Genomic DNA, 55,139 nt, shown 5'->3' with positions numbered 1-55,139 from the left:
AAGCCCCTTCGGGCTCCGCCCTCAGGGACTTTCCTTAACGATGTAAAAACCGGACAGTTCATTTATCATAAAACCGGACAGTTCTATTTGTTGCTAACAGAATATTTTGATCAATATTGCGCTTTCTTTTGGCTGGTATGCGCCGGTTTAGCGCCCTGCAGTCGGGTGGTAAGCCCTTATAAGAATTATGCTGGAGGAGCGTTTTTTGACAAAAAAAAAGTGTTATATGTGTTTAATATTTCTTTGCCCGGCGGCTTTGAATATGGTAGGCTTTTCCCCTTTACGGTTTAATATCAGCGCGGGGTGGTTATAATGGCTTTTTCGAAATCTGCAGTTTTCATATTTTTCCTTATTTCCCTTTTTATTCCCTCTGAAGCAGCGGCTTTTAATATTCCATTAAAAAAAGAAACGCTGTTGTTTCGAAATTTTCCGACAGTTGTGACCGCGACAAAAACAAAAGAGAGGGCTGTCGATGTCCCCGCCACCCTAATTGTCATTACGAAAGAGCAAATCAGGGAGAGGGGTTACAGGAACCTTTTCGATATATTTAAGGACCTTCCCGATGTTGATATTCGCGAAAATACGAGTGAAGAAGCTTACAATGTGATCTCCCTAAGGGGAAATTTCAGCCAGGAAAAGTTCATTATTATGATGGATGGTTACCGGGTCAGTTCGCCCACTAATGAGCCCATCCCTATTGCCGACAATTTCCCCCTTTATAATGTAAAGCAGGTTGAAGTTGTTTTCGGGCCTGCATCGGCCCTTTATGGCGCCGATGCTTTTGCCGGTGTGGTAAATATTATCACGAAAGATGCCATGGAACTTGACGGCGCCCATATGACGGCCTCGGCCGGTTCTTTCGGATATGCGAATCATTACGTTAATTTGGGCGGCAGGCTCTATGAAAATGTCAAGCTTTCTGCCGGCGGGCACTGGCACGAATCGGACAATGCCGATCTTTCAGAGTATTATGATGAATATGACATGAACGTACCTCTTGTTACCTATGCTCATTATACGACCGCCGAGTCAAATGAGCGGGAGGACTTTTACGGCAAGACAAAGAGTTACAGCGCCTATGCAAAGCTTGTTCTCGCCGACAGCTTCACACTCGGCTACAGTGAATCCTATTTCAGGCATCCCTCGACGGCCGGTGTTATGCCCGGCTGGTCCTATTTCGGGTCCGACGCCCGGTGGGAAACGCTCATCAAGAATTATTATGGGGAATATCGATCGGACAGGCTGCAAAATACTGTCGGCAAGACGTCCATCAGCTACCTCACCTATGAAGTGCTTCCCGGTTCAAAATATAGAAACCGTTATGTCGATTTTCAGGATTCCTATAAATATGCCCATAGCAGAAAATTTATGCTTGAGCAGCAAGTGGACCATAAGATGGAAGACCACACTATTATTGGTGGCGCTTCCTTCGAGAGCTTTTATGCTCTCCCAAAGACCTACGACCTGTTAGGGCGTAAATACGATCCCGACAGGCCTCCTTCCGAACAGCAGTACTACTATGGCGGGACCAATAATACGCTGCCCGTAAAAATCTATGAGCTTAACTATGAGAATTACGGCGCTTATTTGCAGGCCCGGTCTTACTGGAGTGACAGCTTTTCCAGCACATTAGGCGTCAGGTATGATTACAATAGCCGCTATGGCGAGACGACCAATCCCCGGGGCGGCATTGTCATTAAACCGCAGAAGAAAACGGTTATAAAGCTCCTTTACGGTGAGGCCTATCTCGCGCCGTCTCCTTACAAAGCCTATGCTTACCACTTCGGGGTTTTTGATCATTACAGTTCGGGCTCAGGCGAGTATGTGAGTGAATTTATGAGTCTCCCCAACCCCGACCTTAAACCTGAAAAAACAAAGACGGCAGAGCTGGCGCTTCTTCACAAGTTTGACAAAGAGTTCTCTTTCGAAATTTTAACCTATTACACAGAGGTTGAAAATCTCATTTTCGGGGTTGAATATGATACTCCCTCTGACTATATAGAGGGCGGCCTTATTGAAAGCTGGAAAAGGAATGAAAATGTAGGAAAGGCCACCTATTACGGCGGGCATCTCGCAATCGATTATGATGCAAAAATTGGTGGCGCGGGAATTAAATACTGGGGTAACTATACTCATACGGACGGTATCATTGATGAGGGGGATGGGGTAGACAGGAAGCCACCCTATGTAACCAGAAACAAGATCAAGGGGGGACTGACACTTTCTTACGGAAAATATTTTATCAGTCCCATCGTTAAATGGATAGGTGAGACAACTTCCTCATGGATTGACAGGGATGAAACCAAAGAGCAGACGGTGCGGGCCTATACCCTGGTCAACCTCAACATGGGTGTCAGGGATTTGGCAAAAGATTTATCAGCCTCCCTCAATATTCAAAATCTTTTTGACGTCAGGTACTACACGCCCGGCGGCGGCAAGTCAAACTTCGTAAAAGCGCCACAGGAACCACGAAAAATTATTTTCAGCCTCAATTATAAATTATAACGCAAATTCCGCAGACGACTTCCCCCCTTTAGCAAAGGGGGGCGAGGGGGGATTTGAAAGTGCGGGAATGGAAAAATCCCCCTTTGCCAAAGGGGGAGATGAAGGAAGGATGTGAGATTTGGGTTATAGTGTTCTTACTTCCGCTTTTGCTTCTCTCTTTACCTGCTAATTCTTAAAAACGACTCCCCCTGGGCCCGTTATGGCTCCGGTAAAGCGGTATTATTCCTCCCTTTAGCAAAGGGGGGCGAGGGGGGATTTGAAAGTGCCTGAATGATAAAATCCCCCTTAATCCCCCTTTGACAAAGGGGGAGATGAAAGAACGATGCAAGCCTTGCCTTATAATATCCTTACTTCCTTTAACTGTTTTGTCACAAAACCTTAAGTGAAAGGCGGACCCGATAAAATCATTTACTTGGCCCAGGCCGGTGTGTTAAACTTTTTGCCTGTTTTTAAGTTTAAATGTTTGCTTCAGGTGTTTATGACCGGTTTTCCCTGCTTTAGAAGTTTCGCTTTTTTCTTCTTTTTTCTCTTCATTTCTTTCAATGCTGTTGCTTCAGGTGACTCGCTGCAAAGGGAGGCCCTCCTTTTTGTAGATATTCCCATGGTGGTTACTGCTGCCAGGACTAAACAGAAAGCTGCCGATGCGCCTGCCACCGTTACTGTCATTACTGAAAAAGAGATCAGGGAAAGAGGCTACCGGAACCTGCTCGATCTTCTTAAAGATCTTCCCGGTGTTGATTTCAGGGAGATAACGGGAGAAGAGACCTACAGTATGGTTACCATAAGAGGGAATTTCAGCCAGGAAAAGTTTATCATTATGATGGACGGCTACCGGGTCAGTTCGCCCACTAATGAACCGATTCCTATTTCCGACAATTTCCCCCTCTATAACGCCAGGCAGGTTGAGGTTGTTTATGGGCCCGCATCGGCTCTTTACGGCGCCGATGCATTTACGGGCGTTATCAATATTATTACAAAAGACGCCGGGGCCCTTGATGGCGCCCATATGACGGCCTCTGCCGGTTCTTTCGGTTATAAAAACCATTACGTCAATTATGGCGGAAGGCTTTTTGAAAATGTCAAACTCTCTGCAGGCGGGCACCGGCATGAGTCGGATAGTGCCGATCTGTCAAAATATTATGATGAATATAACATGAATGTCCCCCTTCTTACCTATGGCAATTATACAACTGCCCGGGCGGATGAAAGGGAGGATTATTACGGCAGGACAGGAAGTTACAGCATTTATGCCAGGCTTGTTGCCGGTGATGCCTTTACCCTCGGTTACAGCGAGTCCTATTTCAGGCATCCCTCGACGGCCGGCGTCATGCCCGGCTGGTCTTATTTCGGGCGCGACGCCAGGTGGGAAACGCTTATAAAGAATTATTACGGTGAATATAAGGCGGCTTTTTCAGAAAAAACAGCCGGTAAAACGTCAATCAGTTACCTTACCTATGAAGCGCTTCCTGAATCGAAATACAGGAATCGTTATGTCGACTTTGAAGACTCCTATAAATATGCCCATAGCAGAAAGTTCATGATCGAGCAGCAGATAGACCACAGGATGGAAGACCACACTATTATCGGTGGCGCTTCCTTCGAGAGCTTTTATGCTCTCCCAAAGACCTACGACCTGTTATGGCGAAAATATGATCCCAATCGGCCGGCGTCGGAGCAGCAGTATTATTATGGCGGAACGAATGATACGCTTCCCGTAAAAATATATGAACTCAATTATGAAAATTATGGCGCTTACCTGCAGGCCCAGTCCTACTGGAGTGGCGGCCTTTCCAGTACATTAGGCGTCAGGTATGACTATAACAGCCGTTACGGTGAAACGGTCAATCCCCGTGGTGGAGTGGTTTTTAAGCCGCAGGAGGAAACGGCCCTTAAGTTTCTTTACGGTGAAGCTTATCTCGCGCCGTCTCCTTATAAAGCCTATGCCTATCACTTTGGGGTTTTTGATCATTACAGTTCAGGTTCAGGTGAGTATGTGAGCAAATTCATGAGTCTCCCCAACCCTGACCTTAAACCTGAAAAAACAAAGGCGGCGGAACTGGCCCTTCTTCACAGGTTTGGCCCTGATCTTTTCGTCGAGATTTCCACTTATTACAGCGAGGTTGAAGATCTTGTCTCTTCAGTCGAATATGACAGGCCCTCTTATTATATCGAAGGGGGAGTGATAAATTCCTGGAAACGAAATGAAAATATAGGCAAGGCCGCTTTTTACGGCGGACATCTTTCTTTTAACTATAAATCCCGTGCCGGCGGCGCCCTCGTTAAATACTGGGCTAACTACTCCTATACGGACGGAACCATTGATGGCGGGGACGGAATAGACAGGACGCCTCCCTACATAACCAGAAACAAGGTCAAGGGGGGGGTGACACTTTCTTACGGAAAATATTTTATCAGTCCCATCGTTAAATGGATAGGTGAGACAACTTCCCTGTGGGTTGACAGGGATGAAAGCAGAGAGCAGACGGTGCGGGCCTATACCCTGGTCAACCTCAACATGGGTGTCAGGGATTTGACAAAAGATTTATCAGCCGCCCTCAATATTCAAAACCTTTTTGATGTCAGGTACTACACGCCCGGTGGCGGCAAGTCAAACTTCGTAAAAGCGCCACAGGAACCACGGAAAATTATTTTCAGCCTCAATTATAAATTATAATATCGCTTTTTCTCCTCTTCTTTTTATGCAAGCCTGCCATCCTGCATAAACTGCTTCGCTATATTTTCCCATTATGCTATGATGAGAGCTACTATGGGCATGGTATGCAGTATGCTTAGGCTTATATGTTGATATTTGCCAGGGGTGTTTAGTTTTTGACCCAATAGATAGAAGGGGGGCCTTTTATCTTCTTTTTTATATTATCGTTGATTTTTCCATAGGTATTATTAGCCAAAAAAGGGACCAAACCAACCAAAGGGTCCGGCCCTTTGATTTATGACAGTGGCGGTTGCGGTTGCGGCGCTTGAAATGAATCCGGTGCCTGCCCTTGACTTTAAAAATAATTATGCTTTTATCAGTATTGATCATTCAAAGAGGAGGGAAGGCTTCTATGGAAGCCATTATACCAGGTAGATGAACAAAGCCGGGAGGCCCACTTATGCTTTTGCGGGGCGGCTTTCGATTGATAGAGGCCGCTTACTTTTTCAGCTTTTGGAAACAATATTTTCAATGACAGCGATAAGGATGGCCCTTTGGGGGGGACAGGGGGGGAAGAAAAGTCTTTGCCGGATTAAGGCGCAGGTTTTGATGGAAAGTGCGGGAAAAATAAATAGATATGGCAAACGCTTTTTACCGGGAGCGCTTTTTCTTTTTCTCTCATTTGTGTTAATTACACCCTCCCATGCGTCAGAAAAGATTCGTATTGCCGTTGTTATGAGCGCCTCCATAAAGCCTTATAAGGAATCGCTGGCCGGTTTTTATGATGAACTCAATTCTCTTGGTATTAATTATGAAACGAGAGAGTTTCTCGTTGGCAACGGCGGCAGTAACGACTATATTAGCGACCGGATTTCAAAGTATGCTCCCCTCTTTATTCATACCGTGGGCAGTAAGGCAACGAAGTTCGTCAAAAAGAACATTGACGAGACGCCGGTTATTTTTTCCATGGTGTTAAACCCTGTTGCCAGTGGCTTTGTTGGCAGCATGAGGTCGCCTGGCGGGAATATATCGGGCGCATCTATGGATATTCCTTACAGGCAGCAGTTTAAAATCATAAGAGGCATGTTGCCCGGGGCCAAAACCATAGGAATCATCTACAGTGAGGCTGAAACGGGATTGGTTGTGGCCGATGCTGAAAAAATAGCGTCTCAGTTCGGGTTTAAGTTCTTAAGGGCGGAAGTAAAATCTCCGGCAGACCTTTACAGGGCGCTTAAAAAACTTGTCGGAAATATTGATTTTCTCTGGTCCGTAGCTGACGGCAATGTTTTTACGAGGGAGACGACAAGAGAGATTTTAATTGCTACTTTACGGGAGAGAATTCCTTTTATGGGCCTTTCACCGGCTTTTGTCAGGGCCGGGGCGCTGGCGGCCCTTGAATCTTCCCCTCATGATATGGGACGGGAAGCAGCCAAATTGATGAAACAGGTGATAGACGGCAAAGATCCGGCAGATATTCCCGTTGCCCCGGCAAATGATATAAAGCTCTATTTAAACAGCAATACAATAGAAGTGATCGGTATTAAAGTCCCGAAAGATGTTTATGACGCGGCAGTTATTATAAACCCCTAGTTTTATATGGCTTGTCAATGCTGAAAGGCCCGTTGAAAATAATTAATTTCAGAGATAGAGGGATAAGAGCCCAGCTTGTTCTCATTAACTCTGCCTTTGTTATTCTGCTGCTTGGATTGCTGACGGCTATTTTTCTCCGCTATGCCAAGAATGAACTGGTAGACAATATTAGAAAAGATAGTATTACCCTTTCCGCCCACCTGGCCAGGGACAGTGTGCTTCCCCTTCTGGCGAGAGACCGGAAGCGCATTGAATCATATCTCGAAGGGGTTCTCGGCGGTCCCGAAGTGGCTTATTGCGCTGTCTATTTTAGCGATGGAGAGCTTTTCTTAAAAAAGAACAGGGAAGGCTATGAAGCATACGGGAAATTGCTGCCTCAAATGGCCGGTGAAAGGGGCGGGCTGGTAAGAGAACTGACTCATGGTGACTTCCCCATTATGGAAGCCTCTGTTCCTGTCCTTCTTGAAAAAATGGATGAAGGTAGAGAGGAACTCGGTTTATCGGACAACCTCTTTTTCCCGGCAGGCGGAAAGGCGGACGTGATTGGCTATACCGTTGTCGGACTCTCAGCTGAAAATCTGATCGGGCGCTATCTTTTTGTTTCCTACCAATGGGTCTTTATTGCGCTTGCCCTGTCCATTCTCGGTATCGGGGCCATATCCTTTGTCATTAAACGTTTTGTCAGGCCTCTCGTTGATCTGTCAAAAGTAGCAAGCCATGTTGCAGGCGGTGAACTCAATGTACAGATAGATGTTAAATCCGGCGGGGAAGTGGGGGCGCTTGCCGGTGCATTTAAACATATGATTGACAGTATTAAGGAGAGTATCAATCAGATTAAAGAAAGAGCCCGTGAGATCGAAGACCTTGCCGAAGGGGCCATGGAGGGGATTTTCTTCCTTGATAAAGATTTCAGAATTATCAGGGAAAATCAGGAAATGGCGAGGATTCTCAAGTATGAAAGGGATGAGCTTATTGGTCAATCCATTACCATGATCGCAGCGGCAGACAGCGCTGACAAGTTAAGCGAAATACTCGATTCGGGACAATCGACAATGGTTGAGATCAACCTCGTTGCCAAAAACGGAATAATTATTCCCTTTGAGGTCAACTTTACACCTGTCACTTCCGGCAGCAGCCTGGGCGTTCTCTGCTTTGCCAGAGATATTACAGAGAAGAAAAAAATGATCGATTCCCTGACAAAAAGCAAGCGTGAGATTTCAGCCATATTTGACGGAATTACAGACTATATATGGGCCGTCGATCTGGATTGCACCGTTGTGAGGGCAAATAAAATGTTTGCCCGCAAGGTCGGCGGTAAAGTTGGGGAAATTGTCGGCAGGAACTGCAAAGATATCATTTTTATAGGCGAAGACTTTTGTTCGAAGGCATGCCCTATTAACGAATACAGGAAAAAGGGCGTCATTCATGATGCTGTCGAGTACAGGGATAAGCCTAGCGGAAGGATTTACCAGATGAGGACCTTTCCCCTTCTCAGTGAGTCTGAAAGTTTAAAGGGAGGAATTAACTACCTTAAGGATGTTACCGATACCAAAGCCATAGAAGAGCGTCTCATCCAGGCGGAAAGGCTGGCTGCCACAGGCAGACTGGCGGCCAATGTTGCTCATGAAGTGAATAATCCTCTTGGAATTATCAAAAATTACCTGACGCTTCTTCAAAGAGATATGTCTATCGGGGACAGTGAAATTATTGAAAATGTGGATGTGATCAATGATGAAATCAGCCGCATTGCCGAAATTATCAAGGGGCTTCTTGTCTTTTCAAGACCTGAGCCAAGAGGGGTGACCAGTTGTAATATTAACAAGACGATCAATGATATTGTGAGCCTTGTAAGGAAAAATCTGGAAAAGCATGGGATCGCCGTCGTCCTGGATTTTGACTATTCCATCCCGGATATAAAGGTTTCTTCAGGGCATTTGAAACAAATTATGATAAACTTGATAAATAACTCTCAGGATGCAATGCCTGACGGCGGGGATTTAAAAATAAAAACGTCAGCTAAAAACGGCAATATTATTGTCCAGGTCGATGATTCCGGTGTCGGCATAAAGCAGAGCGATATGAAGGAACTTTTTAATCCCTTCTATACAACAAAAGGCGTTAAGGGCACAGGTTTGGGGCTCTCCGTATCTTATGGAATAATTAAGGGCTATGGAGGGGATATCACTTTAAACCGGAAGAAAAAGGGCGGAGTGAAGGCGAGGGTATTTTTGCCATATGGAAAGAAAAAGGAGGATGCAAATGGTTGAGCAGGGCAGAGTTCTTATTGTTGATGATGAAGAGAGGTTAAGGAACAGTCTTAAAAAAATGCTCGTCATGGATGGCTTTACTGCCGAGACTGCGGAAAATGGTGAAGAAGGTTTGAATTCGCTCATCAAGTCTCCCTATGACATTGCCATTATCGATCTTGTTATGCCCAAGCGGGACGGAATGTGGCTTATCAACGAGATTAATGACCGGGGCATCGATGTGGGAATGATTATTGCCAGTGGCTACGGCACGGTAGATCTGGTAGTGAGGGCCATGAAACTGGGCGCCTGGGATTTTATCCAGAAGCCTGTCGAATATGATCTCATGAAGATGATCGTCCAGAGGTCAGTTGAAAGGGCCCGTCTCATGAGAGAAAAACGTGAGGCCCAAATTCAGATAAAACGTCAGAATGAAGAGTTGAAAAAGGCTAATGATAAGCTAAGGGAACTGGATAAGCTTAAAACCAACTTCCTTTCCAAGGCGGTTCATGAATTAAGAACGCCTTTAACCGTTATTACCTGTGGCCTGGAACTCATAAAGTCTGAACTCGAGGTAAAAGGGATAGATGATTCAGCCACCAACCTTGACAGCACCATTGATATGACAAAAAGTATGACTGAAATAGTAAACGATATGCTCGATTTAAATATGATTGAATCCGGCGATATTGACTTGCACATGGAAGAAGGGAGCTTGTCCCAGGTAATTCACGAGGCTGTCGGTGATACGGAACCCCTGCTGAAGAAACATGACATTAACCTGGAGACAGATATCAAAAATGGCGGGACCTGTATTAATTTTTCCAGAGGACGGATCAGGCAGGTCATGATCAACCTTATCGGCAATGCCGTAAAATTTACACCTGAAAAGGGGACGATAACCGTTTCCTTCAAAGAAGAAGGTGATTGCATGGTGGCCTCGGTGAAGGATACAGGCTGCGGAATCCCTTCAAAACATATTGAAAGTATTTTTGACGAGTTTTACCAGGTGAAGGGAAATCAAAAAAGAGGGGCCGGTCTCGGTCTTGCTATTTGCAAAAAGATAATAGGGGCCCATAAGGGAAAAATATGGGGAGAGAGTAAAGTGAACAAAGGGACGACCATCTCTTTTTCCATTCCCAAATAAGTTGTCCTCAAAGAGGAGATGTTTTCTATGTGATTGATAATGTGCGGACAAGATGAAGCTTTTCAGGTTACTTTCTTTTTCTTTTCTTTTTCCGCATAAATGGTTTCACGAGGATAAATCCCCCCACAAATCCTCCTATATGGGCAAACCATGCAACGCCTCCGCCCGGGATTCCTGAGTTAACAAGCTGGATAATAAACCAGAGGGAGAGGACGAAGGCGGCCGGGAGTCTGATAATTCTGATAAAAAATACGATAAAGACAAGCGTATGCACACCGGCCCGCGGATAGATGAGGAGGTAGGCGCCCAGTACGCCTGCAATGGCGCCGCTTGCCCCGACGAGGGGAACTGTTGAGTTTGGATCGATGGCAATATGGCAGGCAGTTGCCAGTATGCCACAGGTAAAATAGAATACCAGAAATCTAACGTGTCCCAGCGCATCTTCAATATTATTTCCGAAAATCCAGAGATAGAGCATGTTGCCTCCAAGGTGAAGAAGGTTGGCATGAGTAAATATGGATGTGAAAAAGGTTGCCGGCGGTGGAATGGCTGAAAGGGAATGTATTTTGGTGAAATGAATAATTTCATAGGGGATAAGGGCCATTTGCAGGATGAACTTATCTGTATCCCTGCCCAGTGAAATCTGGTAAATAAATATAAGTATATTCAGGGCAATAATGCTAATCGTAAAAAAAGGGAATGACCGGGTCGGATTGTCGTCTTTAACAGGAATCATAAAGCTATAATAAAGTGAAGGAACAAATGAGACAACCAAATAGTGGTTGCAGGCTACTTTTCCCGGGTTTTAAAAAAAGTTAATCAGATAAGCTGTTTTCGATTGATCTTGATGGTCGGGGATTTTATAAGCTTGACAAGGATATCTGTTAAATGTTAATAAAAATACTTTCCCAATGAAAAAAAATTAACATAAGCGGGTACCTATTGATTATTTCCCTTCGTCTATTACCGGCGCTTTTGGTGACAATCCTGCCTGTTGTGACCTTTGCTGAAGAGGCGGTCTACATTGGTGTTGAAGAGTGCCGAATTTGCCACCTGCCTCATTATAACTCATGGGATGGAACAAAAATGTCCAGGGCCTATGAGCTTTTAAAGCCCGGAGTCAGAAAAGAGGCCAAGACGAAGGCCGGTCTCGATCCTGAACATGACTACAGCAAAGAAGACTCTTGCCTCCCCTGTCATGTTACAGGCTACAAAAAGCCCGGTGGCTTTTCTTCCATAGAGGAAACACCTGGTTTTACCGGTGTCCAATGTGAAATGTGTCACGGCCCGGGCAGTATTTATGCCCGGATGATGCTTAAAAAGAGGGGAACCTATAAAAGGGCTGACTATATTGAAAAAGGCGGCCTTACCATGCCTTCAGCAGAAAATAATGTTTGCGTAAAAAAGTGCCACAACCCAAAGAGTCCCTTCGTCCATTCACTGGAGTTTAACTTCGAAGACAGAAAGTCCATCGGTACCCACAGGCATGACCTCAGGTATATCGATCTCCCCTTTGACCTTTAACCCGGCACCGGCCTGGTTGCATTTTATCAAAAAGCTGACAACAGAATAATGGTGTGCCCTTAAGCTATCGAAGCTGCCGCCTTTTTTATTCGTTTAGCCGCTTTTTCCTGCCCGAGCAATTCAATAATTTCAAAAATACCCGGACTTGACGTGACTCCTGTTAAGGCCACTCTCACGGGAGGGCCCACGTTTTTCATCTTCAGTCCTTTTTTATCAATAAAGGTTTTAAATAAGGATTCTATTTCTTCCAGACTGAAGGTTTCCATATCCTCTATTTCCCGGGCAACTTCATTTAATATGGCAGCGCTTTCTTTTGTCAGAAATTTCGCCGCCGCCTTTTCGTCCATTTCCACCTCATCAGCGTAATAGACACGGGCCATGTGGGCCAGTTCTGTTATTGTCCTGGCCCTGTCCTGAAGAAGGCCCATAACACGGGTCAATTCAGGTCCTCCGGCAAGATTTATCTTACTTGCCTCCAGGACAGGTCTTGTCATGTCCGCAAGATCATGGATTGACCTATCTCTTATATAGTGCGCATTGAGCCAGAGCAGTTTTTCAGCATTGAAGATACCGGCAGATTTACCTATCTGGCGGGTGTTAAAATAGCTGACAAGTTCATCGATGGAGAATATTTCCTGGTCACCATGGGACCATCCCAGCCTTGCCAGATAATTTACCAGGGCATGGGGAAGGTAACCCATTTCTTTGTAGGCCATGACCGAGGTCGCTCCGTGACGCTTGCTGAGCCGCTTTTTATCTTCGCCAAGGATTAGCGGAACATGTCCGAAGCGGGGTGGCTTATGGCCGAGCGCATTATAAAGCAGTATCTGCCTTGGTGTGTTATTAAGATGGTCATCTCCCCTGATGATATGGCTTATTCCCATGCTTGCGTCGTCAATGACAACGACAAAGTTATAGGTTGGGCTGCCGTCACTTCTGGCAATAATCAGGTCGTCAAGCTCGCTGTTCTCAAAGAAGACCTTTCCCTTGATCATATCATCGACGAGGGTTGTTCCTTCCCGGGGTGCCCTGAACCTGATGGTGAAGTTTTTTCCGGTGGGAGTTTCCTTAAGTTCCCGGCAGGTCCCGTCGTATTTGGGCTTTTTCCCCGCCTTCATGGCTGCGTCTCTTTTTGCCTTTAAGGTTTCCTGCGAGCAGTAGCAGCGATAGGCTTTACCTTCCTCAAGGAGCTTGTCAATGTACTCCCTGTATATCTCCCCGCGCTCAGACTGGTAATAAGGTCCCTCATCCCAGTCAAGTCCCAGCCATTGCATTCCATCCAGTATGGCCTCTACCGATTCCCGGGTAGAGCGTTCAAGGTCCGTATCCTCTATCCTCAAGACAAATTTTCCGCCATGGTGTCTGGCAAAGAGCCAGTTGAAAAGCGCCGTCCTGACGCCTCCTATGTGGAGATAGCCTGTCGGGCTGGGTGCGAACCTTGTTTTTACTTCTGACATTAATAGAAACCTCTTAAATTATTATTCAGTACCTGTTAACTTTTTGCCTGCGGCGATTTAGCCAAGGCTAGCAGAATAAGCATAAATGGTCAATGTTTAAGCTTGCGGGCCGGAAAAAAAGCTGCTTTTACTGCGCATTTTAAAGGCATGATTCCTCTTTTTCACTCCCTTTCGGCAGGCACAATTTGATTGACAGGGGGTGAACTATTTGTTAGTTTTTGAATAGAAGTTAACATACTCAGGAGGAATTCTACAATGCAGGTTTCCGTTACATTCAAACATTTGGAACCAACAGACGCCATCAGATCTTATGCGGAAGATAAGGTGGGCAAAATTAAAAAGTATCTCGATAACCCCGTCGATGCCAATGTTGTGCTCTCCGTTGAAAAATTCAGACATATTGCAGAGGTTAATCTTATCGTTAACGGCATTGCCGTGGCTGCCACCGATGCGACGGAAGACATGTATTCTTCTATTGACAATGTGATGGACAAGATTGAAAGACAACTCAGAAGGCATAAGGAGCGTATCAAGAGACACAAGCCCCGCAACAATCAAGCCAGCGCAGCTCTTGAGGAGACGGTTTATTCTTCGGAGAGCATGGAAGTGGAAGAAGCACCGGCCGTTATCAAAATGGAAAACTATTTTGCAAAGCCCATGTCTGTTGATGAGGCGATTATGCAGCTTGATCTCCTGCACAGGGACTTTTTTGTTTATACCAATGCTTCAACCAATAATATAAGTGTCGTTTATAGAAGGAAAGACGGAAACTACGGCCTTATAGAGCCCAAAAACACCTGAGGCTGCTTTGAGGGATGAAGATTCTTGATATCTTAAAGGAAGAACTGATCATTGCTGAGCTGAAGGCAAGCGCTAAAAAAGAAGCCATAGAAGAGATGTCAAGGATCGCCGTCAAACATGACGAGCGCTTGCAGTTCGATACCTTGATGGATGTACTTCTGGAGAGAGAGAAGCTCGGGAGTACAGGCATCGGTGACGGCGTAGCCATTCCCCATGGAAAAGTCGGCAATATCGATGAGGTTATTGCTGTTTTTGCAAGAAGTTCCGAAGGTGTCGACTTTGATTCCATGGATGGCAAGAAAACCCATCTTTTTTTTCTTCTTATAGCTCCTGAAAACTCAACAGGCGCACACCTTAAAGCACTGGCAAGAATTTCCAGGTTAATGAAAGAGCCCAATTTCAGAATGGGTTTGATGGAGGCAAAGTCAAGAGAGGAACTTTACAGGGCCTTTGCCGATGAGGATTCAAAATATTAACAGAGATATCCGGCTGAAGATCTGATGGTGACATCATGGTTCTTCAGAGCGGATTAATTCCCTTTTATGAGCGGTTTTACTGTAAAAGAGCTTCTTGAGGATAAGCGATATGACCTCAGGCTTGAGATTTTGGCAGGCTCGAAGGGTCTTGAAAATGAGATATCCTCCCCCAAGGTTCAAAAGCCGGGCCTGGCTCTTTCCGGTTTCACCGATCATCTTCATGGCGACAGAATTCAGGTGTTGGGTAATACAGAGATGTCTTACCTGGAGAGCCTTCCCAGGGGGGGGCGACAGGCCCCTGTGGAATGTCTCTTTGCCCTCAAGGTCTGCTGTTTTGTTATAACCTTTGGCCTCGAACCTCTGGAAGAACTTATTATGCTCGCTGAAAAGACAGGCACGCCGCTTCTTAGAACCTCTTTACCTACCGATAAATTTACGACCAATATACTAAACCTGCTGGAAGAGAGACTCACAGAAACGACCAGTATCCATGGCGTACTTGTCGATGTGCTGGGAATCGGTATGCTGATTCGCGGAAAAAGCGGTGTTGGCAAAAGTGAATGCGCTCTTGACCTTATTGCCAAAGGGCATCGGCTTGTTGCCGATGACATGGTCGTAGTAACTAAAAGACCGCCCAATATTATTATCGGCAGCAGCCCTGACCTGATTCGCTATCATATGGAAATAAGGGGCCTCGGTATAATTAACATCAAGGATATTTTTGGGAATACGGCCGTCAGGGTTGAAAAACAGATCGATATGGTTGTCCAGCTTGTGAAGTGGGAATCAAACCGCGAATATGAACGGCTGGGCTTTGATCAGGAGACATACGGTATTCTTGATGTAGAACTTCCCAATGTTACCCTTCCTGTTTCCTCGGGCAGAAACATGACAACCATTATTGAAGTGGCTGCCAGGAATCATATTTTAAGAATTATGGGGCGCAATCCGACTCTCGAATTCGAAAAGAGTCTTAAAGAAGAGATATTAAATAAATAGAGGTAAGGCGCTTGGCCAGAATTGTTGTCATAACGGGGCTCTCAGGGTCAGGGAAAAGTACGGCAATCAAGGCCCTGGAGGACCTCGGATTTTATTGTGTCGATAATTTGCCCGTTACTCTTATGCCAAAGTTTGCCGAACTTTGTGAAGAATCAGCCGAAGCCAACAAGATTGGTCTCGGTGTCGATATAAGAGGTGGAGAATTTTTAAAAGACTTTCCCGCTGTTCTGGCCCAGCTGAGAGAAGAGGGCCATGACCTGTCCGTCATATATCTCGAATCGGAAGATGACGTCCTGGTCAAGCGATTTAGTGAAACGAGGAGGCTTCATCCCCTGGCGCCGTCAGGACGGGTGCTTGAGGGGATAAAAAAAGAGAGGCCTTTGCTGGCGTCTTTAAAAAATGAAGCCAGCAAGATAGTTGACACCTCAACCTGTAACGTTCACCAGTTGAAAAGAATCATCGTTGATCATGTGACGGACCTTGCCTCTTCCGAGAATATGGTACTCAATCTTGCCTCTTTCGGATTCAAATACGGTATACTTTATGAGGCCGATATAATTATGGATGCCAGGTTTCTTCCCAACCCGAACTTTATAGAAAGCATGAAAGATTTAACGGGTGAAGAAAAAGTTGTTTCTGATTATGTGCTTACGTCGGAAAAGGGGAAGGCTTTTATGGTGCGCTTTGCCGCTCTTCTTGACTTCCTCATTCCGCAATATATGAAAGAAGGAAAGAAATATCTGACCATTGCCGTCGGTTGTACCGGCGGAAGGCATCGATCCGTTGCTATCATCGAACGCTTGGGTCTTGATTTCAGGGATGGCGATTATACCCTGAAGATTACTCACAGAGATAAAGACAGACATCACCTTTAAAGGGAGTTTTTATGATAGGTTTTGTAGTTGTCACCCATGGTAATCTTGCTGCCGAATTGATCAGTACGGCAGAGATGATTGTCGGCAAAATTGAAGGAATAAAGGGCGTTCCCATATTGCAATCCCTTTCCCAGGAGGATGCCAGGGAAGAAATATCCTCTGCCATTAAAAGTGTTGATAAAGGGAAAGGCGTTCTTATTCTTACTGACCTTTTCGGTGGAACACCGTCTAATTTAAGTATTTCTTTTCTCGAAGAAAAGAAAGTGGAGGTTGTAACAGGGGTCAGCCTCCCCATGCTGGTAAAATTATCAAACGTAAGAGGAAACTTAAACTTGGAAGATATGGCCAAGCTCATCAGGTCCTATGGCCGTGAAAATATCTCCATTGCAGGTGAACTGCTTAAGGGGAGGGCATAAAAAGCGAGACGGGGTGGATAGTATTTGAGGAAGTGAATGAAGGCTTTCCTCGCAAGGCAGGACAGGCAATTGATATCAAAAAAATTATCTGGAGAGTCAAAGGATAGATCGTGGCAATTGTATTAGCCCGCATCGATAGCCGGCTTATTCACGGGCAGGTCCTTGAGGGCTGGATACCTCATACGGGGACAAGTATGGTTATTGTCGCCGATGATAAGGTCGTTGCCAATCCCATTCAGAAGAAGGTTATGGAAATGGCCGTTCCTGAAGAAATAAAGCTGAAGATTGAGACCGTTGATGAAGCGGTAGCCGATCTTGAGAGCGGTCTCTTTGACAGTGAAAGGATAATGCTTATTTTTTCTTCGCCTCATGATGCCGGCAGCGCCTGCAAAAAAGGGTTGAAGTGTTCTTCGGTGAACCTTGGTAATGTTAATTATATGGCGGGCAGACGGCAGGTAACGGCCAGTATTGCCCTTGATGATGACGATGTGAGGGACATTCGGGAATTGATCGATGCCGGTGTAGCCATTGATGTGAGAAGCGTACCCGGAGAAAAGCCTAAAAAAATCGAAGAGCTTGTTAAACGCTATTTTGATATTTGCGGGAGAGATCATTGATTGTTGCGGAAATAGTGCTCATCTCACTGATTGGCGGTTTTATCTCTATCGACCGGACGGCCGCATTCCAGATAATGATATCACGACCGGTTGTAACGTCACCTCTTATCGGTATGATGCTCGGTGATGTCATGACAGGCATCCAGGCCGGCCTCATTATTGAACTTCTCTGGATCGGAGCGCTGCCCGTGGGAGCATCCGTTCCTCCTGATGAAACAATCGTTTCAATCCTCGTTCCTTCACTTGCTATATGGCAGAGCAGAATAATCGGCGGAGAGAGTTTCCAGACGCTCGCCTTTGCCCTGGTTTTAACAATCCCGCTGGCTATGCTGGCCCGGCGGCTGGATTCCAGAATAAGAGAGAAGAATATTGCTTCGGCCCATGCGGCAGACCGTTTTGTGCAGGAGGGAAGCATGGAAGGGGTGGGAAGAGAATGTTTGAGTGGCCTTAAGAGGTTCTATTTTGCCTATAGCCTGTTAATCTTTATTTCACTGATTACGGGTGCCGCCCTTTTTCCCTTTCTCTACTCACTTTTGCCGCCCTTTTTTCTAAAAGGCCTGGAGCGGCTTTTTTATCTTTTGCCCGTTATTGGGCTGGCTTCACTCATGGTATCGACAAGAGTAAAAAATTCGCTAAAGTTCTTTTTTCTCTCCTTTACCCTTGTTTTTTCTCTTTTTGAGGTTTTTTGAAGGATGAATAAAAAAATTCTCAAATCCGTCATGCTGCGTTCCTTTTTGATACAGGGAACCTGGAACTTTGAAAGAATGCAGAATCTCGGTTTCTGTTATGCCCTTTTGCCTGCCCTTACTCATCTTTATGGAAAGGATGAAAAAATCAGAGGGCCTGTTAAAAGGCATCTTGAATTTTTTAATACGCACCCCTATATGGCTGCTCCCGTTATAGGTGCTGCCGTAAAGATGGAAGAGGATGTGGCCCGGGGGAAAATGAATGGTGAAGATGTAAATACTTTTAAGGTGGGTGTCATGGGCTCTTACGGAGCCATTGGCGATTCTTTTTTCTGGAGTACCTTAAAACCCTTTGCTTCCCTCATTGCTGTTTTCTCCTCCCTTATGGATCAGGTTTTATCGCCTTTTATCTTTTTGATTCTATATAATATTTCGCACTTCAGATTGCGTATTGAAGGTTTTTATCTGGGTTATAATGAGGGTATCGGTGTTATAGATGGAATGAAGCGTTTTAACTTTCCCAATATGATGAAGAAAATCAAGGCCCTGACGGTAATATCGTCAGGCGTGCTTTTAGCCGTTTATGTAAGTATTAAACCGGAAACAGGTTTTGGTCAATATGGATTGATCGGCGCTCTTGTGGCAGTCGTCCTTTTTGGGCTATACTACAGGGCGCTCAAATGGGGAGTTACGCCCCAGATACTTATCTATGCTTCGCTTGCAGTTACTGCCGGCCTGTCTGCCTTTGTCTGACAGTGAAGTATGAAAAAAGGGTATTGGCCGGAAACCTTTTTGCCGAAAAACTGACGGGGTAAAAAGGTATTCATTTATAAACCTCAATTAAAGAATACAACTTATGGTAGAAAGTAAGGAATTAACGATTAAAAATAAACTTGGCCTCCATGCCAGGGCGGCAGCCATGCTGGTGAAGACGACCAACAGTTTTCAATCGGAAGTTTATATTGAAAAAGATGGTCAGAAGGTTAACGGAAAAAGTATTATGGGTGTCATGATGCTTGCCGCAGCCAAGGGAAGCACGATTAAGGTGGAAGTGTCGGGTCCTGACGCCGCCGCCCTTCTTGCCCGGATCGAAGATCTTGTCGATGATTTATTTGGAGAAGGTGAATGACGAATAAGCCTGAAAACCTGATTTTTAATGGTATCGGTATCTCTCCGGGGATTGTTATCGGGAAGGTGCGTCTCATCGACCGTAAAAAGGTTGAGGTGACGGAGAGAAAGATCAGGGAGAAAAATGTTGAGTATGAAGTCGGCAGGTTTGAAGATGCGGTAAAGAAGGCGAAAAAACAGCTTATAAAGGTAAAAAAGAAGGTCTTCGGCGAGGAAAAAAAGGACCACCTTTTTATTATCGATGTACATCTTATGATGCTCGAAGACAGGATGCTGCTGGAAGATACAATCAGGAATATCAGGCATGAGCGCATCAATGCCGAATGGGCCCTGACTATGGTTATCGATGAGCTGAAGAAAATGTTTCAAAATATTGACGACTATTATCTGCGTGAACGAAGTGGTGATATCAGTTATGTCGGGGAGATGATACTGAGAAATCTTTCAGGAGAAGAGCATGAAAAGATTTCCAAAATTGAAGAAAAGGTGGTTATCGTCGCCCACGACCTGTCACCTGCCGATACGGCACAGATGAATAAGGAGAATATTGTCGCCTTTGCCACCGATATCGGGGGTAAAACATCACATACGGCGATTATTGCAAGGGCTCTTGAAATACCGGCAGTGGGAGGTCTTGAAGAGATTACGGGAAGGGTCAAAACGGGAGATCACATTATTGTTGACGGGCTTTCAGGCAAGGTCATCATCAATCCCGGAAAAAAGCTGTTCAGGGAATACCTTAATAAACAGCAGCGATACCATTACATCGAAAAGGAGATTCTCAAGTATGCCGACCTCCCTGCCGTCACTCCCGACGGCAAGCGGCTTCATATTGCCGGAAACATTGAGATCGTGGAGGAGATCCCTTCTCTTTTGAGTCATGGCGCTGAAGGGATCGGCCTTTACAGGACGGAATTTCTCTACATGAACAGAGGGACTCTGCCCCTGGAAGAGGAGCATTTTGATACCTATTGTGACGTTATTGAAAAGGTGTCTCCCAATCCGGTAACGATCAGGACGCTTGACCTGGGGATGGACAAGATTGTTCCCTTTTTTGAAAGCCCTGTAGAGCTGAACCCGGCCCTGGGATTAAGATCTATCAGGTTTTCATTGCAGGAAAGGGAGGTCTTTAAGGTCCAGCTGAGAGCCATACTCCGGGCAAGCGCTTTCGGCAGTGTAAAAATCATGTTTCCCATGATTTCCGGTGTGGAAGAGGTGAGGGAAGCAAAATCCATTCTCAATGAAGCGAAAGAAGAGCTGGTAAAAGAGGGAATCGCTTTTGATAAAGCTGTCGAGACAGGCATTATGATAGAAGTCCCGTCGGCAACGCTTATTGCCGATATTCTGGCAAAAGAAGTCGACTTTTTCAGTATAGGAACAAATGATCTTATCCAGTATTCACTCGCCATCGACCGAGTGAATGAGCATGTGGCTTATCTCTATGAGCCGCTTCATCCGGCAGTTTTAAGAATGGTAAAGAGCGTTGTTCATGCAGGGCATAATGCAGGCATTAATGTAAGCATGTGTGGAGAAATGGCAGGGGACCCTGTTTATTCCATTGTGCTGCTCGGCCTGGGTCTTGATACGCTCAGCATGAGCGCTTTTTCAATTCCGAGAGTTAAAAAGGTGCTTAGAAGTGTTTCCTCTGAAGAGGCGCGGTTTATCGCCGATAAAGCAATGTCCCTGTCAACGGCAAAAGAGATCCGGGATTATATTCATGGTGAGATTAAGGTGCGTTTCCAGGACGATCTCTGGGAAGAATTCAATATGGAAATGTCAAATTGACCTACCTTAAGCGCATGAGGGGAGCTTCACTTTACAAAACATTTTTTTGCCGTGCTTATAATCCATCCCTTGAAGGAGAAATTCTATGATCGGTATCCTGGTAATGATGAATAACTATTTTCACGACCTCGCTGCGGGAATTGTTTTTGTCTGTGGTGTGACCATGCTTGTTATGGTAAATAAGGCAATCGAGTCGGGCAACGTGGCGGCCAAAGAGGTCGTCCTTTCTGTTTATCCCAAACTGGTTCATATTATTGGCGGATCGATCATTTTTATGCTTTTTGCCGGTGTCATAAGGACCTTTACCTATAAGGAGTTTGAATGGGCAAATGCCGTTGGTGTAAGCCAGGTTCCTGCTATTATTGTAAAGCATATTATGCTGGGAGGTCTCTTTTTTTATGGCATTGCTCTCTGGATCAAGTCCCATAAGAAAATTAAGGCCATGAGAAAGGAACTCCGTTCTTTCGGCTAGCTTTTTTTCGCATCTCTCCCCAGCCTGCAACAAGTCAATTCATCTTAATCCCGGTCAAGGCTTTCTATGGCGGTCCGGGCCTTCACTTAATATTTTATAAGTAAAAAAGTAAAAAAATAGAAAAAAAAGTAAAAAACTGTTAATATAGTGGCATCAGTCAAACACGATTAAATCTTTAAAGAAGCTGCCGTCTGTTTACCTCTATGAGATATTTTCCGATAAAACGATTCAATAGAGGACTCATATTCAAGCTTGGTGGGGGCTTGCTCCTTCTGCTTATCATCAAGCTCATGATGATCGGTGTCGGTATTTATTCCGCCGGGCACCTGTCAGGTGATGCAAGGGCTATTAACTGGGCGGGCAGCGAGAGAATGAGAAGCTACAAGATGGCTTTGCTCATTAACAAATGGCTGGATGCTGATAAAGAAGACAGGGCAGTCCTTCAGCAGAAGATCAACGAGGAGATTGCAAGATTCGATGATATTCTAAAGTATTTGAGAGAGGGGGAAAGAGGCAGAGGGCAAAACAGATATGAGGAGTCAGACACCTTTCTGTTCTTTATGAATTTTAACCCCCTCTTTAAAAAGTTCCTGAACCTTCCCGGTATTTATGAGCCCGAACTTAAGATCCATGTAGAAAAAGTTCACCAAATGTGGAAAAAAGAGATCAAACCTCTTATCCTCGGTATTCTCAATCCTCACAGTATCGTACCCCCTGCCGATAATTACAAAAAATTCGATCATTTATTAAACAGTTTTGTCGATGAAGTCGATTTGCTCGTGGCTCTTCTTGAAGACTCCTCCAACAGAAAGGTAAAGCTTTTTAAGCGGCTCCAGTACGTTTTTCTCATTCTTACCCTTATTGTTACCCTTATGGCCCTCTATGTTATTTTTCTCGTAACAAAAAAGTCTGTTCATGGTCTTATGGAAGGGATCAGGGCAATGACGGCCAGTGATTTTTCCAAAAGAGTTTCCATCATTTCCAAAGACGAGATGGGGGAGCTTGCCGTGGGCTTTAATTTTATGGCGGAAAAGCTGGAAGAGCTTTATGGTAACCTGGAAGGGAAGGTGAAGGAAAAGACGGTTGCGCTGGAGCAGAGAAACAGGGAACTTTCCATTCTATATGATATGGTTGCTTCTCTAAATAAGTCCCTTCCCATTGATGAACTTCTGGACATCTTTTTAACGAAACTGAAAGATTACCTGGGGATTCACAGCAGCGCTATCAGACTCGTTGATGAAGATGGTTCCGTCAGGCTGGCGGCAAGTATCGGCCTTGATGACGGGTTTAAATCGAATATTGCCTTTGGTGAATGCCTTTGCGGGACCCTGGTCCAGGATGAGCCCCGCCTTCCCTGGGAGTTGAAAGTAGTGCCCAAAGAGATGAGATTCATGGATTGCAAGGATTGCAGTTACCGTACCGTTGTTGAGATTCCTATTAATTACAGAGGTAAGTTGCTTGGGCTTGTCAACCTCTTCCAGAATGAGATAAGGGAGTTTTCCGATCAGGAGAAGCTCCTCGCAGAAAGCCTGAATAATCACCTCGGCGCGGCCATTGAATATTATAACCTGGATGTGAAAACGAGGAAGCTTGCCATCATAGAAGAGAGAAATATGCTTGCCAGTGAACTTCATGACAGTATTGCCCAGGCCCTGGCCTATCTGAAAATTCAGGGGAGTCTCCTTGAAGGATCTATCAAAGCCAGGGATTATGAGCAGGCGCTTGAAGATTTGGCGCAGATCAGAAAAGGGATTGAAAAGTCCAATGCCGATGTGCGGGAACTGCTGGTTCATTTCAGGACAAAAATTGATTCGGAAGGTATAGAGTCGACTATCAAGAAATTTCTTTCCCGCTTCAGGAGAGAGACAGGTATCAAGACAGTCTTCAGGGCCGATTCCGATATACCGCCCTTGTCGCCGGGAGCGGAAGTTCACCTCTTTCACATCGTCCAGGAGGCGCTCACCAATGCGAGAAAATACTCGGAAGCGACGGAGGTGAAGGTAACCGTAAGAGGAAACGGTAATTTCGGTGTTACTGTTGAGGACAATGGAAAGGGTTTTTGTTTTGAGGAGGTAAAATTGCGGGGGCCTTCTCATGTGGGCATAGATATTATGAAGGAAAGAGCAATTCGTCTCGGGGGAGAACTGTCTGTTGAAAGTAAAATCGGAAACGGTACGTGTGTTAGCCTGAAAATGTGCTGATGAGTTGATAGGGAATACCGATAGGGAGGAAGCTATGGATAGAATAAAAGTTTTGCTTGTTGACGATCATACACTCTTCAGGGATGGTATGAAGGCGCTTCTTAGCAGGCAGGAGTCTGTTGAGATAATCGGTGAGGCCGGCAGTGGCGCCGAAGGAATTGAAAAAGCGCTTGAACTTTCTCCTGATGTCGTTCTTATGGATTTGAATATGCCTGATATGACGGGTATTGAAGCTATCAGGAAAATACTTGAAGTAAAGCCTGAAACAAAGATACTCATGCTTACCGTCTCGGAAGATGATGAAGACCTTTTCAATGCTGTCCGGGCAGGCGCAATGGGCTATCTCCTGAAAAATGTTGAATCGGAACGCCTGGTCAGTTCCGTCCAGCAGGTTGCCCGCGGTGAAGCTACCGTATCAGCGGCGCTGACGGACAGGATATTTGCCGAGTTCAGGGCCATGTCGGCGAGGGCACAGAAAAGTGAAAATGAGACACAGAAAGACCTGCTCAGTAATCGTGAAAAAGAGATCCTTGTTCATATCAGTCGCGGAGAGAGTAATAAAGAGATTGCTAACGTACTCTGTATTGCTGAAAGCACGGTAAAGATCCATGTGCAGAATATTCTTAAAAAGCTTAATCTCAGCAGTCGCGTTCAGGCTGCCGTTTATGCTGTTGAACAGTCTCTTGTGCCACCGAAGAAAAATTAAGCCCTCCTTCCCCGTCGTTATTAACCTGAAAAGGGCGGTTTAACGACAAAGCTCAAAGAGCAGAGAAAAATCAAAAAACAGGGAAATGCCTTGATAGCGGGAGGCGCTAAAGTATCCTGATGAACAAAGGTCTCTTCCTCCTTTTATTTAACCCTCTTTACCCGTCTTATCTTCAGCCGGGATCTACTCATTATTGATTAACAGTCCTCACGAATAGTACTAAAGTACTATGTTTTTTTAGTTCTTCTTTTTTAAGAATTTATTTATTCCGGATAATAGACTTTCTTCTCTTCATGGGAGTAATATTGTGATGCTCGCCTTTTTGCGAGTTCGATGAAAATTATTTTTCAATTTATTTATATACAATTAAATTTAGAAGGGAGGGTTTTGAAAGTATGAAGGTTATGATTTGTTATGATGGTAGTGATGTTGCTCATGAGGGCCTTGAAAAGGCCATTGAGTATTTCAAGCCTCAAAAACCTGAGATTATCCTGCTGACGGTTACCGGCGAAGCGCTGGATGCCAGCATGGAGAATGAAGAGGTTTTTGAGAAGCTTGAAGAGGAACAGCACAGTGTTCTCAAGGAAGCGGCGGAATGGGTTGCTTCCCACGGTCTCGATGTTGATGCCGTTCTTGCTGAAGGGAAACCTCAGCAAATGATTATGGATGCCATAGATAAAAAATCACCGGACATAGTGGTTATTGCCAGGCAGAGAAAAAGCAGGTTTATGCAGCATTTTCTCGGCAGTATAAGCGCTTACCTTGTTCGTCATGCCCCGTGTCATCTCATGATTATGGGACCTGACTGGAAGAAATAGGTGTCCACGTTTTTTATAACTATGGTTTTAGTTTTTAAATCCAATTAAGGAGGAAATATCCAAATGAAGGTCTCAGATCTTTTTAAGGTAAAAAATAAGGAAATCAGGGCGTTGCACCTTACATGGATCGCGTTCTTTATTACCTTTTACGTATGGTTTAATATGGCGCCGCTGGCAACGACCATGTTGAAGGAACTTGACTTTTTAACCAAGAAGCATCTCAAGCTCTTTGCCATATGCAATGTTGCATTGACAATTCCCGGCCGTATTCTCGTTGGTATGCTTCTCGATAAATACGGACCAAGGAGGGTTTTTTCAATACTTATGGTTGTTATGTCAATACCGGCGCTCACTTTTGCATTCGGTAATTCGACAGTTCAACTGCTTGTTTCACGTCTCGTGCTCAGTGTGGTCGGCGCCGGTTTTGTTGTCGGTATCCATATGACGGCTCTCTGGTTTAAGCCGAGAGATATCGGTTTTGCCGAAGGCTTTTATGCCGGCTGGGGTAACTTCGGTTCTGCGGCTGCCGCTTTGACGATCCCCACCATTGCATTTAATGTCTATGGCGGGCCTAATGGCTGGCGTTATGCCATGGCGACAACGGGTGTAATTATGGCTGTTTATGGTGTCTTTTACTGGTTTGCCATTGAGGATGGTCCTACGGGCAAGATGATGCACAAGCCGAAGAAAGTAGCTGCCATGGAGGTCAGTTCCTATTTTGATATGTTCAAATATATCCTTTTCACCATTCCGCTTTTCGGCATACTGTCTGTTCTTGTCTGGAAGCTGGGTAAACTGGGCTTCCTCTCCGGTGGTGGACTGATTGCAGCCCATTGCGTTGTAGCGGGTGTCGTTCTCTATCAGATAGCACAGATCCTCCGGGTCAACCTGCCCATACTTAAAAAGGGTGTGCCTGAAGATGACCGATATAACTGGAATCAGGTGGCTTCACTTAATACGACCTATTTCTGTAACTTCGGCGCTGAACTTGCTGTTGTTTCCATGCTTCCCACCTTTTTTGAGGAAACATTTACACTGACGCCCACATGGGCTGGTGTCATTGCGTCGTCCTTTGCCTTTGTTAACCTCATTGCAAGACCTTTGGGTGGTGTTTTGTCTGATAGCCTGAACAGCAGAAAGCTGGTCATGTGTCTCTACATGCTCGGTATCAGCCTCGGCTTCACAGGCATGGGCTTTATCACTTCCGGCTGGCCGCTTGCGCTTGCTGTTGCCCTTACTATTGCTTGTTCCATGTTTGTTCAGGGAGCGGAAGGGGCCACTTTCGCCGTTATTCCAACCGTTAAGCGCCGCCTTACGGGGCAGATTTCCGGTATGGCCGGAGCTTACGGTAATGTTGGCGCTGTTTTTTATCTCACTGCGCTTACTCTCGTTGAAAGCAATACCTTCTTCTTTGTTGTCGGTGGCGGGGCTTTCTTCAGTTTCCTCTTCTGTTCAATTTTCCTCAAAGAGCCTCACGGCGCCTTTGCTGAAGAGTATCATCTCTCCTCTGTTGATAAGGAGCAGATGGCGGAAGCGGGGCATTAGTTTTTTTATTAGCCGCACCTGCAGCCGGTCTGCGGGTGCGGCTTACTGCTTTTGTTTGTATTCATTATTGAATGCATTGTTTGGTTGGTTTTGTTTTGCCTGTCAGGAAGGGTTGAAGGAAATTGTTCCCTGAGGGTCTGTCGTTTCTGTCAGGTGAAAAACAGGTTGAGTGGACTAGTTCTTTTGGCTTAGTTTTTTGTGAGGAATAGTTCCTGTGTAGGGTTTTTGACCTAAGCCTTATTTTATGGAAATTTACATACTTTGGCGAGTTGACTGGGCTTGGTATTAAGTGTATCCTCCTTCAACCTGATAGAAATAGTGATTTTTAAATTGCAGCATTTATTTAATAAAAAATAATTATTTGAGAAAGGAAAGGTTATGGCAGATTTACATGATTGGAGAGTTGAGGACCAGGAATTCTGGGAATCAACGGGAAAGAAAATTGCGAATAGGAACTTGTGGATTTCTATTCCGAGCCTGCTGGTTGGTTTTTCAGTATGGCTTATGTGGGGGATTTTGGCAGTTCAGATGATTAACCTGGGGTTTACCTTTGATAAGTCACAATTATTCACCCTCGGTGCGATAGCTGGTCTTACGGGTGCAACGCTCAGAATACCGAGTTCCTTTATGATCAGAATCGCAGGGGGCAGGAATACTATTTTCCTGACGACGGCATTCCTGATGATACCTGCATTCGGAGCAGGTGTCCTTATGATGAATCCTGATACACCGCTTTGGAAGTTTCAGATTATGGCACTTCTTTCCGGATTCGGTGGAGGAAACTTTGCTTCTTCCATGAGTAATATCAGTTTCTTCTTCCCAAAGAAGGTTCAGGGTATGTCTCTCGGTTTAAATGCAGGACTTGGTAACTTCGGTGTTACTACCATGCAGGTTCTTATTCCGCTTTCAATGACAGTCGGTTTCTTCGGACTTACCGGAGATTCTCTGACACTCGTTAAAACAAGTGGAACGCTTATCGGAAAGATCCCCGTCGGTACCGAGTCATGGATCCAGAATGGTGGGTTCGTATGGCTCATCTTCCTTGTGCCGCTCGCCTTTTTTGGATGGTTCGGTCTGAATAACATCCGGACCGAGGCAGTGTCTCCAGATATCGGTTCTACGGCAAGTGCCTTTGGAAAAATTATCGGTCTTTTGCTTATCGGATTTGCCACAGCAATCTTCGGTCTTACTCTCCTCCTGAAGTTCAAGGTGAGCAAGTGGATCGTGGTGCCCGTCGTTATCTTCCTGACAGTTATGGTGATGAAGGCAATTCCGGGCTCCATCAAGCCTAATCTTCAGCGGCAGTTTAAGATCTTTAATAACAAGCATACATGGGTCATGACAGTTATCTACATTATGACCTTTGGTTCCTTTATCGGATACGCCGCATCATTCCCGCTCTGTATCAAGGTTATCTTCGGCTTCAAGCATGTGATCGTTGACGGAGTTATGACGCACAACCAGGCTAACCCTGACGGACCGAGCGCCCTTTCATACGCGTGGATGGGACCATTCATCGGTGCACTAATCAGACCTGTTGGTGGTTGGATCTCTGACAGGATGGGTGGAGCCTTCATTACTCAGATCGTATCTATCGTGATGATTCTGTCCGCGCTTGGTGCTTCCTACTTTATGGCTGCTGCTTACAAGTCGCCCACACCGCAGGATTACTTCATGCCATTCTTCATTATCTTCCTGGTTCTCTTTACAGCGACTGGTGTCGGCAATGGTTCAACCTTCAGGACGATCGCCATGGTCTTTGATGAGGAGCAGGCCGGTCCTGTTCTTGGTTGGACTTCCGCTGTTGCTGCTTACGGTGCCTTCATTATGCCTAAGGTTTTTGGTGAGCAGATCAAGGCGGCTACTCCGGAATATGCACTTTACGGATTTGCGGCATTCTACTTTGTGTGCCTCATTTTAAACTGGTGGTATTATCTCGGGCCAAAGGCAGATGTCAAGAACCCATAATTGTTCCAGGCTATATTAACGTTTATTTAGTGGAGGGCGCCGGCTTAGCCGGCGCCGTCCACCTTTTTTATTCGGCAGAAAAAATAATTAGGGAGAAGGAGAGTTTTGTATGAGTCATTTTTTGGATAGGCTGAAATTCTTTGACAAGGTGGTTGGCACCTACTCCGATGGCCACGGTGTTGTGACCAGGGAGGATAGAAAATGGGAAGATTCCTATCGTAATCGCTGGCGATTCGACAAAGTCGTTCGTTCTACGCATGGAGTTAACTGTACCGGCGGATGCAGTTGGAAAATTCACGTAAAGAGCGGTCTTGTTGCTTTTGAGATGCAGCAGACCGACTACCCCCGTACCAGAACAGATATGCCGAATCACGAGCCGAGAGGCTGCCAGAGGGGCGCAAGTTTCTCATGGTATCTTTACTCGCCTCACCGTATCAAGTATCCCCTTATCAGGGGAAGACTGGTTGAACTCTACCGTAAAGAGCGTGAGTCAGGAAAAGACCCGGTAGAGGCCTGGACGGCTATTCAGCAGGATCCTGAAAAGCGTAAGCGCTATACGGCGGTCAGGGGACTTGGCGGTTTTGTAAGATCAAGCTGGGACGAGGTTAACGAGATTATTGCTGCGGCTAACGTTTACACGGCAAAAAATCACGGTCCTGACAGGGTCATCGGCTTCTCGCCCATTCCGGCCATGTCTATGCTTAGTTATGCGGCCGGTTCACGTTATCTTTCACTTATCGGTGGTCCCTGTCTTTCCTTCTACGACTGGTATTGCGACCTCCCGCCTGCGTCACCGCAGACCTGGGGTGAGCAGACCGATGTTCCCGAAGCGGCGGATTGGTATAACTCAAAGTATATTATCGTCTGTGGCGCAAACCTGCCCATGACGCGAACACCTGATGCTCACTTTGCCGTTGAATCGAGATATAACGGAACGAAGATTGTGTCCATGGCGCCTGACTACGCGGAATATGTCAAGTTTGCCGACCTCTGGATGCCTGTAAAGCAGGGTACCGATGCGGCCGCATTTCTTGCAATGGGGCATGTTGCGCTCAAGGAGTTTTACATTGAGAAGCAGGAGCCTTATTTCCAGGAGTATGCGCAAAAGTATACCGATTTTCCTGTCCAGGTAATTCTTAGAAAAGTGGACGGCGGCTATACGAGTGACAGAACGCTTAGAGCTTCCGACTTTAAAGACAATATGAAGCAGGATAATAATCCCGAGTGGAAAACTATTGTCTATGATTCAAAATCAAAGTCCTTTGTTTGCCCTAACGGATCCATGGGATTCAGGTGGGGTGAAGAAGGCAAGTGGAATATTCTGCCTAAAAACAGTGTAAACCAGGAAGAAATATCGGCAGAGCTCTCCTGTATCGACAATAAGGATGACGTTGTTGCAGTCGGATTCCCGCACTTTACTCCCGGTGAAAAGGACCTTCTTTTCCGCAACGTTCCTGCAAGGAAAATAAAGCTTGCCGGTGGTGAAGAAGCTTATGTAACGTCCGTCTTCGATCTTCAGGTTGCACAGTACGGTATTGACCGTGGTCTTGGTGGTGATAATGTTGCCAAGTCTTACGATGATGATAATGTTGCCTATACGCCTGCATGGCAGGAGAAGGTAACCGGTGTTAAGCGTGCCGACATTATCCGTACCGGTCGTGAGTTCGCTGATAATGCTGCCAAAACGAAGGGTAAGTCGATGGTTATCCTCGGCGCCGCTATTAACCACTGGTATCATGCAGACATGAACTACCGCGGTATTATGAATCTGCTTCATATCTGCGGTTGTGTCGGTCAGTCAGGTGGCGGTTGGGCCCACTATGTGGGTCAGGAAAAACTTCGTCCCCAGGCAGGTTGGGCGCCTGTAGCTTTTGCACTTGACTGGGCACGTCCGCCAAGGCATATGAATGGAACCAGCTTCTGGTATTTTCATACCGATCAGTGGCGTTATGAGACCATTAATGCTGATGCGCTTCACACGCCTGTTTCAAAAGGTAAATACAAGGGATACCAGTTGGCTGACTATAACGTTGTAGCACAGCGTCTTGGATGGTTGCCATCGGCGCCTCACTTTAACAAAAATCCAATGGACATAGTTGATGAAGCGGAAAAGGCCGGCGCAAGCGATGAAAAAGGTGTTGCAGAGTACATCGTAAAGAACCTCAAAAGCGGTGATATTGCCTTTGCCTGTGAAGATATCGATGCACCTGAAAGTCATCCTAAAAACCTCTTTGTCTGGAGAGCCAATCTGCTCGGTTGCAGTGCAAAAGGTCATGAATACTTCCTCAAGCATCTTCTCGGCGCACAAAACGGCGTTCTTCAGGAAGGTGTTGCAGGAAAGGAAAGCAAGGAGATCACATGGCGTGATGAGGCTCCTACAGCCAAGCTCGATCTCATGGTAGATATCAACTTCAGACTTAATTCCACCGGTGCATACTCTGATATCATTCTTCCTACTGCCACATGGTATGAGAAGAATGATCTCAATACGACGGATATGCATCCCTTCATTCACCCGCTTTCTGAAGCCGTTGATCCGGCATGGGAGAGCAAGAGTGACTGGCAGATCTTCAGAAGGCTTTCTAAGTCCTTCTCTGAACTGGCAGAAAAGCATCTCGGTGTGAGGAAGGATGTTGTTGCTCTTCCCATGCAGCACGATTCACCTATGGAGATTGCCCAGCCTTTCGGTGTTAAGGACTGGAAGAAGGGTGATTGTGAGCCTGTTCCGGGAAAAACACTTCCTATCCTGAAAGTTGTCGAGCGTGATTTTGCCAATACCTATAAGAAGTTTAACGCCCTTGGACCTCTCATGGTCAAGGCCGGTAACAATATTAAAGGTATGGACTGGAATACGGAACTCGAATATGAGCAGTTGAAAGACATTAATAGAACTATTAATGAAGAGGGTATTACGAAAGGAATGCCTTCACTTGAAGATGACATTTCTGCTTGTGAAGCCGTTCTCCAGATGGCGCCTGAAACCAACGGCGAGGTTGCTCACAAATCATGGCATGCGCTCAGCAAGAAGACGGGCATTGATCACAGTCATCTTTATGCAGGACGTCATGAAGAGAAAATTCGCTTCCATGACATCCAGGCTCAGCCCAAAAAGATTATCACGGCGCCCACATGGAGCGGTATTGAGTCTGAAGAGGTGAGTTACAATGCTGGGTATACCAACATTCATGAGCATATCCCTTTCAGGACGCTCACGGGACGTGCTCACTTCTACCAGGATCACGATTGGATGCTCGATTTCGGTGAAGGTTTCTGTGCTTACAGGCCCCCTATGGATCTCCAGCATCACAAGTATGTTCCTGATCATGTGAAAGACAAGAAGCATGTCACGCTTAACTGGATTACACCGCATTCCAAGTGGGGTATTCACAGCACTTACCAGGATAACCAGAGAATGCTTACCCTTTTTAGAGGGGGTCCTTACATCTGGGTATCTGAAATCGACGCCAAAAAAGCCGGTATCGAGGATAATGACTGGATAGAGGCCGTTAACAGCAATGGCGCTACGATGGCCCGTGCCGTAGTAAGTCAGAGAGTTCCCGAAGGAATGGCACTCATGTATCACGCCCAGGAAAAGAACGTCAACGTTCCCGGATCGCAAACAACCGGCAAGCGGGGCGGAATACTCAACAGTGTTACCCGAATCGTAGTTAAACCGACGCATATGATAGGTGGTTACGCCCAACTGTCTTACGCATTTAACTATTACGGAACAATAGGTTCACAGCGTGACGAATATGTCCATATCCACAAAGTTGAGGATAAGGATGTTGACTGGCTGGAGAGGCCGCTTACCGATGAGAGGGAAGCGCAGCCACATCCTCCGGGAATTAATAATTAATCACGTTTCTTGAATCTGCTGACTACTAATAGAAAGAGGAGAATGATATGAAAATCCGAGCACAAGTTGCCATGGTCCTTAATCTGGACAAGTGCATAGGTTGCCATACTTGTTCGGTAACCTGCAAGAATGTATGGACTAACAGAAAAGGTGTTGAATATGCATGGTTCAACAATGTTGAGAGTAAGCCCGGTATCGGTTACCCTAAAGAGTGGGAAAACCAGGATCTCTGGAAAGGTGGCTGGGTCAAGCAGGGAGGCAAGCTGGAGTTGAAGGCCGGTGGCCGTCTTTCCAAGCTCTTAAGCATCTTTGCCAATCCCAATATGCCGCAAATCGATGATTACTATGAGCCTTTTGACATGAATTATTCTCACCTCCAGAAAACGCCGCTTCTTGAGGCGGCTCCCACTGCGCGCCCTCATTCACAGATTGACGGCAGCAAAATGGAGAAGATTACCTGGGGACCCAACTGGGAAGATGACCTTGCCGGCGAATTTGAAAAGCGTTCCAAGGACAAAAACTTCGATGGAATCCAGAAGCAGATGTATTCAGAGTTTGAAAATACATTCCACATGTATCTTCCCAGACTTTGTAACCACTGCCTCAATCCGGCCTGTGTCGCATCGTGTCCTTCAGGCTCTATCTACAAGCGTGAAGAAGACGGTATCGTCCTTGTTGACCAGGATAAGTGCCGTGGCTGGAGAATGTGTGTAACCGGTTGTCCCTATAAGAAAGCCTACTACAACTGGGAGTCGGGCAAGGCGGAAAAATGTATTGGCTGTTACCCGCGTATCGAGTCCGGTATGCCGACTAACTGTGCCGAGTCCTGCGTTGGAAGAATTCGTTACATGGGCGTCATTCTTTATGATGCCGACAAGATCGGTAAAGCTGCAGGTACTGATTCTGAGAAGAGCCTTTACGAGGAGCAACTCTCCATGTTCCTGGACCCTAATGACCCCAAGGTTCAGGAACAGGCCAGAAGGGAAGGAATTCCCGAGAGCTGGCTTACTGCGGCCCAGAAGTCGCCTGTTTACAAAATGGCTGTCGAGTGGAAGATCGCTTTCCCTCTTCATCCGGAGTTCAGAACACTGCCTATGAACTGGTATGTGCCACCCCTTTCTCCGGTACAGAGTCAGATCGATCAGGGAAATCTCCCGACCGAATCAGACGGCGCTATTCCCAAGGCGGAAGCGCTCAGAATGCCGCTTCAGTACCTTGCCAACCTCCTCACTGCCGGTGATGAGGCGCCTGTACTGGCTGCCATCCGGAGAATGCTTGCAATGAGAAGCTATCAGCGTTCTATCAATGTGGAAGGTAAGGTAAATACGGCCTCTCTCGATGCAGCGGGTATTACTGAAGATCAGGCCAAAGAAATGTACCGCTATCTTGGCCTGGGGAACTATGAAGACAGATTCGTTGTTCCAACGGGCCATGAAGAGTATATGCAGGAAGACTATTATGCCTTCCAGGGCCAGAATGGACTGACTCTCGGTAACTCCAGCTCTACCGGTATGGGTGATTCATCACTCTTTCCGACAAAGAGAGAGCGATCCGAAGTTCCCGTTGAGTTTGTTTCTGCCAAGCGTAAGTAAGGACAGAGGTTATAAATGCTTATATATAAAATTCTTTCTCGATTAATTGATTATCCTGACCAGGATTTAAAGGATAATATCCAGACCTTGAGGGAACTTGTCAAAAATGAGAAAGATGTTGCCCGGGCGGACCATGAAGCCATCAATGACTTTCTTGATTTTGTGGAAAGCAAGAGCCTCATCGAGCTTGAGCAGAACTATGTCCAGACCTTTGACAGCAGGCCGGAAACCAGCCTTCACCTGACTCATCATCTCTTCGGAGATGATGACAGGGGGAGAGGCCCGGCCTTGATCAACCTTGGTGAGCATTTTAAAAAATCAGGACTCACCCCTGCAAAGGGTGAACTCCCCGATTATTTACCGCTTATACTTGAGTTTATCGCAACGCTTGAAAAAGAACAGGCTGGTGAATTTCTCGGTGAAGCAGTGAAGGTCCTTACTGTACTGGCTGATAATCTTGAAAAGGAAAAAAGTCCCTATGCCCCTCTTATTCGTATTGTTGAGAGGCAGGGGGAACTCTACAAAAAAGCCGCTTAAGGCGAACAAAATTAACTTCTTAAAGATTAAGAGGAGGTATAAAAATGTTAGATTTCTTTTATGGCGTATATCCATACATAGCGCTAACCGTTTTTGTATTGGGTAGTATTTTAAGGTTTGACAGGGAGCAGTATACCTGGAAGAGTGATTCCAGCCAGCTTCTTTCAAACCAGGGGGTCTGGTTGCCAAGCAATCTTTTCCATATAGGTGTACTGGCTATTTTCGGAGGTCATCTGGTGGGACTGGTTACACCTCACGGTGTTTTTCTTGCCCTCGGTATTTCTGATATGACTCACCAGTATGTAGCCATCATTGCCGGTTCCATTTTTGGGTCCATCTGTTTCCTCGGCGCTTTTCTGCTCTGGGTCCGCAGACTGACCAATGCAAGAGTTCTTGCTAACAGCAGAAAGATGGATATTTTCATTATTACCTGGCTGGTCCTGACCGTTCTTCTCGGTCTTTCAACCATTCCATTCTCTTACGGACATGCCTCACAGGGTGATGCCGGTGTCATGATTTCTCTTGCCAGCTGGGTACAGAGTGTTCTTACTCTCGGTGCTAATCCCGAGCTTCTCCAGGGAGTTGATGCAGTATTCCTCGTTCATATGTTCTTTGGTATGACTGTATTCCTGCTCTTCCCTTTCTCAAGGCTTGTTCATGTCTGGAGTGTGCCCATTGGTTACCTTGGCCGTGCTTACCAGATCATGAGAAGAAAGCAGGTTGCGGCCCGTTAATTTAACGAGCTTCTCTTAAAGCTTTTACTGGCGCCCTTTCATTCAGGAAGGGCGCCTTTTTTTTGTCATAGAATAGATAGGGCGCCAGGGAAAAAAATCGATAGAACAGGGATGACGCAGATATTCTAACTCTGAACCTATTACTTTCTCTGCAATGTGAGCGCCCTCTGTTGTAGACCCTTGAGCGTTTCGACCTGATTAGCATGTGCTTTTATTCCTTTTTTATGCTATTAAATAATCTATCTTCAGAATTAGTCAAAAGCCTAAAAAGCAGAGCATTAGTCAAATTAAGATTATGAGATTAATAAAAAAATATATGGGCTCCTTCTTGTTTTTATTTATTATTTTAAATGCAAGTCTGTCATTTGCTGATTGGGTGGGACCAACCACTGTTATTAAAGGGCCCTGGGGGAGAGGACTAACAGAATTTGGATATAAATCGGGGATAATGAAAGATAAGTTTCCTGTAAAAATTCATATTCTACCTGATGACAGAATCATTATTGAAGACTGGCTTAATTACAGATTCAAGATATTTACAATGAATGGGGAATACTCAAAAAGTTTTAGTACATTGTATGACATGGTTGTAATAGATGCCGATAGATTAGCCGGGTTTTATTGGGATACAAAAGCTTCAAAGCCCAGGGCAGGTGTCTATAGCATAGACCGGCGAAAATGGCTTTGGATTGATAAAAGAACTGCTTATAATTTTAATACTTCAGTACTTGAAGTCGCAAATAAAGCAATTTATGTATGGAATGCTGAGGAGGAAAAAGGTTATAACTACTCAATTGAGGGTGAACTGCTTCAAACCTATTCAGAACAGCCTTTGGCGCTGGGAATAAAGAGCAGCCGGCGCGAAGGACCTGTAATAAAAACGACCTTATCCTATTCCGATGAAACCTACACGATTTTTGCCAAAGAGCCTGTTGAGGTAGACTATCGTGATGAAAACCGCTTCCTTTATTATATTAAAATATTTGTAAATGCGTCGGGCGACCGTATCAGACAGGTTTATCGGTACGACATTTGCGGTAAGGAAAAAGGAATGCTTGAACTGCCTCTTTCCATGTATGAGCCTCAACCTGGATCGATGGGTAAATCCATACCGGTTGCAGAATATGGAGACCCTGTTGTTTCACATTCCGGTGATGTTTATACTTGGATGCGATCCAAAAAGGAGTACAAAATTATTAAATGGACCTGGGTCGATAAACAAAGTGATCCCAAAGGCGGCCCCGATGAGCCGCAAGAGGTTCAGGCCGTGCCTACCGTTTCCGGTGTTTTCCTCACATGGAAGCCTGCGCCCCAGGATCCCGGTTGTGTAAAAGGTTATGAAATCCGGAAGGCTTCTTCGCTGGATGGTAATTACAGCAGCGGTACTATTGTGCCGGGCAATGCCAGGCAATCATACATTTTCAATGACAGTTCTGCAACGTCAGGCGCGAGGTGGTATTACCGTATTCGCTCCCTTTCGGATATGGGCAATTCCGCTCATGTTGAGGTGAATGCGGCTATGCCCTAATGGGACGGGGAGCCCGGTCTTAAAGATTTTTTCATCTCGCGCAAAGTCGCAAAGGATTGGAGTGAAAATAATAAGCCTATTTATCTACAGAACGTACAGAATTTACAAAAATGGGAATCCTTTAAAATACTGGACCGCTTATTTCGTCCCTAAAATGAGGCTTTTAAGGACAAAAAAAGAGGTTATTTTAGGAGATTTTTTCTTCAAATCCAGTGCTTGACTTGGTCCGACCTCACTGCCCCTACTTTCTTATTTCCTCTCATACTTTTCCCTTGTTTATAAACCAAAGGGATTCCCGCTTAAACAATGCGGGAATGACACAATCTTTTGAAAAGTTTCGTCGTTGCAGGAAGCATATACAATATTTCCCGCTTTGTTACAAAAGGTTTTTAGGGCTGTTGCAGGCTGCAGGTCAGGGCTTGCTAAAGATGTAATTTACCAGGTTAACGTAACTTGAGATGTATTCTCTATTTTCCTTGCTGATACTTATAAATTTCATAACCATGCCCGGCATGATTTCAGGGAGGAGATCCGTCCGTCCTGATGTTGTCCAGACGACTTCACATTCGGCCTCTATGTCCGCTTTTATCCCTGCAATATTAAAAATAATTTTTACCACATTTCCAACATGGAGAAGGATGTCTCCCTTAATATAGATATCTTCTTCACTAATGACATAGGCATAGCCTTTGTGGGGACTGTTCTCTATGGCATAGATTACTTCCGTGCTGATGGGCGCTTTTTCATATTCCCTTACGTCAACGCCGATAAATTTTCTTACTCTGTCGAGAACGGTTGCCTTATTGATAGGCTTAACAATAAAATCATCACAGCCTGCCTCTTTGCATTGCTCCCTGTCTGCCGTACTTACAGAATGGGTGACTATGACGATGGGAATGTCTTTTGTCAGGGGATTTTCCTTGATTTTCCTGCAACATTCATCACCTCTCATCTCCCTCATGTATAGATCCATAAGGATCATGTCAGGGCGATCACTCTCTATGATCTTAAGGGCTTCAACGCCGTTGTTTGCCGTTATAACATTACAGTCAGTCCTGTTGAAGAAATCCTTCTCGACTTCAAGAAAAAAATTTGAATCATCAACAAGAAGGATTTTTTTCCGTTTCTCATTGCCATTTATCATTTGCTTGCCCTCACTTTGAACTGTTCATGGGAGCTTTACTATAAAAAAGCATAACATATAATGCTGAAAGAGCAACCCTTGATGAAGCGGGCTTTTATACATTCCATAATGAGGACGTTATAATCAGATAATAGCTTAAAAAAATAGCGTAATTATCAGTCGGTGCAGGTCTGAATTTTAAAAAATTACGGTGGAGGTGACAAGTTTAAGGCTCAAAATCTGTGTTAATCGGTCAAGTCCCTGGTCTATGGCTCTTTCTGTGTTTATTCTGTCATGACCGTGGCTCAAGAGTTTACATTCCTGTTGCTCATGCTATATTATGTAGAAATATATTTTAAGGGAACTTTTAAAAATACGATGGCTGCCGTGCTAAAGGCGTAAAAAGTGGCTCAAAATGTTTATTTACTCCATGTAAACGGCGTTTTTTCGTCCTTTTCGCCATGTTATCATCAACTCCTTCGAATTTTTAGAGATACCTTTAAGTTTTGTTATTTCGAATGTGCCTGAGAAATCCTCTTATTTGTTTCTTTGGCGAAAGATTTCTCCCTGTGGTCAAAATAATATCTCATAAAAGCAGATGAGTGAAAAAATTACACGCAGTGAATTTTTAAAGAAGCTTTTTGGTGTAGCCGCTGAGGAAGTGGGCAAGGCCGTTGACCGGAAGGTGGCCTCTATGGCGCCAAAGGGGATACGTCCTCCCTGGTCACAAAGTGAGACGCATTTTTTATCTACCTGTGAAAAGTGCGGGGGCTGCGGTGAAATTTGTCCCCAGGGGATAATCCGTTATTTCAACAGCAGGGCAGGGCTTGCAGTCAAGACGCCTTATCTCGATTTTAAAGACGCTTACTGTACCTACTGCGGGGAGTGTGTCAAGGTTTGCCCCTCAGGGGCGCTTAACTTCGAAAATGGAACTAAAGACCTGGGGCTGGCGCGGATAAGCGCGGGCCGCTGTGCTCCCGCTCATGAGGCGGGCTGCGCTTATTGTGTTGATAATTGTCCGGAAGATGCCGTTATTATGAGTGATGCGGGCTTTGCCAGGGTAGTGGAGAGTGATTGTAATGGTTGTGGGGCTTGTATTGCCGGGTGTAAGGGGGAGGCCATCAGGATAAGGATAAGTAAATAGCAATGATTACCAAGGTTTTAATTCCCCCACTATAGCAAAGGGGAGTGAGGGGGGATTTGAATATTTAGGGATTGGAAAAGCGATAAAGAAAAAAGCCACACCTTCTGATGTGGCTTTATAAATTCAAATTACTCGATTTTCTCCGCCAACTCAGCGTCCTCTGCGGTAAATAATTCAGCCGACGATTTCAGCTCTTTCGAAGAGGGACTTGAGTTTATAGCCCTCTTTTTCAATATTCTCCCTGCCACCTTCACAGCGGTCGACGAGTGCGAGGATGAGGGCCGCATTAAGGCCTGATTGTTCAGCTCTTTTGACGGCCTTGAGAGATGAGCCGCCGGTGGTGACTACGTCTTCGACGATGACGACTTTTGAGCCTTTTCTCAGGTTTTTCGTCCCTTCCAGCCACTGGCCCGTACCGTGGCCTTTGGGTTCCTTTCTGATGATAAAAGCAGGAAGCGGTTTGCCTGCCTGATAGCTTGCAATGGAGACGGCTGTAGCAATAGGGTCGGCGCCGAGCGTTAATCCGCCTGCCCCTTCAATTTTCTCATCCAGGCGGTTAATGATCTCATACATGAGTTTGCCTGTCAGATATGCTCCTTCAGCGTCGAGGGTGGTCTGTTTGCAGTCGATGTAAAAATCACTTTTTCTACCCGATGCCAACGTTACTTCACGTTTTTCATAGGACTTTTCCCTGAGGATATTAAGAAGCCGTTCTCTTTCCATATTAGTCTATCCTTTCATCGTTTATCAAATAGCGGCATTTGCTCATTCTGGGTTTCATTGTAGAATTCAATAGGATAGTTGCCTGAAAAACAGGCGTCACAGAAACTTAAATTTTCACCGGCCGCTCTCAGCATTCCGGGAAAAGTGAGATAGCCCAGGCTATCGGAGGTAACATACTTATTGATTTCATCAACGCTGTGGGAAGAGGCGATCAGTTCGTTTCTTGTGGGCGTATCGATTCCGTAGTAGCAGGGGAAGGAAGTGGGTGGAGAACTGATCCTGAGATGGACCTCTTTTGCACCTGCCTCCCTGATCATTTTAACGATTTTGCGGCTTGTCGTTCCTCTCACGATGGAATCATCGACAACGACGACGCGCTTGCCTTCCAGTAAGTCCCTGACGGCATTGAGCTTGATTTTTACACCAAAGTGCCTGATGGACTGTTCCGGTTCGATGAAGGTTCTTCCAACGTAGTGATTTCTGATAATACCCATGGCGAAAGGAATGCCCGATTCCTCGGCATAGCCGATGGCTGCCGTTACTCCCGAGTCGGGAACGGGAATGACCACATCGGCTTCGACGGGATGCTCACGGGCCAGGCTTTTGCCGAATTCCTTTCTTACTTCCGATACGCCTTTACCGAATATATAACTGTCGGGCCTTGCAAAATAGATGTATTCGAATACGCAGTGGGCCGCTTTTTTTTCAGAAAAGGGCTTGATGGAGGTGACCTCGTTTCCCTTGAAGACGAGTATCTCGCCGGGCTCAACATCACGAATATACTTTGCGCCGATGAGATCGAGGGCACAGGTTTCGGAGGCGACTACGTAACCGCCGTCGAGTTTGCCGTAACAGAGCGGCCTGATTCCCTGCGGGTCTCTGGCAGCGATCATCCTTGATTCGGTGAGAAAAAGAAGAGAATAGGCCCCTTGTAATTTGGAGAGTGCATCGGAAATCCTGTCGACGAGCGAATTGACGTGTGACGTTGCAAGAAGATGTATAATAACTTCCGAGTCCGTCGTTGATTGAAATATAGAACCATAGGCTTCGAGTTCACTTCTGAGAATACCGGCGTTAACGAGATTTCCGTTATGGGCGAGGGCGATCTGGCCTCTTGAATAGTCGACGACAATGGGCTGCGTGTTTTTTCTTTCACTGCCTCCTGATGTGGAATATCTCACATGGCCGATAGCCGAACTTCCCGGCAGCCTCGATATGATTTCCTCATTAAATATATCGGCAACAAGACCCATGTCCCTGTAGGAATAGATCCGCTTGCCGTCAGATGACGCCATTCCTGCGCCCTCCTGGCCTCTGTGCTGAAGTGCATAAAGACCGAGATAGGTCAGGTTGGATGCCTCAGGATGATTGTAAATACCAAAAACGCCGCACTCTTCCTTTAACTTGTCAAACATCAGGAAATTCGCCTTTCAATCCCTTTATCCCAGGCCTCATAAAGGCTCCCGGCATCTGCGTTGATGGAGTTATTGATAAGAAGATACTCACCGCCCACTTCGCCTATTACTTCCAGTGGCGTGTCATAGCGGCAGGCGATATCTTCAAGTTTATCCATATATCGCCTGTTTAGTGAGAGAATAATTCTCGATTGGCTTTCACCGAAGAGGAGGGCATCTTTCCTGTTGCCATTGGCATGGAGTTCTATTGTCGCTCCTATGAGGGCAGGGCCTGAAATACAGCACTCAGCCAGGGCGACGGCCAGGCCGCCTTCTGCACAATCATGGGCGGATTCGATAATGCCCGCCCCGATTGCCTCAAGGCAGGTCTGCTGAACCGATTTTTCCAGTTCCACATCCAGTTCCGGTGGCGCCCCGGTCACCATTTTGTGAACGAGTTTCAGGTATTCACTGCCGCCCAGTTCGTTTTTATTCTTACCGAGTAAGACAATAAGGTCGCCGCTGTTTTTGAACCATTGTGTGCAGTGGAGATTAACATTTTCTAAAAGGCCCACCATGGCTACCGTTGGTGTGGGGTAGATGGCTTCCCCCCTGGTTTCGTTATAGAGGCTCACATTGCCGCTTACGACAGGTGTTTCAAAGGCCTTGCAGGCGTCGGAAATACCCTTGACGGCTTGGGCAAACTGCCACATGATTTCGGGCTTTTCGGGGTTGCCGAAATTTAGGCAGTCTGTTACCGCCAGTGGTTTTGCGCCGGCGCAGACGATGTTTCTTGCATTTTCCGCCACTGTTATTTGTCCGCCAAGATAAGGATCGAGATAGCAGTACCTTGAGTTGCAATTACTCGTCATGGCCACGCCCTTTGAGGTTCCCTTAACCCTGATCACTGCCGAATCGGAACCCGGAAGAAGAACCGTATCGGTTCTTACCATGTGGTCGTACTGCCTGTATATCCACTTCTTCGATGCTATGTTAGGTGTATCCATGAGGTCAAGAAGTACTTCATTCAGGTTGGAAGGTGTTTTTAGAGCATGGAGATCGGTGTTTTTCAGTTCATCAATATAGTCAGGTTTTTTTACAGGCCTGTTGTAAACAGGTGCCCCTTCAGCAAGCGGTTCGATGGGAAGCTCGGCGACGATCTTTCCTTTTTCGACGAGTCTCATGATTCCGTCATCGGTTACGGCGCCCACAACGGCACAGTCGAGGTCCCATTTGTCGAATATTTCCTTAACCTTATTTTCGCAGCCCTTCTTGACGACCATGAGCATTCTTTCCTGTGATTCGGAGAGCATCAACTCGTAAGGCGTCATTTCTTTTTCTCTTTGGGGAACATTGTCGAGATTCATTTCAATGCCTGTTCCGGCGCGGCTTGCCATCTCAAATGATGAAGAGGTGAGTCCTGCCGCCCCCATGTCCTGAATACCGACGATGTAATCGGTTTTCATCAGTTCGAGACAGGCTTCGAGGAGCAGCTTTTCCGTAAAGGGATCTCCCACCTGAACGGTGGGTCTTTTTTCTTCGGAACCTTCGTCAAACTCTTCCGAGGCCATGGTGGCGCCGTGAATGCCGTCTCTTCCTGTTTTGGAGCCTACATAAATAACGGGATTGCCTGTACCCGAGGCATAGCCCCTGAATATTTTGTCACTTTTGACAAGGCCGAGAGTAAAGGCGTTGACGAGAATATTGCCGTTATAACATTCGTCAAAATAGGTCTCGCCGCCGATGGTGGGCACGCCCATACAGTTACCGTAGCCTGCAATTCCTTCAACGACACCTTTTAATAAATACTTGTGTTTCGCAAGTTCGAGAGAACCGAACCTTAAGGAATTGAGGTTGGCCACGGGTCTTGCGCCCATAGTGAAAACGTCTCTCATAATGCCGCCCACACCTGTTGCTGCGCCCTGATAGGGTTCGATAAAGGAGGGGTGGTTGTGAGACTCCATTTTGAATGCAACGGCCAGACCGTCACCGATATCCACAACGCCTGCGTTTTCGCCGGGGCCCTGGATTACCCGGGGGCCTTCGGTGGGGAAGTTTTTGAGATGCGCCCTCGATGATTTGTAGGAACAGTGTTCACTCCACATAACGGAAAAGATACCCAGCTCAAGCAGGTTGGGCTCCCTCTTCAGAATGTCGAGGATCTTGCTGTACTCTTCTTTGCTCAGACCGTGGCTTTTTATGATTTCTTCAGTTATTTCACTCATTTTTATTTATTCGTCAATTGTTAAGGGGGATAGAGAAAATTTCTCAGGAAAGGTATTTGACAATCGATTCAAAGATGGCCTTACCGTCTTCATTGCCCAGCGCTTTTTCGGCACAGCGCTCGGGGTGAGGCATCATTCCCAGTACATTCTTCTCTTTATTGCATATGCCGGCAATATTATTCAAAGAGCCGTTGGGATTTGCTTCTACTGATGCTTCTCCCCGTTTATCGGTATATCTGAATATTACCTGGTTACTATCTTCAATGCTTTTAAGCGTATTTTCATCGGTAAAATAGTTTCCATCATGGTGGGCGATGGGAATGCGGACGACCTGGCCTTCTTTGTAAGCGGAGGTAAAGGGTGTGTCCTTATTCTCCACAGTCAGTTCAACGTCGCGGCAGATAAAGCGGAGCGTCCTGTTTCGCATGAGAACGCCGGGCAATAAACCTGCTTCCGTTAATATCTGAAAACCGTTGCATATGCCTATGACGAACTTTCCTTTGCCGGCAAAAGAGACAATATCCTGCATGATGGGAGAGTGGGTGGCAATGGAACCGGGCCTTAAGTAATCTCCGTAAGAGAAACCGCCGGGAACAATGATGCAGTCAAAAGCGGAAAGATCGGTATGGTCTTTGTGCCATATAAAGGAAGTATCCTGCCCCATAACGTGTTTGGCAACGTGGTAGCAGTCATGGTCACAATTGGAACCCGGAAAAACGACAACAGCGAACTTCATTCTATTTCTACCCTGAAGTTTTCCATCACTGTGTTGGCAAGGAGTTGCCGGGCCATTTCCGTTACCCTCTTTTCAGCTTCTTCAGGGGTAGTTTTATCGTCAAGGATCAGTTCGAAAACCTTTCCCTGCCTTACATCGATAACTTCCTCAAAATCCATGGCGCCGAGAGAATGCTGGACCGCTTTTCCCTGTGGATCAAGGATGCCTTTTTTTAGCGTAACGTAAACCTTTGCTTTCATTTTTTATTATCCCTTTAGTCATTTAAATGAATCAACAATCTTACCATAAGAGGGGAATTTTTTTAAGGCAAATCTGCATTAAATTTTTACTTTGAGAAGCGGGGGAGGAGTAATGAAAAGTGGGACAGTGACATACTCCGTGGTTAAACACCTTTGCTAGAGCAATGCCAGAAACGCTTCCAGCCTGTAGCCCGATTTTTCCGCCGAATTGAGAATGAGGGAGACTTTTTTATGAACGACTTCCATATTTGCCAGGACTTTCTTTCTGTCAACACCCTCTGTTAGTCCTTTTACAAGGGCCATGATAAAGAACCAGTAGATAAGTACTTCCATTTTTTCCTTGTTGAAGTAAAGGATGTTCCCATGCATATTGACATCGATAAAGTCCTGGACGGCGCCTATTTTGAAAAGTCCTTCCATTTGAGAATGGAGAGAGGGACGGCCGGCAAAAGTCAGCTTTTCTTCATTCTTGATGATTAATCTGAGGAGCTGAGCTTCTTCGCCTGCCTCTTTTTCAAAAACGCCGAGGGTCATGAAAGATTTACGGATCATCGATGCCAGATATCTTTCGAAAAGCCAGTCAAAGGAACGTTTTGAATCACTCATTTGAGGTTTGATTTTATAGAGGAGCCATATAAAGAGCCAGGAAAGCATGAGTCGGTATCCCTGCAGTTCACCTGTTTCGGCGCCATAAGGGTCTGTTGTCAGGTAAGCTCTCCATCCGCTGTCATCTTCCCTGGCAAGTTCAGGCAGAGACATGATCGTCCTGTAGGTCTTCTTAAGGTCTTCCACTAATCCTTTGGGCAAGGTGGCTTTGCTTTCGAATGACTGATAGCCCTTGATAAGGTTCGTGCTTTTTTCCTCAAAGGCAGCCAGCACGCCAGGGTCCAATTCACCGTCAGTCATTCCTTCCGCCAGGTAGCGCAGGCTTCCCGGATTGATGGCCTCATGGAAAAAGTGGAGAAGGGACTGCATCTCCATCTCGACGAGCGCATCTTCAATGGAGTGAACCCCCCGTCCGTTGAGGTAGGCATGCAACCTTCCGTAATGCCTGCTTTCATCGTCTTCAACCTCGTGGAAGTCGAGGAAAACGTGATATTTGAATGCTTCCAGCTCTACATAGATGCCGTTGTTGAGCATTTCATTGTTAGACCTTATATATTGAAGGCCTGTTATTATATCCCTGAAGAGGCAGTATTTTTCATCGCCATGGGAAATGCCGAGGCCCTCGCCGAGGGTACTTTGTTTTATGGCGCCATCATGGATGTAACCTGCAGATAATCTTATGGTCCCTTTGGCAGACCTGAACTTATTGAGGTAAATAATGAGCGCTCTTTCATTGCCTGCGCCGTTTGAATAGGCAAAGACGTCTTCATCGACATATCCTGCCCTGTTGTAGAAGTCATAAAGGAGGAAATTCTCAACGCCGCTGAAGAGGTAGCGTTTCTTGAGCAGGGGAAAGATCTCTCTTTCATGCCTGGCAACAAGGTAGCTGTCAGGCCTTTCATCCCAGTAGGCCCGCCTGTATTCCATGCCGTATTTTTCGGCAAAGCCTTCAACCTGTCCATGGCCGTACATGGGAAGGCCGGGCATGGTGCTCATCATCATGCAGACGCCGAAATATTTATCGTCCTTGCCGAACTGGGCAACGGCCGTTTCTTCATCAGGATTGTTCATGAAGTTGACGTAACGTTTGAGTATTTGTGGATTGAATTCGAGCACGTTCTTGATGGACATGCGGTATTTGGCATTCTCTTCGTTTTTCAGCATGTTCATAAAGGCGCTGTTGTAGACGCGATGCATGCCGAGGCTTCTCACGAAGTAGCCCTCCATCATCCAGAAGGCTTCCGCCAGCAGCAGGGTTTCGGGGACTTCTTCTCTTACCCTGTCTACCACCTCACGCCAGAACTCAAGAGGAAAGAGGTTTTGGAATTCTTCATTGGAGATGGAATGCTCGGCACGGGAAGGAATATCTCCTCCTGCGCCGGGCGGCGGGAACCAGAGCCGCTGGTAATGCCGTTTGGCAAGGGTCATGGCGGCGTCAAAACGTATGATGGGGAATTTCCTTGCCACATGGAGAATGGTCTGGATAACGGCCTCTCTGACTTCCGATTTGAGGAAATTGAGTTGTGCCGTATCGTTCCAGGGCATCTGTGTTCCGTCATTCCCGTGGTAGATAAATTTTGTCTCACCGGTATGATAGTCGACGCGCTTGAAAACGACGGCTGCATCCGACTTATGCCAGTATCCCTCTTCCAGGAAGACGCCCACACGGTCGTCATGGCAGAGATCTTCTCCTTCGAAGGCATAGGATGGAAAAGGAGGATAATCGAGTTGCACAAACCAGTCGGGATGTTCGATGAGCCATCTGGAATCTATTCCCATATGGTTGGGCACCATGTCGCTGGCAAGGCGAATCCCTCGTTCCCATGCTCTTTTGCGGAGATTTTCGTAAGCATCTTCCCCGCCAAGGTCATGGGCAATGTCGTAATCGAGGAGTGAATAGGCTGAAGCGACGGCCTCGGGATTGCCGCATATCTGTTTTATCCTTTTTGAGGCACGGCTTCGCTCCCACAGACCGATGAGCCAGAGGCCCGTAAATCCTCGGGAAGCCAGTCTATCCAGTTCTTCATCGGGAATATGGTCGAGCCGGTAAATATTTTTGTCGTATGTTTTGCTCAATTGATCGAGCCAGACGTAGGTGCACTTGGCCATGAGCACCACCTTGGGCATCCAGTCGAGATCGTCGCTGAAGCGCTCCAGGTCCTCATCGTGAGAAAATTGAACGACATAGGTCTCGCCGGGCCTGAAACCGTCTCTTGCCTTTTCTTCTTCCCTGATAAGGTCGATTCCCCTGAGGATGATGTCAGCTAATCTGCCGAGAAGGTTTTTCCATCGTTTTAGAATGAATTCGATCTGCCCCATCAGTGAATCGGGAGAATCGAGAGCAGGGGAACGAAGCATATCGATAAGGTATTCATTATCGGGACCGAAAGCCGGTTTATTTTTAAAGAAGCCATTGATGGACTCCATGACGGAGAGGTAGTTTGTCGATTTTTCCAGGCTTTTGTCATTAATGAGTTCAATGAGGGGCTCAAATGCCGGATTTATATTTCCCAACCAGAGGATGATAAGCTCTTCCAGGATAAGCCTGCTGTTCGGTATGCCTGAGGGGTCGCTGCCAAAAAGGTAATCGTCGGCCTTCTTTTCTCCCTTGTAAACAGCCAGTGCAGGAAAACTTCCGGAAAAGTGTGAGTAAAGATTTTGAAGCGCTTCTTTACCGTATTGGTTTTCGAGGAATTCTTCCAGTTCGCCGAGAACGCCCGGCGCTTTCTCTTCGCTGTAGCGTCCGATAATGTAATGAAAAATGACGTCAAGAAGGCCGGCGGCATAGAGATAGCTGCCGTAGAGTGGTTTTCCTTCTCTTTTTTCCTCAATACGCCTCCTGTTTACCTTGTCGGCCAGAAGGCGTATGCCCCGCATGTTTTCCCTTACGTCGTCATCACGAATGGTTAACAGATGTTCTCTGAAATGGTACCTGTTCCTGGAATCGCTTGCTATATGGAATTCCAGTGTCAGGGCTTTTCTTTTTTTTAATTCCTCTTCTTTTTCGATCTTTTTCTGCATGTTTTTCTTTAGTTTTTAGGGGGTCTCGCCGGCTTTTTTCACCAACTTTCCGTCGTAGCAGCCGGAAGTCGTGCCTTGTCAGCCTCGTTGCAAATCCTGGTGACAAAGGCATGCTAAAGGTTGATAATGGGAGAGTATATCAGAAAAAATGTGGGGAAGTTAGGTAAAAAAAAAGGGGGATGAAAAAGGAGTGACTTTTCTCTCGCAAGGCTCAGGGCGGGAGAGATGTAAAAACGGGCTGAACTGACGCTCAACCCGTTTTTATAGAAAGGTGGCTCTTGAATCAATCCCTTAAATTTTTATGATGGTGCCCTGCCTGATACGTTTATGATTAAGGATCTTGGGGTTTTTATATAAAATCATTTCTAAATCCATATTATGTTTCTCGGCAACTTTACCAAGATCTTCACCCTTTTTAACGACATAGGGCCTGGCATCCTTTACAAGCGATTTGAAAGAGGGCTTTACATCATAAGAAAAATCGTAAACTTCGGGGCTGTCGAGAAGCTTTTTTATGGCAAATATGCTTGCATAATGCTGCTGCGTCTCCTGTGGGAGTCTGTAGAAAAGTGACTCCTTAAGGCCGTATCTTCTGATATTTTTTCTTACGTTGCCCGGTCCATAGTTGTAATAGGCAGTGATGAGAAAGCTGTAGTTGTCATACCTTTTTGCCGCATCGCGTATGTAGGAAGCGGCGGCATAGATGGCCCTGGATGGATCGAGCCTCTCGTCGATTGCATCGTTAACGACAAGCCCTTTTTCAGATGCCGTTATTCTCATGAACTGACCGAATCCACGTGCCGACTTGATCGACTTTGCTCTCGGATTTCCCCGGCTTTCCCAGGCAAAAAGCGCTGTCAGAAAATTTTCATCAATTGAATATTTTGCCGATGCATCTGCAATATACTCCCTATAGATGGATACGTTAGAAAGCCATTCGCCGATATTGTCAAGGGGCCTTTTGCCTGTACGGCGGGAAACATTTAATTGCCAGAGAAGTATTTTTTTGTTGACGAGTTTTTCCAGGTGTGGGTCCACATCCCAGATATCACTCTTTAATGCCGATTTTTTTGATATGAGGTCACGCAGAGGTTTTGTCTCAAGATCCGTGCTTACGCTTTTTACTTCAGGCATTCCCTGCTTTTTAAAGATATGCAGGTTATGAGAAGCAAAATAAGCGAAGCCTGCCAATAAGAGAATTGCCAGGGCAGAAAGGGACAGGGCCACCTTTTTATGGGTTTCACAGTACCATAGGCTGCTTTGGAATATATCATCGGCTGTCATGCACGCTGAATTGTTTTCATTCATTTTATGTTGGTCTCCAATAAATCTTTTTTTTGTTTATCTGTTCAAAATAGTTTTGCGTGGTTTCAGCAAAAGCTATGCCAAATATTGCGTTCGTTGCTAATGTCGTGTTTTAACAGGGGGGATTGCCGCGAGTTGTTTAATAAATTCTGAAGATGCTTGATAGTGTTAAATAAACTGACACTTTGTTTGTTACCTTTATTGTTTAATGGCGCAAGTATAACAGAAAAGAGGGCAAAAGATCAAGCTTTGCTTGCGGATTGCTAAAAAAGCCTGTTTTAACAGGGCTTTAAAAAACAGGACGCTTAAAGATGGCATTTTCTTTATAGCATGTATTTTTAAAAATAACCTTGTTTTTAAATGCTCCCCACGAAAAATAGGAAGTTTTATTAAAGGTAACGGAAGAAAAGTCGGCATACCCTTCTACTGTGGCGTCGAAAAACCTTGCTTTATCATGAAAAACAGCGCCGCTGAAATTGGCGCTCCCCTGGAAGCGGGCATATTCGAAATCGGCTTCCTCACAGAATATGGCCTTTGAAAAGAGGGCATCTCCATTAAAGGTAACATGAGAAAAATCGGCTTTCCGGCAGAATAGGGATTTTGAAAAGCATATTTTATGAAGGACATTTTCACCGTAAAAATCTTTGAAATTAATATGCCACTCAAAAACAGTTCCTGAAAGATTGCAGCTTTTGCCCTCTTTGTAATCTTCAGATATTTTTCTTAAAAGCAGGCCGACAAATTCATCTTGAGCCACGTCTCCCTTGCATCCTTCCGGCGCATGGAAAATACAATAATTTTTTCCCTCTTTATCCCTGTAATGTGAAGGTAAATTTTTGCACCACATATGACCTTTTGATTGAACACAGTTTGACATGAATAAATCCTTTTATTGCGGCTGTGCATAGTTAATATAAAAATATATCAAAATAAAGGAGCCTTTGCCAAAAGGTCCTTTTGGAATAATGCAAGGTGTTATATGCGTTCTTATGCTGTTTTAACTTTAATAAGAGGGATAAAGCTGTTTTAATATGTAGCAGGGGTACAAAAGAATGGGTTGGTTAAAGTGGTTATTTTTAGGTTTCGATATTATTCTGGCGCTTTTTAGCGCCGGTCACGCTCTTCTATACAAACGTAATCCCAGAGCAGCTTTTGGCTGGATTGCCCTTTGTCTGACTTTCCCTCTGGCAGGTCCCTTGCTATATTTTATTTTTGGGATTAACCGCATTAATACGAGGGCACGGGAACTTCATGGAAAAAAAATCTTCGCGCTTCCGGCGGGTTATGAGCGTCTCCGCCATGAGAGCAAAGCCTTGTTGGCAGACTTTAACCTTCCTGATGATTATTTTGTGCCTGCCGGAATATCCCATGTTCTTGCCGGCAATCCACTGACCCGGGGAAACCGGGTGGAACCGCTTTTTAATGGTGAAGAGGCTTATCCCGCTATGCTGGAGGCCATTGATTCGGCCTCTGAGCGGGTATATCTGAGCACCTATATTTTCGAAAGCGACAAGACAGGCAATACTTTTATTGATGCGTTGGCCGGGGCGACGGCAAGAGGCGTCGATGTGAGGGTGCTTATCGACGGTTTCGGTGAATGGTATTCTTTGCCAAGAAGCGGCTCCGGTCTCAGGAAAAAGGGTGTCGGTTTTTTCCGCTACCTGCCCCCCACCTTTTTGCCCCCTTTTCTGCATATCAATCTTCGTAATCACAGAAAGCTGCTTGTTGCAGATGGTAAAGTAGCTTTTACCGGCGGTATGAACATAAGGGACAGGCACCTGGAAGGAGAGAGCAATCGTCGGAAATGCACTACAGACATTCATTTTAAACTGGTCGGTTCCGTTGTTAACCAGCTTGAACAGGCCTTCCTGAAAGACTGGGATTTTGCGTCAGGGGGAGCAGGCGGCAAACCTGCCCCTTTTCATTATAAAGAACTCTCCGGCAATGCCCTTTGCCGAACCATTCTCGACGGCCCTGATGAAGATATTGATAAGCTCATAATGATATTTATCAGTTCCATTGCAACAGCAAGAAAGAAAATTACCATCCTTACCCCTTACTTTCTTCCGCCTCGTGAACTTATCGGCGCCTTGCAGGCAGCGGCTCTCAGGGGGGTTGATGTTACTCTTGTCCTTCCTGAGAAAAATAATCATCTTATCGTACACTGGGCTATGCGCAATATGTTGTGGGAACTGGTACAGTGGGGAGTGGAGGTCTGCTATCAGCCACCTCCCTTTGCCCATGGCAAGCTTTTCCTCGTTGATGATCATTACCTGCAGATCGGGTCGGCAAACTTCGACGCGCGAAGTTTGCGTCTTAATTTTGAACTGATGGTAGAGGTGTATGATGAAAAGCTGGCCCGCAAACTGGCCGGCTATGTGGAAGAAAGAAGGCTCCTTTCACGTAAGCTCAGTCTTGAAGAACTTGATGGAAGGGCTTTGCCCGTAAGGCTTCGCGACGCTCTGTGCTGGTTGTTTTCGCCCTATTTGTAGATTGAGGTTTTTTATCTTTCACCCTGGGCGGGCGCTTTTTTCTTCTTCCACTTTCTTTGCAGCCTCAGTTTTTGCTCCGGATAAATGAGGTCGGGATTGACGATCCGGTTGTCTTCGGCTACGAGATGATAATCGAAAGGGTTTTGACTGTAGGCCTCTGCAATATCCCAGAGGGTGTCCCCTTTGCGGACGGTATAATAATCAAACTCCCCAAGAGGTGGGTAGCTTCTTCCTTTTCTCATAATCGGTTTGGCCCGTTCTTTGCGCACTTCTTTTGGCAGTTTCTTTTCTTCGGCCAATCGCTTCTCTTCAGCCAGTCGCTTCTCTTCAGCCAATCGCTCCTCTTCAGCCAGTCGCTTCTCTTCAGCCAGTTGCTTCTCTTCAGCCAATCGCTTTTCTTCGGCCAGTCGCTTCTCTTCAGCCAGTCGCTTCTCTTCAGCCAGTCGCTTTTCTTCAGCCAGTTGCTTTTCTTCAGCCAGTTGCTTCTCTTCGGCCAGTTGCTTCTCTTCAGCCAGTTGCTTTTCTTCAGCCAGTTGCTTCTCTTCAGCCAGTTGCTTCTCTTCAGCCAGTTGCTTTTCTTCAGCCAGTTGCTTTTCTTCAGCCAGTTGCTTCTCTTCGGCCAGTCGTTCCTCTTCGGCTAATCTCTCCTCTTCTACAGGACCAACCTTTGATGGAACTTTATCTTCCCGAGGCGCTTCCTTTTTAGTCGCTTCTTTCCCTGGCTGCTTTTCGCTGCTGTCCTTACTTACATAAGGTGGAATTGCGACGGGAGTTGGATGCCTCATCTCTTTTTCCAAGAGAGAAGCCGGCTTCTTTTCATAACCAAAAAAGAAATAAATGAGCGCAGCTGCAAGAAGGATGATGAGCAGAATGATCTTTCCAGTGCGACCACCGCCGTTATAGATGGATTCGGCAGGAGTGACAGGCTTCGGAGAGGGTTCCCGTGTTTTTATCTCTTCTCCTGTTGTGGGGGACGTCTCCTCTTTAATGGTTTCTCTTTCTTCTTTTCTTTCATGAAAAGGTTCCTTTACATGGAAAGGAACTTCTTCCTCCTCTTTAAGGATTTCCCCGCTTTCCTCGCCCCCTTTCTTCTCTTCCTGCGCAATGTCCTTTAAAGGTTTCTGCCCGGGGAACATGTCTTCATGAGTGATCCTTTCTTCTCCTTCTTCACCGGTTTTTGGCGGGGCTGTTTCCTGAAGAACTTCTTTTTCTTCAATTGTTCTTTCAGGAGGCGCTTCTCTTTCTGTTTCTTCTGCAATTTTTCCTGTGGGCCCACCGCCTTTATCGATGGATTCGGCAGGAGTGACAGGCTCCGGAGAGGGTTCCCGTGGTTTTATCTCTTCTTCCTCCCCTTTAAGGATTTCCCCGCTTTCCTCGCCCCCTTTTTTCTCTGCCTGCGCAATGTCCTTTAACGGTTTTTGTCCGGGGAACATGTCTTCATGAGTGATCCTTTCTTCTCCTTTTTCACCGGTTTTTGGCGGGGCTGTTTCCTGAAGAACTTCTTTTTCTTCAATTTTTCCTCCAGGAGGCGCTTCTTCTTTCCTTTCAACTGCAGGCGTGAGTTGTTCTTCTTCCGCTTTTTCTTCAGTGGAAAAGGCGACGGCTTTTTCGTGCTCTTTCATGGATTCAAAAATATCTCTTACCATCGTTTCATCGAAGTGGATGCAGAGCTTGTAAATATCGGGAATGAGGCGGACGCCTTTTGTTTCTTCATCTGTATAGCAACCGTAGAGAAAACGGTGTTTCATGATAACAGGCACTGCTTTTTGTTGCTGCGCCTGGAGAAGATGTTCGTCAAAGACTGCCTGAGCAAGCACAAGCGCAGAAAAATCGCCATTCTCCATGACGAGCATTTTCCATCCCTTGCCGGGCCGGGAGCGAAAGCCGAAGCAGGTGGTTATATCAACAATGGGAAGGACCTTTCCCTTATAATCCCGGACACCGGCAATAATGGAGGGGAGAAGCGGAAGGCTTCTGCCGGGGCTGTAAGGTATGACATCCTTTACCTGCTCAGCGGGCAGAGCATACCGCCTGTCCGATATGAGGAAATCGCGTACGCCCAGTTTCTCTTTTGCAAACCTTGATTGCAGTGACAGGTCCGGTTTGCAGGTATCAATCGCTTTTGATGCCGCTCCTTCGTCCTCACGGGGATCGAGGAGTTTATCGAGTTCCACAAGGGGAATAAGTTCTTTTTTCCTGAGGGCAACATTTTTTATCCAGGGTTTTTCCGCCAAAAGAGGCAGGCCGGTCCTTTTTTCTTCCTCTTTTTTTGAGGTTTTAAGGGCCTTTCCCGTGATAAATCCGAAGAGATCATCCCCTATGCGAGTGATAAGAAGTCTTCCCCTCTGAGGCGCTTTTTTTCCTGTAATTCTCAGGCAGGCGTCGATAATGGTAATGAGTTCTCCCTTGTGAAAAGAGATACCCCTGATAAATTCCGGAAGGGCGGAAAGAGCGGTTATTTTTTGAGCATCATAAGGCAACTCTTCTTCAATACCCCCTGTGGCAAATTGCTCCCCTCCAAGATCGAAAAATGTCAGTTCTTTTTTCTTCTCACCTTGTTTTTTCTCCCGGGGCGGGATAAGTGAAGGTGAGGCTTTTTGCCATTCATCGGAAATGATGGTCCCGTAAAGGTTTTTTATGTTAATGATGGGGATAAGCTTGCCTCCCGAAGAAATGACGCTGTCTATGGTCAGGCTTTTGAGGTAAGCGGGCAGGGGAAGAAGGTCATCTTTTCTGATTCTTTCTTCATTAAGGATTTCATCGACGGTAAAGGCGGCCGCCGGTTTTTCCCTGGCAACAATGAGGAGCGATTTTTTTAATGAGCCTTTTGCCGGCAGAGCGATAAGTTTTGCAAGGTCAAAGGCGCTTATAGTCGTGCCTTCAATGTCTGCAATGCCTTCGAAATAATCAGGCGTCAGGGGGATGTGATGGATCTGCGTATCTTGAACGATGTCAAAAAAGCCGCTCTTCCTGATGGCCATGGTGGATGCGCCTATACGGACAAGACGAAAGGTCTCTTCGTCCTTTTTATCGGGCGATTTCTTCTTCCGGGAGAAAGGTTTGCCTTCTTTTTTTCTGCTCTTTTCTTCAGCCATATTGCACCTGAAAATTTAGCGGACCATCATATTTGAAATCCTATTTAGTTTTCATCGGTCAAGGGTGCTTTTTCGCAATCTCTGCGTCAATCTTCAGATTTGCTTGTGCGACGTACAGCAGTACGACTCGGCGAAACCCTTGATTTCCTTGACCTTGCAAAAAATCCCTCC

General features: G+C 45.9%; 41 protein-coding genes. 29 read left to right on the top strand and 12 right to left on the bottom strand.

The window, feature by feature from the left end:
• Positions 1–438 precede the first annotated feature (438 nt).
• The 5 genes from OEV42_09005 (at position 439) to OEV42_08985 (ending at position 10,141) form a co-directional block, all read left to right on the top strand.
• Positions 439–2,505 carry a TonB-dependent receptor gene (locus OEV42_09005; GenBank protein ID MDH3974401.1) on the top strand — a complete coding sequence of 689 codons (2,067 nt, stop codon included), beginning with the start codon at positions 439–441 and terminating at the stop codon, positions 2,503–2,505.
• Between the two features lie 478 nt (positions 2,506–2,983).
• Positions 2,984–5,179, top strand: a complete 2,196-nt coding sequence (locus tag OEV42_09000; GenBank protein MDH3974400.1) for a TonB-dependent receptor — start codon at positions 2,984–2,986, stop codon at positions 5,177–5,179.
• Between the two features lie 414 nt (positions 5,180–5,593).
• Positions 5,594–6,748 (top strand): ABC transporter substrate-binding protein, encoded by a 1,155-nt coding sequence (locus tag OEV42_08995; GenBank protein MDH3974399.1) that lies wholly within the window; start codon positions 5,594–5,596, stop codon positions 6,746–6,748.
• Between the two features lie 32 nt (positions 6,749–6,780).
• Complete coding sequence (locus OEV42_08990) at positions 6,781–9,015, top strand: PAS domain-containing protein (GenBank protein ID MDH3974398.1); 2,235 nt, start codon at positions 6,781–6,783, stop codon at positions 9,013–9,015.
• Positions 9,008–10,141, top strand: coding sequence for an ATP-binding protein (locus OEV42_08985; GenBank protein MDH3974397.1), 1,134 nt, complete (start codon positions 9,008–9,010; stop codon positions 10,139–10,141). Before OEV42_08990 ends, OEV42_08985 begins: the two co-directional genes overlap by 8 nt.
• Positions 10,142–10,208: 67 nt before the next feature.
• On the opposite strand, the gene OEV42_08980 is transcribed toward OEV42_08985, so the two are convergent.
• The gene (locus OEV42_08980; protein MDH3974396.1) at positions 10,209–10,877 is read right to left on the bottom strand and encodes a rhomboid family intramembrane serine protease; all 669 of its coding nucleotides are present in this window, start codon (positions 10,875–10,877) and stop codon (positions 10,209–10,211) included.
• A gap of 206 nt (positions 10,878–11,083) precedes the next feature.
• On the opposite strand from OEV42_08980, the gene OEV42_08975 reads away from it, so the two are divergent.
• Complete coding sequence (locus tag OEV42_08975) at positions 11,084–11,665, top strand: cytochrome c family protein (protein MDH3974395.1); 582 nt, start codon at positions 11,084–11,086, stop codon at positions 11,663–11,665.
• 59 nt (positions 11,666–11,724) lie between these two features.
• On the opposite strand, the gene gltX is transcribed toward OEV42_08975, so the two are convergent.
• The gene (gene gltX, locus OEV42_08970; protein ID MDH3974394.1) at positions 11,725–13,122 is read right to left on the bottom strand and encodes a glutamate--tRNA ligase; all 1,398 of its coding nucleotides are present in this window, start codon (positions 13,120–13,122) and stop codon (positions 11,725–11,727) included.
• Positions 13,123–13,377: 255 nt separating this feature from the next.
• Here gltX and raiA point away from each other — a divergent pair, with 255 nt between their 5' ends.
• From raiA to OEV42_08865, 21 genes are all read left to right on the top strand, one after another.
• A complete protein-coding gene (gene raiA, locus OEV42_08965; GenBank protein MDH3974393.1) occupies positions 13,378–13,923 on the top strand; it encodes a ribosome-associated translation inhibitor RaiA in 546 nt (181 codons plus the stop codon).
• Positions 13,924–13,937: 14 nt separating this feature from the next.
• Positions 13,938–14,399, top strand: coding sequence for a PTS sugar transporter subunit IIA (locus tag OEV42_08960; GenBank protein MDH3974392.1), 462 nt, complete (start codon positions 13,938–13,940; stop codon positions 14,397–14,399).
• Between the two features lie 66 nt (positions 14,400–14,465).
• Positions 14,466–15,398, top strand: a complete 933-nt coding sequence (gene hprK / locus OEV42_08955) for an HPr(Ser) kinase/phosphatase (GenBank protein ID MDH3974391.1) — start codon at positions 14,466–14,468, stop codon at positions 15,396–15,398.
• A gap of 11 nt (positions 15,399–15,409) precedes the next feature.
• A complete protein-coding gene (gene rapZ, locus OEV42_08950) occupies positions 15,410–16,273 on the top strand; it encodes an RNase adapter RapZ (protein MDH3974390.1) in 864 nt (287 codons plus the stop codon).
• A gap of 11 nt (positions 16,274–16,284) precedes the next feature.
• A complete protein-coding gene (locus tag OEV42_08945; GenBank protein MDH3974389.1) occupies positions 16,285–16,689 on the top strand; it encodes a PTS sugar transporter subunit IIA in 405 nt (134 codons plus the stop codon).
• A 110-nt stretch (positions 16,690–16,799) separates the two neighbouring features.
• Positions 16,800–17,306, top strand: coding sequence for a PTS sugar transporter subunit IIB (locus OEV42_08940; protein MDH3974388.1), 507 nt, complete (start codon positions 16,800–16,802; stop codon positions 17,304–17,306).
• Entirely contained in the window at positions 17,303–17,995 is a 693-nt protein-coding gene (locus OEV42_08935; GenBank protein MDH3974387.1) for a PTS sugar transporter subunit IIC, read from the top strand. The genes OEV42_08940 and OEV42_08935 overlap by 4 nt, the downstream gene beginning before the upstream one ends.
• A gap of 3 nt (positions 17,996–17,998) precedes the next feature.
• Positions 17,999–18,745, top strand: a complete 747-nt coding sequence (locus OEV42_08930) for a PTS system mannose/fructose/sorbose family transporter subunit IID (GenBank protein ID MDH3974386.1) — start codon at positions 17,999–18,001, stop codon at positions 18,743–18,745.
• 103 nt (positions 18,746–18,848) lie between these two features.
• Entirely contained in the window at positions 18,849–19,121 is a 273-nt protein-coding gene (locus OEV42_08925; protein ID MDH3974385.1) for an HPr family phosphocarrier protein, read from the top strand.
• Positions 19,118–20,905 (top strand): phosphoenolpyruvate--protein phosphotransferase, encoded by a 1,788-nt coding sequence (gene ptsP / locus OEV42_08920; GenBank protein ID MDH3974384.1) that lies wholly within the window; start codon positions 19,118–19,120, stop codon positions 20,903–20,905. Before OEV42_08925 ends, ptsP begins: the two co-directional genes overlap by 4 nt.
• An 85-nt stretch (positions 20,906–20,990) precedes the next feature.
• Complete coding sequence (locus tag OEV42_08915; GenBank protein ID MDH3974383.1) at positions 20,991–21,377, top strand: hypothetical protein; 387 nt, start codon at positions 20,991–20,993, stop codon at positions 21,375–21,377.
• A gap of 203 nt (positions 21,378–21,580) precedes the next feature.
• Complete coding sequence (locus OEV42_08910; GenBank protein ID MDH3974382.1) at positions 21,581–23,578, top strand: histidine kinase; 1,998 nt, start codon at positions 21,581–21,583, stop codon at positions 23,576–23,578.
• 34 nt (positions 23,579–23,612) lie between these two features.
• Positions 23,613–24,284 carry a response regulator transcription factor gene (locus OEV42_08905; GenBank protein ID MDH3974381.1) on the top strand — a complete coding sequence of 224 codons (672 nt, stop codon included), beginning with the start codon at positions 23,613–23,615 and terminating at the stop codon, positions 24,282–24,284.
• Positions 24,285–24,679: 395 nt separating this feature from the next.
• Positions 24,680–25,102 carry a universal stress protein gene (locus tag OEV42_08900; protein MDH3974380.1) on the top strand — a complete coding sequence of 141 codons (423 nt, stop codon included), beginning with the start codon at positions 24,680–24,682 and terminating at the stop codon, positions 25,100–25,102.
• 63 nt (positions 25,103–25,165) lie between these two features.
• Positions 25,166–26,647 (top strand): MFS transporter, encoded by a 1,482-nt coding sequence (locus tag OEV42_08895; GenBank protein ID MDH3974379.1) that lies wholly within the window; start codon positions 25,166–25,168, stop codon positions 26,645–26,647.
• Positions 26,648–27,025: 378 nt separating this feature from the next.
• Positions 27,026–28,615: an antiporter gene (locus tag OEV42_08890; protein MDH3974378.1), complete on the top strand. Its 1,590-nt coding sequence runs from the start codon at positions 27,026–27,028 to the stop codon at positions 28,613–28,615.
• Between the two features lie 109 nt (positions 28,616–28,724).
• Positions 28,725–32,474, top strand: a complete 3,750-nt coding sequence (locus tag OEV42_08885) for a nitrate reductase subunit alpha (protein ID MDH3974377.1) — start codon at positions 28,725–28,727, stop codon at positions 32,472–32,474.
• 47 nt (positions 32,475–32,521) lie between these two features.
• Positions 32,522–34,066, top strand: a complete 1,545-nt coding sequence (gene narH / locus OEV42_08880) for a nitrate reductase subunit beta (GenBank protein ID MDH3974376.1) — start codon at positions 32,522–32,524, stop codon at positions 34,064–34,066.
• Between the two features lie 15 nt (positions 34,067–34,081).
• Positions 34,082–34,603: a nitrate reductase molybdenum cofactor assembly chaperone gene (gene narJ, locus OEV42_08875; GenBank protein ID MDH3974375.1), complete on the top strand. Its 522-nt coding sequence runs from the start codon at positions 34,082–34,084 to the stop codon at positions 34,601–34,603.
• Between the two features lie 38 nt (positions 34,604–34,641).
• Positions 34,642–35,337, top strand: coding sequence for a respiratory nitrate reductase subunit gamma (gene narI / locus OEV42_08870; protein MDH3974374.1), 696 nt, complete (start codon positions 34,642–34,644; stop codon positions 35,335–35,337).
• 448 nt (positions 35,338–35,785) lie between these two features.
• Positions 35,786–36,865, top strand: coding sequence for a fibronectin type III domain-containing protein (locus OEV42_08865; protein ID MDH3974373.1), 1,080 nt, complete (start codon positions 35,786–35,788; stop codon positions 36,863–36,865).
• 412 nt (positions 36,866–37,277) lie between these two features.
• Here OEV42_08865 and OEV42_08860 read toward each other — a convergent pair whose 3' ends face one another.
• Positions 37,278–38,009, bottom strand: a complete 732-nt coding sequence (locus OEV42_08860) for a response regulator (protein ID MDH3974372.1) — start codon at positions 38,007–38,009, stop codon at positions 37,278–37,280.
• 577 nt (positions 38,010–38,586) lie between these two features.
• Here OEV42_08860 and OEV42_08855 point away from each other — a divergent pair.
• The gene (locus tag OEV42_08855) at positions 38,587–39,132 is read left to right on the top strand and encodes a 4Fe-4S dicluster domain-containing protein (GenBank protein ID MDH3974371.1); all 546 of its coding nucleotides are present in this window, start codon (positions 38,587–38,589) and stop codon (positions 39,130–39,132) included.
• Positions 39,133–39,306: 174 nt separating this feature from the next.
• Here the strand turns inward: OEV42_08855 and pyrE are convergent, their stop codons facing one another.
• The 8 genes from pyrE to OEV42_08815 all read right to left on the bottom strand — a co-directional run bounded on the left by pyrE (position 39,307) and on the right by OEV42_08815 (position 50,258).
• Complete coding sequence (gene pyrE, locus OEV42_08850; protein MDH3974370.1) at positions 39,307–39,855, bottom strand: orotate phosphoribosyltransferase; 549 nt, start codon at positions 39,853–39,855, stop codon at positions 39,307–39,309.
• Positions 39,856–39,869: 14 nt separating this feature from the next.
• Positions 39,870–41,270, bottom strand: coding sequence for an amidophosphoribosyltransferase (purF, locus tag OEV42_08845; GenBank protein MDH3974369.1), 1,401 nt, complete (start codon positions 41,268–41,270; stop codon positions 39,870–39,872).
• On the bottom strand, positions 41,270–43,474 hold the full coding sequence (gene purL / locus OEV42_08840) for a phosphoribosylformylglycinamidine synthase subunit PurL (protein MDH3974368.1): 2,205 nt from the start codon (positions 43,472–43,474) through the stop codon (positions 41,270–41,272). The genes purF and purL overlap by 1 nt, the downstream gene beginning before the upstream one ends.
• A 43-nt stretch (positions 43,475–43,517) precedes the next feature.
• Positions 43,518–44,210, bottom strand: coding sequence for a phosphoribosylformylglycinamidine synthase subunit PurQ (purQ, locus tag OEV42_08835; GenBank protein MDH3974367.1), 693 nt, complete (start codon positions 44,208–44,210; stop codon positions 43,518–43,520).
• Positions 44,207–44,449 (bottom strand): phosphoribosylformylglycinamidine synthase subunit PurS, encoded by a 243-nt coding sequence (gene purS / locus OEV42_08830; protein ID MDH3974366.1) that lies wholly within the window; start codon positions 44,447–44,449, stop codon positions 44,207–44,209. Before purS ends, purQ begins: the two co-directional genes overlap by 4 nt.
• Positions 44,450–44,605: 156 nt before the next feature.
• Positions 44,606–48,076, bottom strand: a complete 3,471-nt coding sequence (locus OEV42_08825) for an alpha-amylase family glycosyl hydrolase (protein MDH3974365.1) — start codon at positions 48,074–48,076, stop codon at positions 44,606–44,608.
• 291 nt (positions 48,077–48,367) lie between these two features.
• A complete protein-coding gene (locus OEV42_08820) occupies positions 48,368–49,384 on the bottom strand; it encodes a transglycosylase SLT domain-containing protein (protein MDH3974364.1) in 1,017 nt (338 codons plus the stop codon).
• A gap of 286 nt (positions 49,385–49,670) precedes the next feature.
• Positions 49,671–50,258 (bottom strand): pentapeptide repeat-containing protein, encoded by a 588-nt coding sequence (locus OEV42_08815; GenBank protein MDH3974363.1) that lies wholly within the window; start codon positions 50,256–50,258, stop codon positions 49,671–49,673.
• A 175-nt stretch (positions 50,259–50,433) separates the two neighbouring features.
• Here OEV42_08815 and OEV42_08810 point away from each other — a divergent pair, with 175 nt between their 5' ends.
• Positions 50,434–51,873 (top strand): phospholipase D-like domain-containing protein, encoded by a 1,440-nt coding sequence (locus tag OEV42_08810; GenBank protein ID MDH3974362.1) that lies wholly within the window; start codon positions 50,434–50,436, stop codon positions 51,871–51,873.
• A gap of 11 nt (positions 51,874–51,884) precedes the next feature.
• Here the strand turns inward: OEV42_08810 and OEV42_08805 are convergent, their stop codons facing one another.
• Positions 51,885–54,968 (bottom strand): chemotaxis protein CheW, encoded by a 3,084-nt coding sequence (locus OEV42_08805; GenBank protein ID MDH3974361.1) that lies wholly within the window; start codon positions 54,966–54,968, stop codon positions 51,885–51,887.
• Between the last annotated feature and the right edge of the window lie 171 nt (positions 54,969–55,139).

The sequence above is a fragment of the Deltaproteobacteria bacterium genome, assembly GCA_029860075.1.
Lineage (GTDB): Bacteria > Desulfobacterota > JADFVX01 > JADFVX01 > JADFVX01 > JAOUBX01.
This window is presented reverse-complemented; position numbering and strand designations above follow the sequence as displayed.

Excerpts from the sequence above, each read along its gene's own strand:
- OEV42_08855 (MDH3974371.1), top strand. The coding sequence starts at position 38,587 with ATGAGTGAAAAAATTACACGCAGTGAATTTTTAAAGAAGCTTTTTGGT.
- OEV42_08960 (MDH3974392.1), top strand. The coding sequence starts at position 13,938 with ATGAAGATTCTTGATATCTTAAAGGAAGAACTGATCATTGCTGAGCTG.
- OEV42_08900 (MDH3974380.1), top strand. The coding sequence starts at position 24,680 with ATGAAGGTTATGATTTGTTATGATGGTAGTGATGTTGCTCATGAGGGC.
- OEV42_08810 (MDH3974362.1), top strand. The coding sequence starts at position 50,434 with ATGGGTTGGTTAAAGTGGTTATTTTTAGGTTTCGATATTATTCTGGCG.
- OEV42_08805 (MDH3974361.1), bottom strand. The coding sequence starts at position 54,968 with ATGGCTGAAGAAAAGAGCAGAAAAAAAGAAGGCAAACCTTTCTCCCGG.
- raiA (MDH3974393.1), top strand. The coding sequence starts at position 13,378 with ATGCAGGTTTCCGTTACATTCAAACATTTGGAACCAACAGACGCCATC.
- OEV42_08885 (MDH3974377.1), top strand. The coding sequence starts at position 28,725 with ATGAGTCATTTTTTGGATAGGCTGAAATTCTTTGACAAGGTGGTTGGC.
- OEV42_08930 (MDH3974386.1), top strand. The coding sequence starts at position 17,999 with ATGAATAAAAAAATTCTCAAATCCGTCATGCTGCGTTCCTTTTTGATA.
- ptsP (MDH3974384.1), top strand. The coding sequence starts at position 19,118 with ATGACGAATAAGCCTGAAAACCTGATTTTTAATGGTATCGGTATCTCT.
- OEV42_08910 (MDH3974382.1), top strand. The coding sequence starts at position 21,581 with ATGAGATATTTTCCGATAAAACGATTCAATAGAGGACTCATATTCAAG.
- OEV42_08945 (MDH3974389.1), top strand. The coding sequence starts at position 16,285 with ATGATAGGTTTTGTAGTTGTCACCCATGGTAATCTTGCTGCCGAATTG.
- purS (MDH3974366.1), bottom strand. The coding sequence starts at position 44,449 with ATGAAAGCAAAGGTTTACGTTACGCTAAAAAAAGGCATCCTTGATCCA.
- OEV42_08895 (MDH3974379.1), top strand. The coding sequence starts at position 25,166 with ATGAAGGTCTCAGATCTTTTTAAGGTAAAAAATAAGGAAATCAGGGCG.
- gltX (MDH3974394.1), bottom strand. The coding sequence starts at position 13,122 with ATGTCAGAAGTAAAAACAAGGTTCGCACCCAGCCCGACAGGCTATCTC.
- OEV42_08925 (MDH3974385.1), top strand. The coding sequence starts at position 18,849 with ATGGTAGAAAGTAAGGAATTAACGATTAAAAATAAACTTGGCCTCCAT.
- purL (MDH3974368.1), bottom strand. The coding sequence starts at position 43,474 with ATGAGTGAAATAACTGAAGAAATCATAAAAAGCCACGGTCTGAGCAAA.
- OEV42_08820 (MDH3974364.1), bottom strand. The coding sequence starts at position 49,384 with ATGAATGAAAACAATTCAGCGTGCATGACAGCCGATGATATATTCCAA.
- hprK (MDH3974391.1), top strand. The coding sequence starts at position 14,466 with ATGAGCGGTTTTACTGTAAAAGAGCTTCTTGAGGATAAGCGATATGAC.
- OEV42_08860 (MDH3974372.1), bottom strand. The coding sequence starts at position 38,009 with ATGATAAATGGCAATGAGAAACGGAAAAAAATCCTTCTTGTTGATGAT.
- OEV42_08865 (MDH3974373.1), top strand. The coding sequence starts at position 35,786 with ATGAAAGATAAGTTTCCTGTAAAAATTCATATTCTACCTGATGACAGA.
- narH (MDH3974376.1), top strand. The coding sequence starts at position 32,522 with ATGAAAATCCGAGCACAAGTTGCCATGGTCCTTAATCTGGACAAGTGC.
- OEV42_08995 (MDH3974399.1), top strand. The coding sequence starts at position 5,594 with ATGAACAAAGCCGGGAGGCCCACTTATGCTTTTGCGGGGCGGCTTTCG.
- OEV42_09000 (MDH3974400.1), top strand. The coding sequence starts at position 2,984 with ATGACCGGTTTTCCCTGCTTTAGAAGTTTCGCTTTTTTCTTCTTTTTT.
- narJ (MDH3974375.1), top strand. The coding sequence starts at position 34,082 with ATGCTTATATATAAAATTCTTTCTCGATTAATTGATTATCCTGACCAG.
- OEV42_08905 (MDH3974381.1), top strand. The coding sequence starts at position 23,613 with ATGGATAGAATAAAAGTTTTGCTTGTTGACGATCATACACTCTTCAGG.
- purF (MDH3974369.1), bottom strand. The coding sequence starts at position 41,270 with ATGTTTGACAAGTTAAAGGAAGAGTGCGGCGTTTTTGGTATTTACAAT.
- OEV42_08815 (MDH3974363.1), bottom strand. The coding sequence starts at position 50,258 with ATGTCAAACTGTGTTCAATCAAAAGGTCATATGTGGTGCAAAAATTTA.
- OEV42_08890 (MDH3974378.1), top strand. The coding sequence starts at position 27,026 with ATGGCAGATTTACATGATTGGAGAGTTGAGGACCAGGAATTCTGGGAA.
- OEV42_08915 (MDH3974383.1), top strand. The coding sequence starts at position 20,991 with ATGATCGGTATCCTGGTAATGATGAATAACTATTTTCACGACCTCGCT.
- OEV42_08980 (MDH3974396.1), bottom strand. The coding sequence starts at position 10,877 with ATGATTCCTGTTAAAGACGACAATCCGACCCGGTCATTCCCTTTTTTT.
- purQ (MDH3974367.1), bottom strand. The coding sequence starts at position 44,210 with ATGAAGTTCGCTGTTGTCGTTTTTCCGGGTTCCAATTGTGACCATGAC.
- OEV42_08825 (MDH3974365.1), bottom strand. The coding sequence starts at position 48,076 with ATGCAGAAAAAGATCGAAAAAGAAGAGGAATTAAAAAAAAGAAAAGCC.
- OEV42_08985 (MDH3974397.1), top strand. The coding sequence starts at position 9,008 with ATGGTTGAGCAGGGCAGAGTTCTTATTGTTGATGATGAAGAGAGGTTA.
- pyrE (MDH3974370.1), bottom strand. The coding sequence starts at position 39,855 with ATGGAAAGAGAACGGCTTCTTAATATCCTCAGGGAAAAGTCCTATGAA.